General features: G+C 29.5%; 56 protein-coding genes and 2 other annotated features (1 of these 58 running past the window's edge). Of the genes, 10 read left to right on the top strand and 46 right to left on the bottom strand.

Going from position 1 to position 57,671, the window contains the following annotated elements; translation table 11 throughout:
• From L1S46_RS19840 to ytxC, 11 genes are all read right to left on the bottom strand, one after another.
• A protein-coding gene (locus L1S46_RS19840; RefSeq protein ID WP_238900808.1) for a stage V sporulation protein D crosses the window boundary here: on the bottom strand, positions 1–1,369 show its 5' portion. Its footprint begins 893 nt before the window's first position; only the first 1,369 of its 2,262 coding nucleotides appear in the window; the start codon lies at positions 1,367–1,369; the stop codon falls past the left edge of the window.
• Positions 1,370–1,480: 111 nt separating this feature from the next.
• The gene (locus L1S46_RS19835) at positions 1,481–1,999 is read right to left on the bottom strand and encodes a cell division protein FtsL (RefSeq protein ID WP_238900815.1); all 519 of its coding nucleotides are present in this window, start codon (positions 1,997–1,999) and stop codon (positions 1,481–1,483) included.
• A gap of 29 nt (positions 2,000–2,028) precedes the next feature.
• The gene (gene rsmH, locus L1S46_RS19830) at positions 2,029–2,961 is read right to left on the bottom strand and encodes a 16S rRNA (cytosine(1402)-N(4))-methyltransferase RsmH (protein WP_238861148.1); all 933 of its coding nucleotides are present in this window, start codon (positions 2,959–2,961) and stop codon (positions 2,029–2,031) included.
• A 12-nt stretch (positions 2,962–2,973) separates the two neighbouring features.
• Positions 2,974–3,402 (bottom strand): division/cell wall cluster transcriptional repressor MraZ, encoded by a 429-nt coding sequence (mraZ, locus tag L1S46_RS19825; protein WP_017208861.1) that lies wholly within the window; start codon positions 3,400–3,402, stop codon positions 2,974–2,976.
• 217 nt (positions 3,403–3,619) lie between these two features.
• Positions 3,620–5,998, bottom strand: coding sequence for a phenylalanine--tRNA ligase subunit beta (pheT, locus tag L1S46_RS19820; protein ID WP_238900807.1), 2,379 nt, complete (start codon positions 5,996–5,998; stop codon positions 3,620–3,622).
• A 377-nt stretch (positions 5,999–6,375) separates the two neighbouring features.
• Positions 6,376–7,395, bottom strand: coding sequence for a phenylalanine--tRNA ligase subunit alpha (gene pheS / locus L1S46_RS19815; protein WP_238900806.1), 1,020 nt, complete (start codon positions 7,393–7,395; stop codon positions 6,376–6,378).
• Between the two features lie 119 nt (positions 7,396–7,514).
• Positions 7,515–7,735, bottom strand: a binding site (T-box leader).
• Between the two features lie 360 nt (positions 7,736–8,095).
• Positions 8,096–8,878 (bottom strand): RNA methyltransferase, encoded by a 783-nt coding sequence (locus L1S46_RS19810; protein WP_171780331.1) that lies wholly within the window; start codon positions 8,876–8,878, stop codon positions 8,096–8,098.
• Between the two features lie 100 nt (positions 8,879–8,978).
• Complete coding sequence (gene rplT / locus L1S46_RS19805) at positions 8,979–9,338, bottom strand: 50S ribosomal protein L20 (protein WP_011968897.1); 360 nt, start codon at positions 9,336–9,338, stop codon at positions 8,979–8,981.
• Positions 9,339–9,366: 28 nt separating this feature from the next.
• Positions 9,367–9,564: a 50S ribosomal protein L35 gene (gene rpmI / locus L1S46_RS19800; protein WP_011968896.1), complete on the bottom strand. Its 198-nt coding sequence runs from the start codon at positions 9,562–9,564 to the stop codon at positions 9,367–9,369.
• A 20-nt stretch (positions 9,565–9,584) separates the two neighbouring features.
• Complete coding sequence (gene infC, locus L1S46_RS19795; RefSeq protein WP_023974742.1) at positions 9,585–10,106, bottom strand: translation initiation factor IF-3; 522 nt, start codon at positions 10,104–10,106, stop codon at positions 9,585–9,587.
• A 15-nt stretch (positions 10,107–10,121) separates the two neighbouring features.
• Positions 10,122–10,248: a sequence feature (ribosomal protein L20 leader region), on the bottom strand.
• A 29-nt stretch (positions 10,249–10,277) separates the two neighbouring features.
• Entirely contained in the window at positions 10,278–11,177 is a 900-nt protein-coding gene (gene ytxC / locus L1S46_RS19790; RefSeq protein ID WP_011968894.1) for a putative sporulation protein YtxC, read from the bottom strand.
• Between the two features lie 225 nt (positions 11,178–11,402).
• Between ytxC and L1S46_RS19785 the strand changes: the two genes are divergently transcribed.
• Entirely contained in the window at positions 11,403–12,107 is a 705-nt protein-coding gene (locus tag L1S46_RS19785) for a DUF6873 family GME fold protein (RefSeq protein WP_238861156.1), read from the top strand.
• Between the two features lie 105 nt (positions 12,108–12,212).
• Here the strand turns inward: L1S46_RS19785 and L1S46_RS19780 are convergent, their stop codons facing one another.
• Together L1S46_RS19780 and L1S46_RS19775 are read right to left on the bottom strand one after the other, a co-directional pair.
• Positions 12,213–12,395, bottom strand: a complete 183-nt coding sequence (locus L1S46_RS19780; RefSeq protein ID WP_078115189.1) for a hypothetical protein — start codon at positions 12,393–12,395, stop codon at positions 12,213–12,215.
• A 294-nt stretch (positions 12,396–12,689) separates the two neighbouring features.
• Positions 12,690–13,241 (bottom strand): GNAT family N-acetyltransferase, encoded by a 552-nt coding sequence (locus L1S46_RS19775; RefSeq protein WP_077868752.1) that lies wholly within the window; start codon positions 13,239–13,241, stop codon positions 12,690–12,692.
• 467 nt (positions 13,242–13,708) lie between these two features.
• On the opposite strand from L1S46_RS19775, the gene L1S46_RS19770 reads away from it, so the two are divergent.
• The 3 genes from L1S46_RS19770 to ilvA all read left to right on the top strand — a co-directional run bounded on the left by L1S46_RS19770 (position 13,709) and on the right by ilvA (position 17,560).
• Complete coding sequence (locus L1S46_RS19770) at positions 13,709–15,265, top strand: ABC-F family ATP-binding cassette domain-containing protein (protein WP_041895714.1); 1,557 nt, start codon at positions 13,709–13,711, stop codon at positions 15,263–15,265.
• Positions 15,266–15,589: 324 nt separating this feature from the next.
• Positions 15,590–16,009, top strand: coding sequence for a YjdF family protein (locus L1S46_RS19765; protein ID WP_077828808.1), 420 nt, complete (start codon positions 15,590–15,592; stop codon positions 16,007–16,009).
• A gap of 330 nt (positions 16,010–16,339) precedes the next feature.
• Positions 16,340–17,560, top strand: a complete 1,221-nt coding sequence (ilvA, locus tag L1S46_RS19760; protein ID WP_077828807.1) for a threonine ammonia-lyase — start codon at positions 16,340–16,342, stop codon at positions 17,558–17,560.
• Between the two features lie 126 nt (positions 17,561–17,686).
• Here ilvA and L1S46_RS19755 read toward each other — a convergent pair whose 3' ends face one another.
• The 4 genes from L1S46_RS19755 to L1S46_RS19740 form a co-directional block, all read right to left on the bottom strand.
• Entirely contained in the window at positions 17,687–18,301 is a 615-nt protein-coding gene (locus L1S46_RS19755) for an alpha/beta hydrolase (protein WP_023976267.1), read from the bottom strand.
• Positions 18,302–18,335: 34 nt separating this feature from the next.
• A complete protein-coding gene (locus tag L1S46_RS19750; protein WP_023976268.1) occupies positions 18,336–19,001 on the bottom strand; it encodes an HAD family phosphatase in 666 nt (221 codons plus the stop codon).
• A gap of 124 nt (positions 19,002–19,125) precedes the next feature.
• Complete coding sequence (udk, locus tag L1S46_RS19745; protein WP_017208845.1) at positions 19,126–19,746, bottom strand: uridine kinase; 621 nt, start codon at positions 19,744–19,746, stop codon at positions 19,126–19,128.
• Between the two features lie 187 nt (positions 19,747–19,933).
• The gene (locus L1S46_RS19740) at positions 19,934–20,746 is read right to left on the bottom strand and encodes a hypothetical protein (protein WP_054249140.1); all 813 of its coding nucleotides are present in this window, start codon (positions 20,744–20,746) and stop codon (positions 19,934–19,936) included.
• Between the two features lie 353 nt (positions 20,747–21,099).
• Between L1S46_RS19740 and L1S46_RS19735 the strand changes: the two genes are divergently transcribed.
• On the top strand, positions 21,100–21,579 hold the full coding sequence (locus L1S46_RS19735; protein WP_011968883.1) for a CarD family transcriptional regulator: 480 nt from the start codon (positions 21,100–21,102) through the stop codon (positions 21,577–21,579).
• 232 nt (positions 21,580–21,811) lie between these two features.
• Complete coding sequence (locus L1S46_RS19730; RefSeq protein ID WP_011968882.1) at positions 21,812–21,964, top strand: hypothetical protein; 153 nt, start codon at positions 21,812–21,814, stop codon at positions 21,962–21,964.
• 96 nt (positions 21,965–22,060) lie between these two features.
• Here the strand turns inward: L1S46_RS19730 and L1S46_RS19725 are convergent, their stop codons facing one another.
• From L1S46_RS19725 to L1S46_RS19695, 7 genes are all read right to left on the bottom strand, one after another.
• Positions 22,061–22,216, bottom strand: a complete 156-nt coding sequence (locus tag L1S46_RS19725; RefSeq protein WP_011968881.1) for a zinc-ribbon domain-containing protein — start codon at positions 22,214–22,216, stop codon at positions 22,061–22,063.
• A 165-nt stretch (positions 22,217–22,381) separates the two neighbouring features.
• A complete protein-coding gene (locus tag L1S46_RS19720) occupies positions 22,382–23,998 on the bottom strand; it encodes a cell shape-determining protein (protein WP_077868747.1) in 1,617 nt (538 codons plus the stop codon).
• 597 nt (positions 23,999–24,595) lie between these two features.
• A complete protein-coding gene (locus tag L1S46_RS19715) occupies positions 24,596–26,437 on the bottom strand; it encodes an ATP-binding protein (RefSeq protein WP_238900805.1) in 1,842 nt (613 codons plus the stop codon).
• Positions 26,438–26,515: 78 nt separating this feature from the next.
• Positions 26,516–27,862: an FIST N-terminal domain-containing protein gene (locus L1S46_RS19710; RefSeq protein ID WP_238900804.1), complete on the bottom strand. Its 1,347-nt coding sequence runs from the start codon at positions 27,860–27,862 to the stop codon at positions 26,516–26,518.
• Positions 27,863–28,129: 267 nt separating this feature from the next.
• A complete protein-coding gene (locus L1S46_RS19705; protein ID WP_011968877.1) occupies positions 28,130–29,425 on the bottom strand; it encodes a homoserine dehydrogenase in 1,296 nt (431 codons plus the stop codon).
• Positions 29,426–29,630: 205 nt separating this feature from the next.
• Positions 29,631–30,236 (bottom strand): DUF975 family protein, encoded by a 606-nt coding sequence (locus L1S46_RS19700; RefSeq protein ID WP_238900803.1) that lies wholly within the window; start codon positions 30,234–30,236, stop codon positions 29,631–29,633.
• A gap of 58 nt (positions 30,237–30,294) precedes the next feature.
• On the bottom strand, positions 30,295–30,993 hold the full coding sequence (locus L1S46_RS19695) for a DUF554 domain-containing protein (RefSeq protein WP_238900802.1): 699 nt from the start codon (positions 30,991–30,993) through the stop codon (positions 30,295–30,297).
• A gap of 319 nt (positions 30,994–31,312) precedes the next feature.
• Between L1S46_RS19695 and rpsD the strand changes: the two genes are divergently transcribed.
• On the top strand, positions 31,313–31,909 hold the full coding sequence (gene rpsD / locus L1S46_RS19690; protein WP_238900801.1) for a 30S ribosomal protein S4: 597 nt from the start codon (positions 31,313–31,315) through the stop codon (positions 31,907–31,909).
• Between the two features lie 70 nt (positions 31,910–31,979).
• Positions 31,980–32,687 carry a hypothetical protein gene (locus L1S46_RS19685; RefSeq protein ID WP_077828803.1) on the top strand — a complete coding sequence of 236 codons (708 nt, stop codon included), beginning with the start codon at positions 31,980–31,982 and terminating at the stop codon, positions 32,685–32,687.
• A gap of 134 nt (positions 32,688–32,821) precedes the next feature.
• Here L1S46_RS19685 and aspS read toward each other — a convergent pair whose 3' ends face one another.
• From aspS to L1S46_RS19580, 21 genes are all read right to left on the bottom strand, one after another.
• Entirely contained in the window at positions 32,822–34,621 is a 1,800-nt protein-coding gene (gene aspS, locus L1S46_RS19680; protein WP_238900800.1) for an aspartate--tRNA ligase, read from the bottom strand.
• A gap of 31 nt (positions 34,622–34,652) precedes the next feature.
• Entirely contained in the window at positions 34,653–35,906 is a 1,254-nt protein-coding gene (gene hisS / locus L1S46_RS19675; protein WP_023976277.1) for a histidine--tRNA ligase, read from the bottom strand.
• Positions 35,907–35,965: 59 nt separating this feature from the next.
• The gene (locus L1S46_RS19670) at positions 35,966–37,393 is read right to left on the bottom strand and encodes a coproporphyrinogen III oxidase (protein ID WP_011968871.1); all 1,428 of its coding nucleotides are present in this window, start codon (positions 37,391–37,393) and stop codon (positions 35,966–35,968) included.
• Between the two features lie 45 nt (positions 37,394–37,438).
• Positions 37,439–38,035, bottom strand: coding sequence for an MBL fold metallo-hydrolase (locus L1S46_RS19665; protein ID WP_238900799.1), 597 nt, complete (start codon positions 38,033–38,035; stop codon positions 37,439–37,441).
• Positions 38,036–38,047: 12 nt separating this feature from the next.
• On the bottom strand, positions 38,048–38,497 hold the full coding sequence (dtd, locus tag L1S46_RS19660; protein WP_011968869.1) for a D-aminoacyl-tRNA deacylase: 450 nt from the start codon (positions 38,495–38,497) through the stop codon (positions 38,048–38,050).
• A gap of 31 nt (positions 38,498–38,528) precedes the next feature.
• On the bottom strand, positions 38,529–40,745 hold the full coding sequence (locus L1S46_RS19655; protein WP_023976280.1) for a bifunctional (p)ppGpp synthetase/guanosine-3',5'-bis(diphosphate) 3'-pyrophosphohydrolase: 2,217 nt from the start codon (positions 40,743–40,745) through the stop codon (positions 38,529–38,531).
• Positions 40,746–41,089: 344 nt separating this feature from the next.
• Positions 41,090–41,608: an adenine phosphoribosyltransferase gene (locus L1S46_RS19650; protein WP_011968867.1), complete on the bottom strand. Its 519-nt coding sequence runs from the start codon at positions 41,606–41,608 to the stop codon at positions 41,090–41,092.
• 90 nt (positions 41,609–41,698) lie between these two features.
• Positions 41,699–42,574: a DHH family phosphoesterase gene (locus L1S46_RS19645; protein WP_023976281.1), complete on the bottom strand. Its 876-nt coding sequence runs from the start codon at positions 42,572–42,574 to the stop codon at positions 41,699–41,701.
• A gap of 123 nt (positions 42,575–42,697) precedes the next feature.
• Entirely contained in the window at positions 42,698–43,573 is an 876-nt protein-coding gene (secF, locus tag L1S46_RS19640; RefSeq protein WP_023976282.1) for a protein translocase subunit SecF, read from the bottom strand.
• A complete protein-coding gene (secD, locus tag L1S46_RS19635) occupies positions 43,566–44,831 on the bottom strand; it encodes a protein translocase subunit SecD (RefSeq protein ID WP_011968864.1) in 1,266 nt (421 codons plus the stop codon). Before secD ends, secF begins: the two co-directional genes overlap by 8 nt.
• A 371-nt stretch (positions 44,832–45,202) precedes the next feature.
• Positions 45,203–45,571, bottom strand: coding sequence for a TIGR04086 family membrane protein (locus L1S46_RS19630; protein WP_011968863.1), 369 nt, complete (start codon positions 45,569–45,571; stop codon positions 45,203–45,205).
• A gap of 51 nt (positions 45,572–45,622) precedes the next feature.
• A complete protein-coding gene (yajC, locus tag L1S46_RS19625) occupies positions 45,623–45,901 on the bottom strand; it encodes a preprotein translocase subunit YajC (RefSeq protein ID WP_011968862.1) in 279 nt (92 codons plus the stop codon).
• Positions 45,902–46,061: 160 nt separating this feature from the next.
• Positions 46,062–47,198, bottom strand: a complete 1,137-nt coding sequence (tgt, locus tag L1S46_RS19620) for a tRNA guanosine(34) transglycosylase Tgt (RefSeq protein WP_011968861.1) — start codon at positions 47,196–47,198, stop codon at positions 46,062–46,064.
• A 193-nt stretch (positions 47,199–47,391) separates the two neighbouring features.
• Entirely contained in the window at positions 47,392–48,417 is a 1,026-nt protein-coding gene (gene queA / locus L1S46_RS19615) for a tRNA preQ1(34) S-adenosylmethionine ribosyltransferase-isomerase QueA (RefSeq protein ID WP_023976283.1), read from the bottom strand.
• A 128-nt stretch (positions 48,418–48,545) separates the two neighbouring features.
• Complete coding sequence (gene ruvB, locus L1S46_RS19610; RefSeq protein ID WP_238900798.1) at positions 48,546–49,589, bottom strand: Holliday junction branch migration DNA helicase RuvB; 1,044 nt, start codon at positions 49,587–49,589, stop codon at positions 48,546–48,548.
• Between the two features lie 65 nt (positions 49,590–49,654).
• Complete coding sequence (gene ruvA / locus L1S46_RS19605; protein ID WP_238900797.1) at positions 49,655–50,251, bottom strand: Holliday junction branch migration protein RuvA; 597 nt, start codon at positions 50,249–50,251, stop codon at positions 49,655–49,657.
• 205 nt (positions 50,252–50,456) lie between these two features.
• On the bottom strand, positions 50,457–51,026 hold the full coding sequence (locus L1S46_RS19600) for a hypothetical protein (RefSeq protein ID WP_238900796.1): 570 nt from the start codon (positions 51,024–51,026) through the stop codon (positions 50,457–50,459).
• Positions 51,027–51,144: 118 nt separating this feature from the next.
• Positions 51,145–51,879: a hypothetical protein gene (locus L1S46_RS19595; protein ID WP_238900795.1), complete on the bottom strand. Its 735-nt coding sequence runs from the start codon at positions 51,877–51,879 to the stop codon at positions 51,145–51,147.
• Positions 51,880–51,895: 16 nt separating this feature from the next.
• A complete protein-coding gene (locus L1S46_RS19590) occupies positions 51,896–52,765 on the bottom strand; it encodes an SPASM domain-containing protein (protein WP_238900794.1) in 870 nt (289 codons plus the stop codon).
• 610 nt (positions 52,766–53,375) lie between these two features.
• Entirely contained in the window at positions 53,376–53,873 is a 498-nt protein-coding gene (locus L1S46_RS19585) for a L,D-transpeptidase (protein ID WP_011968854.1), read from the bottom strand.
• Positions 53,874–53,936: 63 nt separating this feature from the next.
• Positions 53,937–54,551, bottom strand: coding sequence for a DUF488 domain-containing protein (locus L1S46_RS19580; RefSeq protein ID WP_238900793.1), 615 nt, complete (start codon positions 54,549–54,551; stop codon positions 53,937–53,939).
• Between the two features lie 308 nt (positions 54,552–54,859).
• Between L1S46_RS19580 and L1S46_RS19575 the strand changes: the two genes are divergently transcribed.
• Positions 54,860–55,219, top strand: a complete 360-nt coding sequence (locus L1S46_RS19575) for a DUF5658 family protein (RefSeq protein WP_238900792.1) — start codon at positions 54,860–54,862, stop codon at positions 55,217–55,219.
• Between the two features lie 383 nt (positions 55,220–55,602).
• The gene (locus tag L1S46_RS19570; RefSeq protein ID WP_238900791.1) at positions 55,603–56,874 is read left to right on the top strand and encodes a cation:dicarboxylase symporter family transporter; all 1,272 of its coding nucleotides are present in this window, start codon (positions 55,603–55,605) and stop codon (positions 56,872–56,874) included.
• A 215-nt stretch (positions 56,875–57,089) separates the two neighbouring features.
• Here the strand turns inward: L1S46_RS19570 and L1S46_RS19565 are convergent.
• The coding region (locus L1S46_RS19565) for an IS256 family transposase (RefSeq protein WP_238900790.1) at positions 57,090–57,671 on the bottom strand (582 nt) is incomplete at its 5' end.

The raw sequence follows: 57,671 nt of genomic DNA, 5'->3' as shown, positions 1-57,671 counted from the left end.
AAGATATTGTAGCAAGATCTGCCTCAGAAACCTTATCAACTGGTTTAACAATTCCTTTTGCTTCTCCAGGCAAATCAATTCCACTCGCTTTTCCAAAACCGAATTTATTAATATATTCACATAATTTTTCTTTTCCAATCATTGCTCCAAGCTCCATAAAGCCTACATTACATGAATTCTGAATTATGTCTGGGAATACTTCTGCTCCATGCCCCTGAGTTCTCCAGCACTTAGGAGTAATTCCTCCAACTTTTAATGAACCTCCACAATAAAACTTACTATCCTTATTTACAATGTTTTCTTCAAGACCTGTAATAGCTGTTACTACCTTAAATATTGAACCAGGTTCAAAAGTATCATTTACAAGCCTATTTCTCCACATTTTTTGTACTTTGTCATCTGAATTTGCTCCATCAAATTTATCTGCACCATCACGCGGATTATTAGGATCAAAATCAGGTTTATTTACCATTGCTAAAACTTCACCTGTTTTAGGATCCATAACAAGAATTGAGACTGCCTTAGCTTTTGTATCATTATAAGCTTGTGTGGCAGCTTTTTCCGCAAAATTTTGTATATTCTCATCAATTGTAAGTGTAACATCTTTACCGTTTACCGGTGCTGTAAACTGAGATATTGTATAAGGTAAATCTCTATTATTTTTATCAAGTTCTGCTATCTTCATTCCAGGAATTCCTGATAAATACGAATTATATTGAAGCTCTACTCCTGTAAGCCCTTTACCATCAACATTAGTACTTCCAAGTACATGTGATAAGAAATTATTATTCGGATAATATCTTTTAGTATCTGGTGATACTAAAACTCCACTTATATTAAGATCTTTTACCTTATCTGCCTGTTCTTTTTCTATTCTTCTAATTAAAGTAGAAGATCCAGCCTTTGCTCCACTTGGAAGCCTTGTTTCAAGCTTATCTTTTACTTTATCTACATCTAAATCTAATGCCTTTGCAATAACAGGCGCAATATCATCAGTTTTTAATCCATCATCTCCAGAAGGTATTGGAATTCCTACACTTTTCATATGCTCTATTTCTGTTTTTGATAAATCCTTTAATCCTCTTGATAAATATGCTCTTATAGAGTTCAAATCGAAGTCTACTCTATAAACATTCGCAGATACCGCTAATTCTTTACCATTCCTATCTAATATCCTTCCTCTTATGGCATCTATTTTTACCTCACTTGTCCACTGTTCTTCTGCTCTTGCTGCATAATCAGCTCTTTTAACTATCATTATATAAGAAAGTCTAAGAGTTAATATTACAAAAACAATTGTCAACGCAAAAGCTGCTATACTCATCCTTTGGCGCATCTTTGCCCTATCTTTATAATTCTTTTTTTTCAACTTTTATTTCCCCCATGCACACTTTCTTTTACATAAAACCCAAAAGAACCAAGATAAAGCCAATTAATTTTCTAATATAATTACTTATTTTTTATTATTTTAAGTAACTTATTATTTTATTAAACTTATTAATTTAGAGAATATGTTCTTACTTTTAGCAGTATTTTCGGAACTTTTAGGTTTTAAATCTTCAAAATAATTCTGTGAAAAATCAACTTTTATAGTTTGTTCTTTTTTAGGAATAGCCATTGCCAATTTACTTTCAGCATTTTTTTGAATATTATTTAATGAAGAAAATTTCAATATTTTTACTTTTAATGCCTCATTATCTTCTTGTGTTTGTTTTATTTGAGTATCCAAGTTTCTCGCATTGCTTTCCATAGTATAAACCTTGTTATCTCCATGAATAGTAATAAACCCTAAACTAAATATGACAACTGCCACAGTTAGTAAGTATTTCCTATCATTTTTTCTCCTGTTTTTTAATAGGATATTTTTATTTATAATTTGTTTTCTTCTTTGTATTTGTTTATATTTTTTATCCGGTTTACGTACTCTTGTTTTTCTTTCTGGAGCTAATACTGTATTCCCTTTTATATAATCATATTCTCTTCTTCCCAATTTATTCACATCCCAACTCATTTATAACATAATAATAATTATAATTTCTCAATTACTCTAAGCTTAGCGCTTCTACTCCTTGGATTTTCTTCAATCTCTTCTTTAGTTGGTGCAATACCTTTTTTAGCTATATTTTTAACTAATGGTGATTTTCCACATATACACATTGGAAATTCTTTTGGACAATTACATGGATTCTCTAATTCTCTAAACTTTAATTTCACTATTCTATCTTCCAAAGAATGGAAAGTTATAATAGCCATTCTTCCACCTTTATTTAATCTATTCACTCCATCCTCTATAGTTTTATTAAGTATCTTTAATTCTGAATTAACTTCTATTCTAATTGCCTGAAAAGTTCTTTTAGCCGGATGAGGCCCTTCTCTTCTCATCTTTGCTGGAATTGCAGCCTTGATAATGTCTACAAGTTCAAAAGTTGTTTCTATCGGCTTCTCAATTCTTCTATTTATAATAAAATTCGCAATCCTTTTAGCAAATCTTTCTTCACCATAGTCCTTTATTATTTTATATAAGCTGTCCTCATCGTAATTATTTACAATATTGTACGCGGAAAAATCACTTTCTCTATTCATTCTCATATCTAACGGAGCATCTTTCATATAACTAAAACCTCTTGATGCTTCATCAAGTTGATATGATGAAACTCCAAGATCCATCAAAATTCCATCAACCTTTTCAATATCTAGATCGTTTAAAATACTATCAATATTATAAAAATTGCTATGAACATACTTTACATTTTCAAAATCCTTAAGTTTTTCTTTTGCTGCCTTTAGAGCGTCTTGGTCTTGATCTATCCCAATAAGCATTCCATCTTTGGAAAGATTGCTTAAGATATGAGATGAGTGTCCTGCTCCTCCTAAAGTACCATCAACATAAATCCCATTTTCCTTTATGTTTAATGCCTCTATACATTCATTTAATAAGACCGATACATGTTTAAATTCCATAATAAAAACTCCTTATATTCCTAAATCATTCATTTTTTCTGCAATTGAATCAAAGTCTATATTTGATTCGTTATATTCGCTCCACTTTTCCTTGCTCCATATTTCTACTCTAGATAATACTCCAATACTTACTATGTCCTTTTCTATACCTGCATATTCCTTTAAATTTTGTGGAATCAATCCTCTTCCTTGCTTGTCTAACTCGACTTCACAAGCTCCAGAAAAAAAGAACCTCACAAAGGATCTAGCATCCTTATTTGTTAAAGGTAAAGTTTTTAATTTATTCTCCAATATTTTCCATTCATCAAGCGGATAAGCGTACAAACACCCATCAAGTCCTTTGGTAATAACAAATTTATTACCAAGTCCATCTCTTAGTTTTGCTGGAACAATTATTCTATTTTTAGGATCTAACGCATGTTGATATTCCCCAATGAACAATATTCTCAGCTCCTACTTTTATTGATTAGGTAATTTCCCTCTATTTTAAACCACTTAACACCACTTTTAACCACTTTATCTATACTTATTCTATAGAAACATGATATTTCCTTCTTTAAACTTATATTTTTTTGTATAAATAAAAATAGCTGCTTCAAAAATAATAAAACTTATTTCTGAAGCAGCTTTCATGGAGCAACGCTTGAGTTATTATATTTTAATCTCTTAATGTAGCTCCAAGCTTATATTCTAAAGATTTTAGGATTTTTTCATGAACTTTATTAACATCTTTATCTGTTAATGTTTTATTTTCATCTCTGTACCAGATTGCATAAGCTATGCTCTTTTTACCATCTGGAATTTGTTTTCCTTTATATATATCAAATAATTCTACTTTTTCAACTAAATTTCCACCAGCTCTTTTTATTGTATCATCAATTTCTTGGACCAAAAGACTATCATCAACAAGTAATGCAATATCTCGTGTTACTGCTGGGAATTTTGGAAGTGCTTTATATTTTTTATCCATATCAGCATTTTCATATAAAACGTCCAAATCTAATTCTGCCACATAACAAGGCACATCCAAACCGTAATTTTCGCATACATCTAAATGAACTTCTCCTAAAGTTCCAGCATTAGTTCTACCAACAACTATCTTAGCTGTTTTTCCAGGATGGTAACTTACATTTTCGCTCTCTCTTTCATATTTAACACTCTTTATACCTAATCCATCAGTTATATTTTCAACAACACCTTTAAGATCTAAGTAGTCACAATCTCCATAAATACCTATAGTTAAAATATTCTTTTCTATTGGAAGTTTTGTTTCATCCACATTTGGAATGTAAACTTTCCCCATTTCAAACAATCTTACATATGAGTTATTTCTAGAATAATTTCTTCCAAGTGATTCCATCATTGATGGAAGTGTTGAAGTTCTCATTACACTATAATCTTCCCCTAATGGATTTCTTATCTTAACTACATTTCTAAGATCACTATCTTCTGGTAAATTAATTTTATCAAAAACCTTTGGAGATACAAATGAATAACTAATAGATTGATTTAATCCACTTCCTGTAGCAAGCATCACTACTCTATTATCTAATAATCCTTTTCTATATCTTGGCTCTCTTTCTGTAGAAACTTTAAAAATTGTTGTAGGAATTTTTTCATATCCATAAATTCTTGCAATTTCCTCAGCTATATCTTCTCTAATTGCAATATCAACTCTAAAAGTTGGAGCTGTCACAACTAAGTTATCACCATTTATTTCTGTAAATAAATCAACACTATCTAAACATCTCTTCATCTCTTCTTTAGAAAGATCTGTTCCAAGGAAGCTGTTTACCCAATTTGAGTCAACAGTTACAGTTGATACTTCTTTCTTGTTGTTGTAAACATCTATAGTACCTTCCATAACTTCTCCGGCATCTAATTCACAGATTAAGCTACATGCTCTATTTAATGCAATTTCAGCTAAGTTAGGATCTATATCTTTTTCAAATCTTCCAGAAGCTTCTGTTCTTAGATTTAATTTCTTTGAATTCACTCTTATGTTAGTTCCATCAAAATTTGCACATTCAAAAACAACTTCTGTAGTATCTTCTTTTATTTCCGAGTTTAAACCACCCATTATTCCAGCAAGACCGATAATATTTTCTCCATCTTTAATACAAAGCATCGAATCATCTAATTCTCTTTCTACTTCATCTAAAGTTGTAAACTTTTCTCCTTGCTTTGCTCTTTCAATTACTATTTTATTCGTAGCAATTTCTCTTTTATCAAAAGCATGCATTGGTTCACCAGTTTCAAGCATAACAAAATTTGTTATATCAACTATATTATTTATTGGTCTTATACCAGCTTCAAGAAGTCTTTCTTGCATCCAGCCTGGTGATGGCTGAACTTTAACATTTTTTACTCCTCTTGCCATATATCTATTGCAAAGAGTATCTTTAACTTCAACAGTTAACTCTTCATTTATATTTTTAGAATTTTTAATTTGATATTCTAAATTTGGCATTTTATAAGTTGTTCTAAGAGCTGCTGCTGTTTCTCTTGCCATCCCTACCATACTTAGGCAGTCAGGTCTGTTTGAAGTAATTTCAAAATCTAAGATAGCTTTATTTAATCCTAAAAGTTCCTTAATATCAACTCCAAGCTTAGTATCAGTAGGTAAGATCATCAATCCATGAACCGGCTCATCTCCAGCTGTACCTAATTCTTCTTCTGAGCAGAACATACCATTAGATACTACTCCTCTAAGTTTTCCTTTTTTTATTTTAGTTCCGTCGGCAAGTGTTGAACCATGAAGAGCAACCGGCACAACATCTTGCTCTTTCATGTTCGTTGCAGCTGTAACTATTTGTATTTGTTCACTTCCTATATCAACTTGACATATGCTTAACTTATCTGCATCAGGATGTTTTTCAATATTAGTAATTTTTCCTGTAACTACATTTTGAATTACATCTCCTTGGATAACAAGTTCTTCTAGTTGTGAACCAGTTAGAGTTAATTTATCTCCTAATTCCTTAGGACTAACATTTATATCAACATAATCTTTAAGCCAATTATATGGTACTTTCATTTTGTTTCCTCCTTTTATTGCTGGGTATAGAATCATATTTTAATCCAATTTCTTCACTAGCCCTCATTTTTAAATGCGCAAAAGTTCTTAATTGGTAGCATAGCTACACCATTTTTAATATTCAAAAAATCTTAATTGCAGCATAACTACTTTTTTAAGGTGATAAGTTCTTAATTGAAACATAACTGCTTTTTTTAGTTTCAAAAGTTCTTGATTGCAGTATAGCTGCTTTTTTAAGGTTAATAAGTTCTTAATTGCAGCATAGCTGCTTTTTTTAAGGTGCATATCTTTAGAATATTTATGGTAATATTCTAAAGAATAAATATTCCTAAGAATGTATATTCTTAAATTCTTGAATTTCAAATAAAATTAAGCTTTTAGAATTGATTTAAGAATCTCATATCACTTTCATATAATAATCTTATATCATCTATTCCATACTTTAGCATTACCATTCTATCAACACCAAAACCAAAAGCAAATCCACTATATACTTCTGGATCAAGTCCGCAGTTTCTAAGAACATTTGGATGAACCATTCCGCAACCTAAAAGTTCTATCCAACCGCTGCCTTTACATACTCTACAGCCTTCACCGCCACATACAAAGCATGTTGCATCCATTTCAGCAGATGGCTCTGTAAATGGGAAGTGATGTGGTCTGAATTTAGTTTGAACCTTGTCTCCAAACATTTTTTTTGCAAATAATTCTAATGTTCCTTTTAAATCAGCAAATGTAACTCCTTTATCTATAACTAATCCTTCCATTTGATAGAATATAGGTGAATGTGTAGCATCTACTGAATCTGATCTATATACTTTACCAGGGGAAATCATTTTTATTGGTGGCTTTTGATTCTCCATAGTTCTAACTTGAATTGGTGAAGTCTGAGTTCTAAGTACTATTTTATCATTTATATATAAAGTATCCTGTTCACTTCTAGCCGGATGATCCTTAGGGATATTTAAAGCTTCAAAATTATAGTGATCATATTCAACTTCAGGTCCATCTTCAATTGTGAACCCCATTGAAACGAAAATTTCTTCCATACTTTGAAGAGTCAAATCTAACGGATGCCTCTTTCCTATAACCTTCTTTCTTCCTGGAAGAGAAATATCTATAGTTTCACCTGCAAGCTTTTCAGCCTTTTCTTTATCTTTAATAGATTTTAATACGCTTTCTAATTTTTCTTCAACAGCAGCTTTAGCTTCATTAACTAATTTTCCTACAATCGGTCTTTCTTCTGGAGAAAGATTCCCCATACCTCTTAATATTGTAGTAAGTTCCCCTTTTTTTCCTAAGAACTTAACTCTAATTTCTTCCAATTCACTGCTAGTTTTAACAGCTTCAATTTTGCTTAATGCAAGTTCTTGTAATTCTTTAAGTTTTTCTTTCATTGATTGTTTCTCCTTTCAATAAGACATATAAAAATAATAATAGACCTATAAATATTTCTTTAAAAATCATTTGTTGGCAATTAAAAAGATTTTTTGCATAAAAAAAACGCCACCTCATAAAAAGGGACGAATTATCCGCGTTACCACCCTAATTGGAACTAAAAAAGTACCCAACTCAATTTAATTAACGACTCTTCTTGCCGCTAGCTACTACTATAAATTTCACAGCTAGAACTCCTGAGCGAACTTCAATATTATATTATTTAAGAAGGCTTACAGTCCATGACCCTCTCTCCCTTAAAACTTTTCTAATATCTACTCTCTCATTCACAGTTTTTCAATGTTCAATTAATACAACTCATTATACAAATAAATATATAAAATATCAATACTATTTTCAAAATTTATATATAAATCTACTGCTTTTCTAATATACCACATTTATAAGTATATTCCCAAATTAAATCAAATATTTTATCTTAACATAATTATTCTATTTTAAATATAAAACCTCTGAACACCAGATGTTTCCTATAAATATTTATATATTTTACTATTTACATAGATAAATATATAAATTTTTAAATTTTTTCATATTAATATAGATTCCTAGAAATATTCAAATCTACTTTCATTCTTAAATAGTTTCAAATTTTCCTAGAAACCTATTAATATACTTTCATATTTTAATAAGATTTAATCACAATTGATTTTGTCTTACTTTCTCATACATTATAACAGATGAAGCTACTGCTACATTTAAAGATTCAGCATTGCCTGGCATTGGTATCTTAACCTTAGTATCCGCCATCTCTAACACTTCTCTACTTACTCCATTTCCTTCATTCCCAACAGTTAAGAGAACTCTCCCTCTTAAATCTGCTTGAAAGAAATTTTTATCTGTATCTAAGGATGTCACTACTAAATTAAAACCTTTCCCCTTTAATTCTTTTACCAAAGAGAGATTCTCATCATCATAATAAATAGGAATATAAAATATAGATCCCATTGTAGATCTAATTGTCTTTTCATTATATATATCCACAGTACCCTTTGTTAATATAATTTCTTGTACTCCAGCTGCATGTGCAGTTCTTATTATAGTCCCTAGATTCCCTGGATCTTGCACCTTGTCACAAAGCAAGTAAAAATCTCCATCGAATTTCAATTCCATTGTATTCATTTTTATAACAGCAAGTATTCCTTGGGGATTTTCTGTAGAAATAAGTTCTTTAAATAAATTGCTAGAAATTTCATAAATCTTAATTTCATCATTTATATATTTGCCCAAAAATTCGTCTACTTTATCCTGTGCATCTTCAGTCACAATTAGGTAATCTACATCGACTTTGGCCTTAAATGCCTCTTGAACTAATCTAAATCCTTCAATTATATATCTACTTGTTTTAGTCCTATTTTTTCTTTCTTTAAGCTTTTTTGTATTCTTAAACAAATTATTTTCTTTACTTTCTATATATATCAAAGTTTTACACCTCAAAACTATAGGATTATGGAAAAATAATAGTATTATTATTTATATTTGAATATAAAAATAAAATGCGACATAAGCCGCATTTTATGTACTAAGCATTTAATTGTTTCTTAGCAACTTCTACTAATTCAGTAAATGCCTTTGGATCATTTATAGCTATTTCAGATAACATCTTTCTGTTGATGTCTATTCCAGCTAATTTGATTCCATTCATGAATTTAGAATATGATAAGTTGTTTATTCTTGTAGCTGCGTTAATTCTAGCTATCCATAAACTTCTATAATCTCTCTTCTTATTCTTTCTTCCAACATAAGAATTTCTTAATGCTCTTATTACTGATTCATTAGCAGTTTTATATAACTTACTTTTTCCACCGTAGTATCCTTTTGCAAGTTTTAAAACTTTTTTATGATTTTTACGAGAATTCTTCGCTCTCTTTACTCTTGCCATTACTTAAACCTCCTGCATTACCCCTATATTATAGGTATGGTAATAATTTCTTCATTACTTTTAATTGTGAATCTGAAACATATCCAGCTTTTCTAAGATGTCTCTTAGTTTTTGAACTCTTCTTTGTTAAGATATGGCTTCTAAATGCCTTACCTCTCTTAAGTTTTCCTGTACCTGTTTTTCTGAATCTTTTTGCTGCACCTCTATGAGTTTTCATTTTTGGCATGATTAAATCCTCCTCTCAAGTTACGCCTTTTTAGGCCCTAAAACCATTGTCATATTTCTGCCTTCTCTTTTAGGTCTTTTTTCTACTAGGCAGACATCTTCTAATTTAGCTGCAAAGTTATCAAGAATCTTTTGTCCCATGTGGGCAAGTTCCATTTCCCTACCTCTAAATCTTACAGTGATTTTAACTTTATCTCCTTCTAATAGGAACTTTCTAGCATTTTTTGCTTTTATATCAATGTCATGTTCCTCAATAGTTAGACTACATCTTACTTCTTTAATAGATATGATTTTTTGCTTTTTCTTAGCATCTTTTTCTTTTTTAGATTGCTCATATACATACTTACCATAGTCCATAATTCTACAAACTGGTGGTTTCGCAGTAGGAGACATCATAACTAAATCCATATCTTTTTCTTCAGCAAGTTTTTTTGCTTCAATAGTTGGGACAATCCCTAATGGTTCCCCGTTACTTCCTATTAGTCTAATCTCTTTTTCTCTAATTTCTTCATTCATAGAAAAATCTTTATTAATATTTTTCACCTCCGAAAAACTATATACATAATAAAAAGACGGCATAACTGCCGCCTCAAATTATCAATACTCAATGTATAGACATCACATAAAACCCATACTAGTAAATTCAACACTGCAGGGTGAGAAACGGCTGTTTCTTCTTAACATGTATGAGTATATCATTGTTGTTAATCCATGTCAATATTTTTTTGCTATTATTTGACCAATTTTATTATAGTCGCTATTTGCTTCATAAAAATGAACCTTATCTCCAAATACATTTTGAATAGTATCTAAAAATTCTTTATTGCTACATTTTTCTTTTCCATAGATATTTATATTTTCAGGTGCACTTGTTATCAGTCCGCTAATTAATATATCTTCCATATTTAATTCAGCTTTATTTTGATCTGTTGCGATTTCACTAAAAAAATCGTAATATAAATCTTTGCCTTCCTTATCTCTTACTATATAATTATTATCTTCTACTATTATATTTATTTCTTCTATTTTACATTCCTGTATTTCTACAAAGTACTTTAGTAGTTTTATAAATTCCTTATATTCTTTTTCCACCATATATCTTTCTACTACTTTATCTATAACTTTTTCTATATCCTCTCTTAATTTTCTCATCCTAAAAGTTATAAATCCATCTATATTAATCTCTTGTTTTTCACTTATGCAGTCTCTAATCTTTTCTACCATAGAATTAATTTTATTTAAACAAAATATAGTATCCTCATTTGCATCTACTTCTTCATACTTTAACACCTTTAGTATTTGATCTTCAACCTCTAATATTTCAGATTGCTTTAAGAAAAAATAATTATCCGTTATAAATTCAAACATTTCCTTTTTTCTATAATTATCAATAACTATTCTATATAAAATATTACTAACATATAAGTTAATAATCTCTTTTACTTTTTCATTATAACAATTTTCTTCACAAATTATCTTTATTATATGAGTTTTTCCTTCTATACTTTCAACAAATCCTATTAAAATCTCCTTCTTCTTTAGTAGCTCTTTTAGCTCTTGCAGGTCACGGGAAAAAGTCAAGTCTTCACTATAAGCTAATTTTAAAATAAGCATGGATTTCACTCCCTTCTTAATATTAGTATGTATTAAAAATTTGAGGATATGCAAAATTCATATGATATATTTCTAGTTGATAAAATATTAATTTTTATACATTCTAGCAGTTACTTAATTGACATATCTGTCTTTAAAGCGCAAAATATAATTTAAAATAATAATTTCAGTATTGATTATTTTGCCTTTAAATATCAGTTATACATTCTTATAAGGAGAATTTATATGCATTGTTTTGTCGATTATAGAATTACTAAAGAAGAATTACTTAGCCTTTCCAAACTAGACCTAAAACCAATATTAGTCCCTAAATGTAATGATGTTTATGATGCCATAAATGGTCATCCTGATATTCAATTAAACGTACTAAAAAATGATTCATTTAATAAGATAATTATCCAACGAAATATCTCAGAAAATTTCAAAGAGATCCTTAAATTAAACGACATAAATTATATTGTTTCAAAAAACACATTGTCCAATACATATCCAAACGATATTATTTTAAATTCTTTAATTTTAGAAAACTATTTTATACATACTTTAAAATATAGCGATGAAAATCTCTTAAACTCTCAAAATTCAAAAATACACATTGATGTTCCTCAAGGTTACACAAAATGTTCTATTCTCCATGTTAGAGAAAAAGCCTTAATCACAAGTGATAAAGGGATTTTTAATTCTCTTAAAAATTACGATTTTGACATCCTTCTGCTTCCTCCTGGAGATATACTACTACCTTCACTAAATTATGGTTTTATAGGCGGGGTCGGTGGTATGGTCTCTAATAATAAGATGGCTTTCTTTGGTGATTTAGATAGTTACACATGGGGAGATCAAATAAAGAAATTTCTTTTTAAATATGACGTCTTACCCATTGCACTAAGAAAAGGGAAATTAATAGATCGAGGTAGTCTATTTACCCTATAACCATGTCCACTATATAATATGATTTCTACTTTTTTATGTTACTTTTAAATAAATATAAAGAAGATAGCATTCACACTAATAATGTAATTACTATCTTCTTTATATTCACCTTGTCATTCTATTCTTTATTTCATCAGTTAATTTTTCTGCTTTTGACTTTACTAATTCTCCTACATTTCTCATTTCATTCCCCATATCTTCTGCCAAGCCTTTCATTTCGCAACCCATTTTTTCTGCCATTTCTTTTATTTCCTTAGTTAAATCTAACATCATAGTATCTCCTTTCATATAATAATTTACGCAATTTATAATACCATCAACAAAAAATTTTTTTATACTAAAAGTTTGCCCCAAAATAGGAATATTATTATAGAAATTCGGCTAAATTAATTTTTACTTACAAACAAAAATAACTTTTATCTAAATATAAAAATTAAGCTAATAGATATTTTCTTATCCATTAGCTTAGTTTCACGCCTTTTCTCTTACTATTCAGCAAAATGTTAATTTACTAACTAATTATTCTAAAAGTTCTTTAGACATTCTATTGTAGTCAGAATCATGTAAATTCATAACATTTGGTTATATTCTTAAGTTATTTTTATACTCAGTTCTAAAAATACAATAATACAATGTGGTTACCTCTTTATTATTTAGAAATTTTAATCTCTCGAACTTTTTAAATTTATATTTGAATCCGCACTTTTCAATTACTCTTTTTGAGTTGTTGTTAAAATCAAAATGTGCGCACCAAATTAATTCTAAATTTAGTTTATTAAACCCATAGTCCACTAAAGATTTTACAGCTTCAGGAACGATTTCTTTTCCCCAGTATCTAGGATTGAGAGCATACCCCACTTCTTTCTGATTTAGTTTCAACAAATTATTATCAGGCTTTCTATCATGAAGCCCTATGCTACCAATAACTTTATTTTCTGATTTTAAAACTACAGCATATGTTTCATTATTTCTAATAAACATTCTTATTATTTTTCTACTTTCATCCTCATCTTTATGCGGCATCCAACCAGCGTTAGGACCCACCAACTCACTTTTGGCATATTCATATAAATCTTTGTAATCATCCTCTTTCCATGTTCTTAATAGCAATCTATCAGTAACCAAATCCTCCATCTTGCTTCCCCCTTATATATAATCTGGTCAAATATCTAATTACGCCTCCAGCATATCCTCTTTTCGTTTCTAACACATTGAACTAAAAGTTTTATCGAGTAAATTCTCTAAACAATTATTAACATTCTTTAATTTATAGACACACGGATTTTATTACTAAAATTATAACATATTATGTAAATATACAACTACAATTTATACCCAGGGTGCTTTGGGCAATTGATAAATATTAGCTTTAATGAATTTTACTATTTTATGAATATATTGTTATAGTTTCAATACTCTTCTCATCTATATTTTTAATATACACAAATTTTCTTAAATTTACTTTGACATACTAGCTTTTTATACTTTAAACTATTATGGATACGCAACTACAAAAAGTGATTATAAGCTTATTATTTTTCTCTTATTTTAGGAGTCTTTTCACTTAGTTGCAAATTTTATAAGTTTTTTGGAGGTAATTGATGAGCATACTTACTGTTAAAAATATGAATCACGGATTTGGAGATAGAGCTATTTTTGAAGATGTTTCATTTAGATTATTAAAGGGTGAACATGTTGGTCTTATTGGTGCTAATGGAGAAGGTAAATCTACATTTATGAATATAGTAACTGGTAAGCTAATGCCTGATGAAGGGAATGTTATTTGGTCTAATAATGTTAGAGTTGGTTACATGGATCAGCATGCAGCATTAATGAAAGGTCAAAGTATAAGAGATGCCTTAAGAGATGCTTTTAAATATCTTTTTGATCTAGAAGCAGAAATGAATTCTTTATACGAAAAGATGGGGGATTGTACTGAGGATGAGTTAAATAAAATGCTGGAAAGAACTGCTGTAATTCAAGACATGCTTGATCATAACGGATTTTATGTTATTGATCCAAAAGTTGAAGAAGTTGCAAAGGGTCTTGGGCTTTTAGACCTAGGGTTAGATAAAGACGTTGATGATTTATCTGGTGGACAAAGAACCAAAATCCTTCTAGGAAAACTATTATTACAATCTCCTGATATTTTACTTTTAGATGAGCCTACAAACTACTTGGATGAAGAACATATCGAATGGCTAAAAAGATATCTTCAATCATATGAAAATGCGTTTATATTAATATCCCATGATGTTCCATTTATAAATTCAGTAGTTAATTTAATATATCATGTAGATGAAAGAAAACTTACACGATATGTTGGAGATTATGATGAATTCCAAAGGATATATGCAATAAATAAAGAAAAATTAGAAGCTGCTTATGAAAAGCAACAAAAAGAAATCTCAAGACTTGAAGATTTCGTAGCAAGAAATAAAGCTAATGTTGCTACTGCAAATATGGCTAAATCTAGACAAAAGAAGCTAGATAAGATGGATATAATTGAACTTTCAAAAGAAAAGCCAAAGCCAGAATTCAACTTCAAATCTGCTAGAGCTTCAGGCAAAGTTATTTTTGAAACTAAAGATTTAGTTATAGGTTATGACTCTCCTCTTACAAAACCATTAAATTTATATATGGAAAGAGGACAAAAAATAGCATTAGTCGGGGCTAACGGGCTTGGTAAATCAACTCTTCTAAAAAGTTTACTTGGTATAATAAAACCAATAAGTGGAGAAGTTCATTTAGGAGATTATCAATACATAGGTTATTTCGAACAAGAAGATAGAGGCAATAATAGCAATACATGTATAGATGAATTATGGCAGGAATTCCCTGGATATACTCAATATCAAATAAGAGCTGCTCTTGCTAAATGTGGACTTACAACTAAGCAATTAGAATCACAAATAAGAGTTCTATCTGGTGGTGAGGCTGCAAAAGTTAGACTTTGTAAAATTATAAATAATGAAACTAATATATTAATACTTGACGAACCTACTAATCACTTAGATGTTGACGCAAAAGATGAGTTAAAAAGAGCGCTTAAAGAATATAAAGGAACAATTCTGTTAGTTTCGCATGAACCTGAATTTTATAGAGATATAATAACAGAAACTTGGAATTGCGAAGATTGGACAACTAAAATAATATAGTCAGTTAATAAAAAAATGTAGTCAGTTTATTAAAACTGGCTATTTTTTTTATGTTTCAACCTAAATTTCTCTATAAAACTTATCAATAATTCTATTTTTATAGGCTTTATCTAGATTATCTACTAAGTCATAGAAGACATAATATAAATATAATTAATAACAACCTCTCTTTTCATTAGTATACTCTTCTACTATAATAATATTTAAAGAGATAAAAACACTGTTTCTGTTGGTAGTCAGAACCTATATTATAATATAGCAGTAACCTGCCCTCCTGGGGTTGTCCATTCTCTGTGAATTTATATACTACAGGAGGATTTAATTATGATAACAATAATTAAATTAACAGTTCTTTTTGATGATCCATTTTGGATTGGTGTCTTTGAAAGTATTGAAAATGGTGAATATAAGGTATGCAAAGTTACCTTCGGCTCAGAACCAAAAGACGAGGAAGTTTACGAGCTCATACTGAAAAAATTCTATCGTCTAAATTTTAGTTCGCCAGTATTGTCTGATGACTTTAAATCACCAGCAAAACCTAATCCTAAAAGGCTTCAACGAAGCATTAGAAAAGAGGTTAATGTTAAAGGCATAGGAACTAAAGCCCAAATAGCAATGCAATTACAGCATGAACAAAGCAAAATTGTACGCAAACAAAAATCAAAAGAACAAAAGGAGCAAGAAGAGCAAAGAAAATTCGAGTTAAGAAAAAATAAAAAGCTTGAAAAGCATAAAGGACATTAACAATAAAAGTTCTTTATGAAAATCATATATCTTAACTATATATTATGAATTTTTTCCTATCTAAAATGCTCAGAAATAACAAGTTAAAAATGCTATTAACACTTTAATACTAATAAATATATCTTTTTGATAAATATATTTATTTAATTATAGTATTACAGCATCATCTTAACTTGTTATTTTTTATTATTCCTTATTCCTAGAGTTACCTTTCGATTTAAATTTACGAAACTTATTGTCTTAAAAACTCTTACTTGACATAAAATGCTAACATGTTATCATAAAACTATTAGCTAAAAGCAATATACATATAAAGGGGATATTACAAAAATGATGACACTTGATAAATTTGAAGAAGCATATGAAATCGTACAAAAAGTAATCTTAAAAACCAAGTTAGTGTTTAGCGACTATTACTCAGATATTACAGGAAATAAAGTTTACTTTAAGCCTGAAAATATGCAAAAAACGGGGGCGTATAAAATCAGAGGGGCATACTATAAGATCAGCACACTTTCAGAGGAAGATAGAAGCAAAGGTCTTGTGACAGCTTCTGCTGGCAATCATGCTCAAGGGGTAGCTTATGCTGCCAAAGCCTATAACACAAAAGCAATAATTGTAATGCCAACCACCACTCCTCTAATGAAAGTTAATCGTACAAAAGCCTATGGCGCAGAAGTTATTTTACATGGAGATGTTTATGATGAGGCTTGCAATTACGCTTTAAAACTTGCTGAAGAAGAAGGTTATACTTTTATTCATCCTTTTGATGACTTAGACGTAGCAACTGGTCAGGGCTCAATAGCAATGGAGATCATAAAAGAATTGCCAACTGTTGATATAATCTTAGTTCCAATAGGTGGCGGCGGACTTGCTACAGGTGTTTCTACACTTGCAAAACTTCTAAACCCTAATATAAGAGTTATAGGGGTAGAGCCTGCTGGCGCAAACTGCATGCAAGTTTCTTTAAAGAATGGAGATGTAACTACTCTTCCTTCAGTAGATACAATAGCTGATGGTACTGCCGTTAAAACCCCTGGTTCTAAGATTTTTCCATATATACAACGAAATCTCGACGATATCATAACTATCGAGGATCACGAACTTATAGGAGCGTTCCTAGATATGCTCGAAAATCACAAAATGCTTGCTGAAAACTCAGGCTTATTAACTGTGGCAGCTTTAAAACACTTAGATGTAAAAGATAAAAAGATTGTATCAATTATAAGCGGTGGTAATATGGATGTAATTACCTTTGCATCCCTAGTGCAACATGGTTTAATAGAAAGAGAACGTATTTGTACAGTTTCTGTTTTACTTCCAGATAAACCTGGAGAATTAACCAATGTATCTAAGGTAATTGCAGAAGCTCATGGTAATATAATCAAACTTGATCACAATCAATTTGTAAGTATTAATCGTAACAGTGCAGTTGAACTTGATATCACAATGGAAACCTTCGGACATGATCACAAAGAAGCAATCATTAGAGCTCTCAAGGATAGCGGATATGATCCTAAAGTTATTCAACCTAAAATGATTTATCAATAAAATCCATAAAAATCTTAGTTGACTGTGAAGTCATAGATTTCACAAACATGATATTTAATGCTAACATTATAATTTTTTTAATATAACAAAAAACATTTAAAGAATACATTCTTTAAATGTTTTTTGTTATATTAAGTATTTCTTTTCAGCCTCAATTACTTTACGAATAACATCTATACTTCTTAATATATCATTACTTATATTTAGCGAATGGTCAGCTCCTTCTATTTCAATCATCTCTACACCATTAATTCTTTTTATTTTTTCAATAGATTCTATATTTATTAGCGGATCATTTGTTCCACTTATTACTAACGAATTTTCCTTTATTCCAACTCCTAAAGTATGATCTATAGGCGTTAAGTAAATATGCTTAACTTCATAACCACTAATCTCATCACAAAGTAGAGTATGTACAATAGTTCCTATGCTTTTAGATATGAATACTATCTTGGTGTAATTCCCTTTTAATGCTGATTTAAAGATACATATAGATTCTTTTATTAAGTGCTGAAGCTCCTTTTCTATAAGCAAGTTTTTTCTTGCAATCTGAAAACCATATTCTAAAGAAAGAACATCATAACCTAACTCTAGAGCTAATTTCTTCGAATAATCTAAAAGAGGTCTGTCTAATGTATAGCCAATTCCTGGCATCAACACAGTTAGCGTCGTACTAGATTGACTTATTACTTTACTTTCTAAATTAACTCCCCAATAAGAATTTATTAACTCTTCACTCATAAATTTAGTGTTCCTTTCTCAAACTTAATTAAATTCAATACTCTTTAATTTCTTCCAAAACGCTCTTAACATCAACCAATTCCTTACATATTTTAAACGCTAGCTTCTTTGTCTTATCATCTAATATCTTCATATCTGGAACATGAACTCCTGTCATACTCGCTGCATGTGCTGCTGTTATTCCAGCATCTGAATCTTCAACAACTAAGCAGTTATTTGGTTTAACATTTAACCCTTCTGCTGCTCTTAAAAATATTTCTGGATCAGGTTTAGAATTTTCAACTTGATCTCCACAAACTATATAATTAACTTTTTCCTTTATTTTTGCTCTTTCCAATAATTCAAGGGCTCTTTGTCTTCTTGTCGAAGTAGCTACCGCTATTTTATAATTTTCATTATTTAGGTAGTCTAATAGTTCATGTACTCCAGGCTTGATTTTAACACCATTTTTATCAGTAAATTCCAATGCTAATTTAGATTTTTTCTTATATATCTCATCGAAAGGAAAGTCCTTCCCAAACTCTTCCTGCAATGCCTCTTTTATACCCTCAACATTTCTTCCTATGAATTTTACATAAATCTTTTCATCCATTTCATATTGATAATCTTTTAAAACTTCCTGATAACATTTGAGCGATATTCTTTCCGAATCTATTAATACCCCATCCATATCAAATATTACTGCATCTACCTTTTTCATACGTATCTTCTCCTTTTTATGAATTACTACCAACTTGTCTACAATAATTAATAAATGCCTTTTTAAATTTATTCAAACTTAAAAAGACACACTTTATTTAATACTACTTAAAAATTATGTACTGCTATTCTTTATATATAAAATTCCTTACTCTTTCCAGTAGCATGCTTAAAGCAACTGCATTACAACCACCCTCTGGAATTATTATGTCTGCCCTTCTCTTACTTGGATCAACAAACTCCTCATGCATAGGTTTCACTGTACCTAAATATTGATTGATTACAGAATCTAAATCTCTTCCTCTTTCTTTTACATCTCTTAGCAATCTTCTTATTATTCTAACATCACCAGCTGTATCTACAAAAACTTTAATATCCATCAAATCGCAAAGTTCCTCATTTTCAAATATTAATATACCTTCAACTATTACAACTTTAGCTGGTTTTACTTCTACAGTTTCGTTTAATCTTGTATGTTCAACAAAAGAATATACCGGATGATATATTGTATTTCCCGCTTTTAATTCTCTAAGCTGCTCTATTAGTAGATCTGTGTCAAAGGAATTAGGATGATCATAATTAAGTTTTTTTCTTTCTTCCAAAGAAATTCCCTCATTAGATTTATAATAGTAATCATGACAAAGAATTACTATATCATCACTAAAAGCTTCTCTTATATTTTGAGCCAAAGTAGTTTTACCTGACCCGCTTCCTCCAGCTATGCCTATTATCATTATATCTTGCATTTTTTCCTCCATAAGTAATCTAATATAATTATACTTATAATTAATTTTAATAAATACATATTACTACACTCATTAGATTTTATTACAAAATAAAAAAAAAGACAACTCCTATAACTGCGATATCAAATCATATACTACAGTCAATAGAAGTTTACTTTTTACTAACTTTATTATAAATGTTAGCTCATCACAATACGTTTTTTTGTAGTGGCGATGACTTTTTATATAAATATACTGTAAGATTTTTATTTTCTTTATTAACATTTTTTAGGACAACGGCATTTTCGTTAATGTTTTCATTATCTCCATCATCAAAGAACTCAATTGCTTTGTTAACTCTCTTAATCTCTCCATCACCATTTTTATAAAGCACAGAAAATTTTTCATTAAAACTTCTATAATAATTATTTACTCTCGTATTTTTATGCTCATCCCTATTATATATTTCACAATTTATATTATTATCATTTTCAAAGAAAGTAATTTCACTATTATCTATTATAAGTTCTTCTTTGTTATCTATATTTGTTTTATCCTTGAAAGTTATATTTTTTAAAGCAAATTCAATATTTGTTACTAAAGCTTCATATTTATCCAACATGCTTACCAATTGTTCATACTCAACGATATCTTCTCCATATTTAACTTTAAAATCATTTAACATATCCTCTACTTTACCTTTATTATATATCCCTTTAAAAGATAAATCCTTTGCTATTTCATTTACTATATTATTTATGCTTTTATATTTAATAAACTGCAACATTCTAATAATAAAAAACATAGACAATATACAACAAGGCACTGATATTATCGGAAAGTCGATTAACAAAGCTCCAAGAAATATTAAAAATATAAAGTTTCTACTTGCATCTTTATATACTGCAATTCCTTCCAAAAACACAGGATTATAAGCCAAAATCTTATCAGCAAGTAAATTCTTATTTTTCCGTTTTATTTTTCTTTCACTTTTTATAACTTTTTTATTATGAACCCCCACGCCAGCAACCCCCTCTTTTCTGTAATCATTTCCTTAATTTTACATCACATATTATTTATTATCAAGCTGTTGTTTTACTTATATTTCTATATTTTTTTACATTTTTTACATTTAATTTATTTTTTGTATTATTATTACTTATCATAATTTCTTTAAATATGTATTTTTCAATTTACTTTTTACCTTTAATTGTCATATAAATTTTTACGTATATAGTTATCAAAGAATTAATATTACATTCTAAAAAAACACAAATATTATTGACATGAAATAATAGATATGATATATTTAAGTTTTATTTTTTTTAATAATGTGTTATAATAATAGAACAACCATTTAAGGAGGTGTGTTTTTTGTTTTTGATAGGAGATAAAGTTGTTTATCCAATGCAAGGCATAGGCACTGTTGAAAGAATAGAAAATAAGATTTTTTCAGGAAATACCAAGGAATACATAATAGTAAAGATTACGTCAAATAATTTAGAAATTATGATTCCAAGTGATAAGGCATCTAACTCAAATTTACGAAAAGTTTGCGATAACTCTACCTTAGATCATATATTGCTCACTCTTGAAAATAAAAGTAGTGAATTTGAACTTGCATCATCTAAGGAAAGATATCAAGCTAATGCAAAAAAAATAAGATCTGGATTACTTAAAGATAGTGCAGAAGTAGTTTACGATCTGATTCTTATGAATAAGAAAAAATCACTTAGTTCAAGTGAAAAACAATTATTTAATACTGCTTACAAATTTTTAGTTGAAGAAGTTTCAGTTATAAAAAATATTAGTGAAATTGAAGCTACAAGCTTTTTAAATTTGAACCTTAATTAATTTTTGTTTAGATTAACTATTACCAAATAACCTATATACTGAAAATAGATTTGAATAAACCTGCTAAATAATATAGGTATAATTAATATATTATTTAGCAGGTTTATTTATTTTCTATTTAATTAATAATATAACTAATATTGTTATTATTTTTTCTACAGCTTACGAATAATATTGTATCACTTAGCAAAAAATTAATATGTAAATTTATTGTTTAAGGGAGGTTTTTATTATGCCAAAAGATAGTCAACCTGATAACAAACATGCTAGAATGGAAAAATGCAATCATCAAACTCCTATAACTCAAGAAAATATGAACCACAATCCAAACAGAAAAAGACATTCAGTTAAAAGAGAAGGGGTTCAAAATGACCATATAAATTAGTGTATGGTTTGTCAATTAATAGTATCCTATATATACCAATATATAATAAAAAAGCTATAAGAATAATATCTTATAGCTTATCTTTGCAAACAGAAACTATCTTCTGTTGTTTTGTTGCTTTCTAGCTCTTCTACAATCTGCACATCTTACAGGATCATTTTCGAATCCTTTTTCTTTGTAGAATTCTTGTTCTCCAACTGTGAATATAAATTCTTTTCCACAATCTTTACATACTAATGTTTTATCTTCCATTTTCAATTCCTCCAAATTTAAAGACTTAGTTAAATAATACTTTCTCATAAGGAGAAATTTTAATATAATTAAATCTTTGATATATTTTTTTATTCCCTTTAGGAACTATTTTAGTATATCATAGCTCCCTTTTAATTGCAATACTTAATTTTAATTATTTTCTTCCTATTCCTTTTTCTGTTTCTCACTGTTAACAAAAGAAAGATTACTAAATGAATTGGTTATAATATATCTATTATCTCCAACTTTAATAAACTTCATTTCCACTGAGTCGTTAGCCTGAGTTAATGCAACCTCTCTAGATGTCTCCGTTGAAACCGAAAAAATATTTTCATTATTTTTTAACTTAATGTCATAAATACTCGTACCTTCTTTTATAACTAGACCTATCCTTTCTACTTCTCCTCTTATAACTTCTTCCTGGTTTCCACTTTCGAGAGAAATATTAGTATTGGTTAATCCCTCTAAATATTTATTTAAAGTAGCTTGAAGTGTATCTCCAACTCCTACAGTGTTATAATTTTTTACATTCACCATAGCATATTGCTTAACTAATCCATTAGAATCTTTCAGCGTCATAAAATATGTCGGCTCATTTTGTATGTTTATCAGATATGGAAAAGTAGCTTTATAACCATACTGTTGTACTTTTCCTTCTGCTGATCTCATGCCTGCTTCTTCTGTAGCACCAGCCGTTTTATACATTTTAGTTTCTCCGGTTCTTGTATTTGTAAGCATAAATCCTACAAGTGATTCATCACTTCCTACTGACGTTATACCTGTATAATAGTAGCAGACACCCTTATCGTATATAATATTCATACCATCTGTTGTTGTCTTAAGTTTATCTTTATCCGTAAAATTCAAAACACCATGAACCAATTCTCCCCATTTGTTAATATACCTATTAATATATTTCATCGGCTGTATTCTGTCTACCCATTCTGGTAGATTATCAATATTATAAATAGTTGAGTCACCTGTCTGAGCATCCATTATTAATGCACCTATGGCCTTTTCTTCTGTAATGCCCACGCCAGTATCATATCTTGTAATGACCCAATATGGTCTGCCGCTATCATCTAATTCAAAAGTATAATCTGTGTGCCCTGCTTTCATATCTCTAAAGTAAGCCGCTCTATTTAAATCACTAAGAAAATATGCAGAATTTAAATATTTAAGCCTAATATCTTTTCCATCAAGCTGGGTAACCAACTCTACATCATTTTGATTTGTAGCACTTACCTTAATATACCCTATCGTTCCTTCTCTATTGCTAATCCATTTAAGAAAAGAAGAATGCTCAAGTGGTCCAACATAACATAGTTGACCATTTACACTTTGTAATGTCAATTGACCAACACTCACTTGACTCCCAAGACTAGTAATTTCACCTAATTTTTTATCAGCTAGCTTGTATGCAAGTTCTTTATCAATAATAGGCAACTGGTTTATATCAATATATTCTATTTGGCTAGAAAAATCCATTTCTTCTATATTTCCTATTAAATTCCTATGAGCATTATAACTAATTAAAGGACTATATATGATAATTGCACCAACATATAACAAGGCAACAATAATTGCCGTAGATATATATTTTTTATTTCTAATTAATACTCCATATACCAGTGTACACGCCACAAATATGCCTGTTATTGTTAAAATATTAAGACTTAAATCTAAAACCATAGAACTACTAAAAATTAAAATTAATCCTATAATTAAATATGCGCTTAATAATATCTTTAAATATCTAATTAAATCTCTATTATTACCCATCCTTTTCCTCCACACTGTATTTTATTTCTTTTGCTTAAATTATAACATAAAGAATGGAATTAAAAAGCCTCTGTATTTATGAAGCTATATAAATACAGAGGTTCATATATTATTAAAAGGTAATATTTCTAATAACATAGCATATAAAGTGTGGAAACTATATTACTTGAATACTTAGATATATGCAATAGCAAATTATTCCTCGCACTCTAGAAACATTCCTTTTGGGGGCAAATAGTTTAAATTCTCATTTTTCACTGCCTATAACAATCAAAAAGAGATAAATAAAGTCCCATTAATTGTTTGAAACCTCATTATCTCTAACCTATTAAACACACTAATATAGTAACAAATATCAAATTTATATTCAACATTTGTTTAAAACTCTTAAAAAAAGTAAGTAAAAATATCTTTTTACTATATTATCTTAACTTTTTTTCACATATACTTACATTATAAAAGAAATATTTTGCAAGCATGTACATGTTACAATTCACACTTCACAATGTATAATTCATAATTACTGTTAAAATTCTTGTAATATTTTTAGAATTACGATGAAGGATTATTTTTGCAATATAATTAGAATATATAATTTTAATTGTATATATCCGAAAATTCTATATTAATTTTTTCAATACAATCTCCGCCTATAGAGCTGCAAAGCGAATATTGCTCTTCTGCATTTTTTACTAGTTTGCATGGGATATATATAACAAATTCAGTGCCACAGCTTATTTTACTTTTTACAGATATTACTCCACCATGCAGCTCAACTAAGGACTTTACAATAGAAAGTCCTATTCCACTTCCTTCATGATCTCTAGCTAGAGATTTATCTACCTGTATAAATCTTTCAAATATCGAATTTAATTTATCTTGCGGAATACCTCTTCCTGTATCTTTAATCTTTATACAAATTCTATCATAGCAATCTTCAATACTAACAGTTATTTTTCCACCACTTGAAGTAAATTTTACTGCATTTGATAGTATATTCAAAATAATTCTTTCAATTTTTTCCGGATCACATGACATAATTTTTTCTTCCACGTTCGTATCAAATATAAGAGACAGTCCCTTATTCTCAATATAGTCAGCCACTGATAAAGTTATATTCTCTATAAGAGCGATAATATCGATATTATGTTCATTGATATTGAAATATCCAGAATCAATTTTTGTTATATCTATAATATTATTAATAAGTCGTAAAATACGATAGCAATTCTGTTTCATTATTTTAGTATATTTATATTTATCAATACTTCTATTTTCAAATATACAATCTTTTAACCTAAGTTCATGCATTTGCAGTGCTGAGTAAATAACATTAATCGGTGTTCTTAATTCATGAGATATATTTGAAAAAAATTCTGTCCTTATTCTATCGTATTCCTTAATTTCATATAACTTTTTCCTCTCTTCTTCAACACTTTTTTGCAATTCTTCCATATGCTTTTTCTCTGTCACATCTATGGCTACTTTCATGAATAATTTATGTCCATCCTCTAAATCACCAATATATGCTGAATAAAAATTGCAGATTCTTATACTTCCATCATGTGCTCTTATAGAAAACTCCCCATTGTTTTGCCTTTTCTCTGAATTAAATAATTTTTTTATATTTGTACTGCTCAATTCCTCTTTAAAAGCCTCTGAAATATCCGCCCATTCTGAAATCGTTGGAATATCTTCAAGTTTATATCCGGTAATGTCACTCCATGATCTATTGATCTTCTTTACAAATCCATCTTCTGTATATAACATTATTGGGACTGGTGCCTCTTCTATGGAATGTCGTAACTGTCTCTCACTTTCCTTTAACGCTTCTTCTGTTCTAGTTCTTTCATTCATTTCTTCTTCCAATATAATATTGAATTCTTTTAACTCAAATGTTATCTCATCTAATTGATTATCTTTTTCAATAACTTCATTAACTAAATCACTATTTCTTTTTAATAAAACCCTATTCCAACTCTTTAATTCAGTATATGTTGTATCATAATTACCTTTATGAAATTTTATCTTATGCTCCATAAACTTAATTCTTAAATGCATTTCAATTCTATTTATGACTTCCTCATATTCAAGGGGAGTGCTTAAATAATCATTTCCTCCAACAATATATATTTTATTTCTATCAATAGCTTCTCCACCTGTGTTTATAAAAATAATTGGGACATCTATCAAATCCTCATCTTTTCTTATAACTTCACATAACTCATATCCATTAATGGCATCCAAATTTATATTTATTAAAATCATATCTGGTATATTTTCTTTTATTGATTTTATGATTGATTCACTTTTTTTAACACTTTTTATATTTATATATCCTCTATAATTAAGAAATTTTATTAGCACACGTGAATCTTCAAAGTACTCATGAACAATAAGAATATTAGCTTTATAAAAAAAGTTTTCTAAATTCTTCATTACTTATAGCCTCGCTTCAAAACATTGTAATATTCCATAAAAGTATATATTTAAATTTCTTATTCTTTTGTTCTTTGTTTATTTTCCTGTCTTTAAATTAAAAATAAGCATTGTAGACGTATCATTTATATGACCTATATATTGTTCTCCATAAGCTGAAAATCCTATAGTAGGAATATCTTTAAATATTTTAGCATATTCATCTGACAAATTTTTCTTTTTTAATTCCAAAGTTCTATGTATGCATTGAAAATTTATAATCCCATCAATTTTTCCTAATTCGCTAGCTTTATTTTCAATTGTCCTTCTTGTATCGTCAATAATATTTGTAGCTTTTAAAAGTTTAACCTCCATTCCTTCAAGTATATTACAATAAAACATCATACTTGTCCCAATAACTCTTTGAGGTGATCTTATGAAGAAATTATTTTCTTCAATCATCAATCCTAGTGGGTTACTCATAAAATATTTTGAAATTTCTTTAATATTATCAGCTTTCACAGCATCTGCATATTCCAACGCAGCTGGTCTATTATTAAATTCAATTACTTGTCTTCTCTCTTCGTCCACTTTATTTGCAACGAAGCTATAATCCAAAGATTCAAAACTTTGTGTTTTTATAACACTAAACTCAGCATCATCGCTTATCTTTATTAAAATTAAAGCTACTGAATCTGTAGAAGTATATCCATTTACAGAAACATAGGTCTCTACGAACTCATTGTTATCCGCAGCTGAACCACCAACAAAGAACACATTAGTCCTATCACCTATCAGATCCATTATTTTTTCCTCTTTCATGCTTAATCCATCTATTAATGTTATACCAACAAATTTTTCTGAGCTCATATTATATAAACTTTCTTTATAGTATTCTTCAAAAGAAGTAAAAGCAGGCTCTAAATTTAAATTTTTCTTTATATTTCCAACCAATTCAACTTTTATATCAGAAATAATATTAGAGTTAATAGCCATTGCAACAATGGAATTATCCAATATTTCTCCGCTTGCAAGTTCTCCTGCCGTAGAGCACCCTACAACAATACATCCCTTAAATTCTTCTTCCATAAGTAAACTTATCTTTTGTTGATTATAATTAGAAGATGCAAAAAATATTACTAATTTTATGTCGTTAATATTTAATTGATTTTTTATATCCTTTACTGCATCCTCCTCCGTTATTTTACTTGAGGATGATGATCTTATACTTTTTTCAATATTATCCAAATTATTTACATTTAATTGCCTAGCAATATCAAGAAGTTTATTAATTATTGTCATATCATCTGGAGAATTTATATCAAATTTATTGGGATTAATTCCTTTTAGAATTAATTTAGCTATAGTCATTTCCATAATAGCAGGATTCCCCTTTGATCTTTGTTGAATGATTTCGTCAATCATCTTTTTTATTTTTCCGGGCAAAAATGACCACCCCTTTCTTTCCACTAAATAAATAATCTATTATTCAAATCGACTCATATATTGTCCAATTTTTCAAATATAAAGTAATTATAACATATTTTTTCTATATTTTACTTAATTTTCGTATCATATTTTTTAAGATTTTTCAAAAAACTTTTAATTAAAAAAAATGCCACTTATTACATTTAATAAGTGGCATTAACATTAATCTTTACTAGAATATTACCTATTTTTCCAACAAACGAAGCTGTACGTTCAGGCTAGAATTTATTTAAAATCCTCTATTCTTATTATGTTATCTATTTTGTAAACAGATTTTAAGCTAGTAATTTCTTCAACCGCACCATCAATTTGAGCCTCACTAGTTCTGTGAGTAACTAATACAATAGTTACCTGACCATCTTCTTCGTCACCTTTTTGTATCACAGACCTTATACTTACATTATGTTTTCCAAGTATTGCAGTAATTTCTCCAAGAACCCCTGATTCATCCAAAACAGTTGCTCTTATATAAAATTTACTTTCAACTGAACCCATGTCTAAAATTTCTCTTTCCCATAGGTTATTCTTTACTACTGGATTCGGATTTTCTGTTTCAACATTATTTCTTACAATAGAAACAATATCACTCACCACCGCACTGCCAGTTGGAAGATCTCCTGCTCCTCTTCCGTAAAACATTAAATCTCCTACTGCATTTCCTCTTATAAATACAGCATTGTATGAATCATAAACATTCGAAAGCGGGTGTTTCTTCGGAATCATTGTAGGATGAACTCTAAGTTCAACTTTGCCATTAGTTTCTTTTGCTATAGCAAGTAATTTAATTCCCATTTTAAATTCCTTAGCATATTTCATATCAACAGCTTCAATTTTTGTAATTCCTTCTCTATATACATTTTTCACATCTATCTTTGACCCAAAAGCTAATGAAGCAAGTATTGCTAATTTATATTGTGCATCATAACCTTCAATATCTGATGTAGGATCAGCTTCAGCATATCCTTTTTCTTGCGCTTCCTTTAATACATCATCGAAATCAGCACCTTCAAGTTCCATCTTACTTAAGATGTAATTAGTTGTTCCATTTACTATTCCATAAAGAGTTTCTATTTTATTTGCAGTTAAGCTTTCATCTATTCCCTTTATAATTGGAATCCCCCCAGCTACACTAGCCTCATAACTAAACATAATTCCGTTTTCATCAGCTTTTTCAAAAAGTTCATCTCCACCAGTTGCTAATAACATTTTATTTGCAGTTACTATATGCTTTTTGTTTTCCATGCATCTTAGCATATACTCTCTAGCGGGTTCCATTCCTCCCATGACTTCAACGACAATTTTAATGCTACTATCTTTTAATATTTCATTAAAATCAGTTGTTACAAGTTCGTCCGATATTTCAATACCTCTTGGTTTATTTTTATCTCTAACAAGAACTTTTGCTATTTCTACTTCATATCCACATCTTTTCATAATTTCTTCTTTGTTAGAGTTTAAAATCATCCAAACACCACGACCAACATTCCCCAATCCTAGTAGTGCTATTTTTACTTTTTTCATTCTGCGCCCCCCTTAAGTTACGACTATTATAAATAATAGTATACGTATTTATTATAATTCTTATATTAATTTTTGGCTATATTTTTTTGTCTAATATTTCGTACGTCAAATAAAAAATTATTACTTATAATTCCACTATTCGAAAATGTTTTCTCAATAAAAAAATATTTTATCATGTTATGTAGCTGCAATTTAAATAAGAAAGTTACTTTTTTATCTCTAAATAAAAATTGGCACGAGTTACTTGTTGATATGCATATATCCATAAGACTCCTATTCCAAAAGTCAGAATTGACATAATCCACCACCCAACAAAACTTAACTCAAGGAGTAACAAGCGAATCTTATATCCCCTCATAATTGATAGACTCTGCTTTAAACATTCTATTATAGACTTATTGTTATCTTCACATAATATGAAGAACGCTTGTGAAAACATAAGCGAGACTATAATACCAGGGATTATCAAAAACATTGTTGCAATAGATACAGTTAAATTAATCAATATCCATAATCCTAAGGTCTTAAAGTAAATATTAATGCCTACAAATAAATCATTAAACTTTTCCTCATTATTACTGAATGCCAAATTTAATACAAATTTGCATGTTCCTAACGTAGCCATTCCACCTAAGAAAACACTAACACATTCACCAATAGCAGTAAGAAGACCTCCATCTGGTTGAAGCAACTTCATCGCAACGTAAAATCCACTTATTATTATTAAACTTACAAATAAAGTTGTTATTGCTATTCCCCATTTTCCTTTTAATTGTTTTTTCGACTTTCTCTTTAGTTCAGATATCTTCATTCTAAATCCTCCAATCAGAAATTGTAACAATATTATATTCTATTAAAATCCAGTCAACTTATTTTAAAAAAAATCCAAATATAATTGGTAAAAATATTCCTGGCAACAAATTTGCAACTTTAATTTTACTTATCCCAAGCATATTAAAACCAAGTCCTACGATTAACAGACTTCCTACTGCTGACATATTAGAAATTACATTATCAGTGAGTATTGTTGAAAGTCCTCCTGCAAGCAAAGTTATACTTCCTTGATATATAAAAATTGCGACTGATGATAGCATTACACCTACCCCAAGAGATGATGCAAATATTACTGATGACACTCCATCTAATATTGATTTAGCAAAAAGGGTTGAGTTATTTCCTTGTAATCCACTTTCAAGAGACCCCACCACTGCCATTGCTCCAACGCAAAATAATAAGCTAGATGTAACAAATCCTTCTGATATGGATATTTTATCGTTAGAATTATTTTTCCTTTTTCCATTTATTTTTCTCTCAATCATATTTCCCAAATCATTTAATCTTCTATCAATATCTATAATTTCTCCTATAAGAGCACCTAGTGCAATACAGATTATTATTTGCAATGTATCTTTTCCCTTGAGAGCACCAGATATACCTATGTATAATACACATAAGGCTAAACCATTCATTATTGTGCTACTAATCTTCTCAGTTAATCTACCTTTTACTATTAACCCTATTAAGCACCCACCTATTATTGCTAACGAATTAACTATTGTTCCTAACATTTTTCTTCCCCCAACTTTTTTATTATTTTATTTTCCGATTAATTATAACATATATGACTTATTATCCCTACTTTGCGATTTATAAATAAGGAATTTAATTTCATGAATTTAGCTAATTAAACTCAATTACCAAAAAATACAACGTGTCAAATAAATTATCTTGTACAAACTAATTTATGAAATCATTAATATAGATTTCTAAATAATATTATTCCATTGGAATAGAAAACATTAAGATAATTTTCATTCGTATATTATATTTATTGTATTATTTTAGGTTAACTTTTATCAAAGCAAGACCTTATAGGAGATGATAATTATGGCAAGAATGAGAGAACCTAGATTCAAGTTGTGTAGACGCTTGGGATTAAATGTTAGTGGACATCCCAAAGCTATGAAAAGAGCCAACAATGGCAGTGCTAGAAACTCAAAAAAGCTCTCGGCTTATGGCCTTCAACTACTTGAAAAGCAAAGACTCAGAGCATACTATGGTGTAATGGAAAAACAGTTTGCCTCCTATGTACGAAAAGCGTTAAAAGATAAAGAACCTACTGGTTATGCTCTAATAAAAAGGTTAGAATGTAGATTAGATAACTTAGTTTACAGACTGGGCCTTTCGTCTTCTATTGCACAAGCTCGCCAAATGGTAGTTCATGGGCATATTTTAGTTAATGATAAAAAGGTAGATATTCCTTCTTATGAAGTAAATATAGGTGATATAATTTCTTTAAAAGAAAAATCCAGAAATAATGACTTGTTTAGGGATACTTTTTTATCAAATACTCTTAATACCTATCCGTATCTAACCAAGGATCAAGATAATTTTTCAGGAACTCTTATAAGATACCCTTTAAGAGAAGAAGTTCCTATTGAAATCAATGATTCATTAATTGTAGAATTCTATTCTAAACTCTAACATAATTAATCATAAATTTAAAATGTATTTTTTTAAATATTATGATAACATCGAGAGGAGGAATTTATCATTGGAATTTAATATAAAACAAAATACTCTTGAAAAAAGACCTTATAGAAGCTTTTCTTTTTGGAAAGAAAAAATTCTAAATGAAGAAAATTTATGGGAGGGTTATTTTGATAATAAAGAGATAACTAACACCTCAAAAGTAATTTACACTGGAATTTTTGATCTTGAAAAAAACATTCTCCAATGCGGTTGGGCTGCTTATCCTTGCGGCTATAGTCTATTAGGATTTTTACAACATGTATTCTTGCCAACATCTTTTTTTACTTGGTTTGACCGTAAATCTGATGGTTTCTTTATTCCAATATCAGATTTTGATACTGTTATTAATGAAACTTTAAAATACAATGATTCAAATGTAGATTTAAATTCTTTAAATTCAATAAAAAATTCATATGATATTTTAAATAATCTTTGGGACTGTGATTCTGAATCATTAAAACAGGAATTAAAATCTTTTTCTAAAAAGTTTAATGATACTTGGAATAACATTCCTAACCAAAGGCTATTCATAGAAATTTTTGATAACCCATGTGATATATTTGATTTTGTAAAGGAGTCTATATCGTGGGAATCAAAAGAATTCATAGAAGAGGATATTTCTATGAGCTTAGAGGCTCTTAAATTTGCCTGCGATAATGCAGTTGAAGAACCACTATTAAGCAGGAGGCTCATTGATATCCTAAATACTAATGCACCAATACTCTTCTAATAATAACCAATTGTAAATTGAAACAAGACAATTAAAAGTCTTATCTATATAAATTAATCCTATATAATAATATAAACTTAAATAAAAACTCTTATACTTTCATTCGTATAAGAGTCTTTTATAATTAATTAATTCTATTCTTTATCATTTTTTTCTTCTTTTGGTAGTATTGCTATGCCAAGTTCAGTTAATTGCTTTTCATCAACTATATTTGGTGCTTCACTTAAGTAACAATATGCATTTTGATTCTTAGGGAATGCAATAACATCTTTGATATTTTCTGTTCCTGCTAAGAACATAATCATTCTATCAAGACCAAATGCTAAACCGCCATGTGGTGGTGGCCCAAATTTAAATGCTTGTAATAAGTATCCAAATCTTTCATTTACTACTTCATCTGTTAGTCCAAGTGCTCTAAACATTCTTTCTTGAAGAGCTGTATCATGAATTCTTATAGAACCTCCACCTAACTCTTCACCATTTAATACTAAGTCATAAGCCTTAGAACGTACGTTTCCTGGATCTGATTCGATAAAATCTAAATCTTCATCCATTGGTGCAGTAAACGGATGGTGACAAGCTTTATATCTTTCTTCTTCTTCACTATATTCAAATAGTGGGAATTCAGTAATCCATGTGAAATTAAATTCATTCTTATCCTTAATCAAATCAAATTGCTTAGCAAGTTCTAATCTTAACGCACCTAAACTTTGGAATACCACTGAATTTTTATCTGCTACTATAAGTATAGCATCTCCAGTTTCAGCATTCATAGTTTTTACTATAGAATTCGTTACATCATCAGTTAAGAACTTAGCTATTGATGATTTAACACTATCTTCTTTAATTTGAATCCAAGCAAGACCTTTAGCCTTGTAAGTCTTAACAAACTCCCCTAATTTATCTAAAGGCTTTCTTCCAAGGTCTGCTCCACCTTTTAAACATAAAGCTCTAACAGATCCACCAGCTTCTATTGCTGATTTAAATACAACAAAATCTAAATCCTTAACATCTTCTGTTATATTAGTTATTTCCATCCCAAATCTTAAATCTGGTTTATCAGATCCGTATTTTTCCATAGCATCTTTAAATGTCATTCTTTTTATTGGAAGCTGAACATCTACACCTGCTACTTTTTTAAATACATGAGCAATTAGCCCTTCGTTTACTGCAATTATATCTTCTTGTTCTACAAAACTTAATTCCATATCAACTTGAGTAAATTCTGGTTGTCTATTCGCTCTTAGGTCTTCATCTCTAAAGCATTTAGCTATTTGATAATATCTATCAAATCCAGATACCATTAATAACTGCTTAAATATTTGTGGTGACTGTGGAAGCGCATAAAACATTCCAGGATAATTTCTTGAAGGTACTAAGTAATCTCTAGCTCCCTCTGGAGAACTCTTTGATAAAATAGGAGTTTCTACATCTAAGAAGTTATTTTCTTCTAAATAATCACGTATAGCCTTTGTAGTTTTACTTCTAATCTCAAATATTTTGTGCATATCAGGTCTTCTTAAGTCTAAATATCTATATTTTAATCTGATATTTTCTGCAGCGTCCAAATCTTCCTTTATATATATTGGTGGAGTTTCTGATTCTGAAAGTATCTTTATAGATTCACATTTTAATTCAACAAAACCAGTTGGCATGTTTTCATTAACGCTTTCTCTTTTAACAACTTCCCCTGTTACTGCTAAGCAGTATTCAGATCTTACTCCTTTTGCCTTTTCAAAAGCTTCTGCATTAATTTCCTCACCAAATACAACTTGCATTATACCTGTTTTATCTCTTAAATCAATAAATTCAAGTGCTCCAAGCTTTCTGTTTCTTTGAACCCATCCCATTAATGTTATTTTTTTGCCTACATGTTCTTCTCTAGGTTCACCGCACATCATTGTACGTTTTAATCCATTTAAAGATTCACCCATTACTAAAATCCTCCCTTAGTTTAACTTATTCTTATTTAACTATTTTAGCTATTTCCATCAAGTCTTCTAATGAAACTTCAAAAATCTCACCATCACTCATTCTTTTTAAATTAACTTTTCTATTTGTTAATTCATCTTCACCTAAAATAGTAGTAAATGCTGCTCCTAATTTGTTTGCATACTTCATTTCAGCTTTCACGCTTCTACCCATGTGATTTATCTCACACTTCACACCTAAAGCCCTTAAATCACTAGCCAGCTTAAAAGCATACTTACTTTCTGCTTCTCCTCTAGCACCAATATATAAATCAAATAAATTTTCTTTAGGTATTTCTATATTTTCTTTTTCTAAAGTCATAATTAATCTTTCAACACCCATACCAAATCCAACTGCTGGCATATCTGGTCCACCAAGTTCTTCTATAAGCTTATCATACCTTCCTCCTCCACATACAGTAAAATCAGAAGTTAAAATTTCAAATATAGTTTTTGTGTAATAGTCTAATCCCCTTACGATGCCTGGATCTATTGTATATGGAAGTCCTAAGATATCTAAATATTCTTTAACTTTATTAAAATGCGTACTACACTCTTCACAAACATAGTCCAATATTATCGGCGCATTTTTAGTAATTTCATGACATTTCTTCTCTTTGCAATCCAATATTCTCATAGGATTTTTTTCAAATCTATCTTTACAAGTATCGCAAAGTCCATCATAATTATCAGCTAAAAATTTCTTAAGCGCTTCATTATATTTAGGTCTACAACTTGGGCAGCCTAAATTATTTATATTTAAACTTAAACTTTTTAATCCTAATTCTTTTAATGTATCCATAGCGACTGCTATAACTTCTGCATCCATTGAAGCTGCATTTGAGCCAAACACTTCTAATCCACATTGATGAAATTGTCTAAGCCTTCCTTTTTGGACATTTTCATATCTAAACGCTGGTGTAATATAGTATAATTTTGTTGGCTGAGCTTCGTTAAATAATCTGTTTTCAACAAATGCTCTTACTGCTGATGCAGTTCCTTCTGGTTTCAATGTTATACTTCTATCTCCCTTGTCATTAAAAGTATACATTTCTTTCTGAACTATATCTGTTGTATCTCCAACACTTCTTAAAAATAATTCTGTGTGTTCGAACATCGGAGTTCTAATTTCTCTAATTCCATATGTTTTAGCAACCTTTCTAAAGGCACTTTCTATATAATGCCACTTATAGGCATCTTCAGGCAACATATCCTTGGTGCCTTTTGGTGCTTGCATTTCAATCGCCATTGATCTTTTCCTCCTATTTGACTAAACAAATTTACAATATTCTAATTTATTACAGTTAATTATGTATACAATGTATCAAGCAACGCTTTCTTTTTCTCAATCATTTCATCAATTCTAGATACATATTCATGAAGATCTTTTAAGTTTGGAAATCTTTCAAGTCTATCTTCCTCTAAAAATATCACTTTACTTACAGCTGCTGCTCCCAGTGCAATTACTGTTTGTTTTTCCTCAATCATTTGAATATTGTATATACATTCTTTGCCTTCTTTAGCATAACCTAAATTCTCCATATTTCCAACCATATTTTTTTGCCTATACATATAATATGGTGAAATACCTAAATTTTCTGCCAGATTCCTACTTTCTTCATACATTTTTATAATTTCATCTTGAGACGTAATTTGTATTCCTTTTTTCAAGATAAATTCTTCATACATTCTAGACCCTCTTTTAAGCGCTAGGCCATGAACTGTAATGCTATCAGGTTTTAGTTTTATTAACTCATTCTTAGTATGAATAACATCTTCATGCGTCTCACCTGGAAGTCCTATTATTATATCCATATTAATATCATCAAATCCAAGTTCTCTAGCCATTTTAAATTTTTCTTTTATATCTGCTGAAGAATGAGTTCTACCAATTAAATTCAAAGTTTTATCATTCATTGTTTGGGGATTAATACTTATTCTATCTACTCCATACTCTTTCATTGTCTGAAGTTTATTTCTAGTAAGCGTATCTGGTCTTCCGCATTCAACCGTAAATTCTTTTATATTATCATCCTTAATAAAACAATTATAAATTTCTTTCATGATTATGTTGAACTCTTCATCACTTACTGATGTTGGAGTACCGCCACCAAAATATACTGATTCGATATTAAGTTTTCTTTCCTTCACATATGAACTCATACCTTTTATCTCTTTAATAAGTGCCTCTATATATGGCGTCACCATCTTTTTGTAAACACCTATAGGGTTCGAAGTGAATGAGCAATATAAACATTTTGTTGGACAAAATGCCATGCCTATATATATAGCTATAGTATTTTTATCCTTATTAACTATTTTTTTCTCAGCTTTTGCCACATCTATACAAAGTCTAGCTTTATCCTCATGAGCCAAGTATTTTTCTTTAAATATTTCTATCACTTCATCTTCAGTATTGCCTTCTTCAAGCAATTTTAACGCTATTTTAGATGGTCTGATTCCAATTAATATTCCCCAAGGATAAATGTCATGAGTTACATTTCTAAGGCACAGAAAAAGAAATCTTCTAAGAGAATTTTTAATATCTTCTCCTAAAGATTCTTCTACATAATAATTATTATATTCAAACCTTAAGGTTTTCTCATCAATATAAACCATATAATCTGCATCTTCTGCACCCACAAATTTAATTTCCCTCATTGAGTAATATACATTAAATAATTGGTATACTTCGTATCTAAATTTAAAATCATTTAAACTAACTTTAACTTCCATCGTTTCTCCCCTTAAAAATGTGCAAATTAATGCACATTTTTATTTTTATAAGAATGGATTATTCCTTTTTTCATATCCTATTGTAGATGCTGGTCCGTGTCCCGGATAAACTTTAACACTATCTCCCAAAGGCAATAACTTTTCCTTTATATTTTTTATAAGCTGTGCTCCATTCCCTCCTGGAAAATCACTTCTTCCAATAGATCCTTGGAAAAGAGTATCTCCTGTAAACAGTTCATCATTTACTAGGAAGCATATACCACCTGCTGTATGCCCAGCTGTCTCTATAACTTTAATTATATTATTGCCTAAAGATACTGTATCTCCTTCTTTTAAATATTTTGAAGCTTTTGGCAGTGATCCAAATACAAACTCGTCATTTTTCATATATTGTTCTTCATTTTCACTTATATAAAAAGGAATATTGAGTTTATTCATTAACTCAATAACTGCTCCCACATGATCCATATGTCCATGTGTCAAAAGAATAAATTTAGGCTTTCCATCCAACCTACTAATCTCTTTTTCTATCGAATTCGGCTGCCCGCCTGGATCTATAATTGCAAGTTCCTTGGTGCCTTCATCCATTATTAAATAACAATTTTCTTCATACATTCCCGCTATTAATGTTTTTATAATCAATTTGAATTCCTCCTAAAAATTTCTCTTACTATCTAATAATATGGTAACAGGCCCATCATTATTAATTTTGACCTTCATGTCTGCTCCAAATTCTCCACATTCAACTTTTAAGTTTGATGTCTTAAGAAGATCTAAGAATTCTTCATACAGCTTTTTAGCCTCTTCTCCACCTTGTGCTTCCATAAAATTGGGCCTTCTTCCTTTTCTACAATCACCATACAATGTAAACTGAGATATCACAAGTATTTCACCTTTAATATCCAATAGTGACAAATTCATTTTATCATTTTCATCATGAAACACTCTCAAATTGATAATCTTATCTTTTATATATTTTAGGTCTTCAAAAGTATCATCCTTAGATATTCCTATTAATACATTAAAGCCTACACCTATTTCACCAATTATATCTCCATCAACACAAACGCTAGATGAGCTCACTCTTTGTACAACTGCTCTCATGTTATCTCACCTTTCTGATATATATAAGATTCTAACTATTTACTCTATATACATCTGTCACACCTTTTAATCTTTTAAGTCGCTTCATTAAATCCTTCAGACTATCGACAGATGTAATTTTTATTTTTACATTAATTAGTGCCGATCCTTGCTTTGCTAAATTCGCATTTACAGCACTTAACTGTAGTTTAAGCTCTGTTATAACACTCATTATATCTGCTAGCAATCCATCTCTATCATCAGCTACAACTTGAATTTCTGCAAAATAAGATGTACCTTGTGCTGATCCCCAATTAACTTCTACTACTCTATCTTTATCTGTATCTATAAGGTTTTGCAAATTACTGCAATCACTCCTATGAACTGATACTCCTCTACCTTTAGTTATATATCCTAAAATTTCATCTCCAGGAACTGGACTACAACACTTAGCAAACCTGACCATAAGATTACTTTCACCTTTTACTGTTATTCCATATCCATTAGGTTCTGGTTTTCTTGCTGTTTTTGCAATTTGTTCCTCTATATTCTTATTTAAAATTTCCTTATTTTCTTTTTCCTTGTTTACCTTATCTACACCTATCCCATTGTCTTCCTTCAATCTTGCAATAAGAGTAGATACAGAGAATCCTCCTATACCAATTAAAGCATATAAATCATCCATAGAATGAATATTATATCTTTTCACTAATTTTTCATAAAAATCCCCTTTAGCAACGTCAGCATAGTTAACACACTGTTTCTTTAATTCCTTTTCAAGAAGTTCCTTGCCCTTTAGCATATTTTCTTCTCTTTTAGCTTTTTTAAACCAAAGCTTTATTTTGCTCTTAGATTGATTACTTTTTGCAATGTTTAACCAATCCATATTAGGTCCCTTAGCATTAGGCGAAGTTAAAATCTCTACAATTTCTCCTGTCTTGAGAGTATAATCTAAAGGAACTATCTTACCATTAACCTTAGCACCTACGCACTTATTTCCTACATCAGTATGTATTCTATATGCAAAATCTATAGGCGTAGCATTACTACATAAATTTATTACAACACCTTTTGGAGTGAATACAAATACTTCATCTGAAAACAGATCTATCTTAAAACCTTCAATAAACTCTTCAGCATCTGATGTTTCTTTCTGCCATTCCAACATATCTCTAAGCCATACTAGCTTCTTTTCAAAATCTTTTTGCTTATCTTGCTCTCCTTTGGCGCTATCTCCCTCTTTATACTTCCAGTGAGCTGCAATTCCATATTCTGCTGTTTTATGCATTTCAAAAGTTCTAATTTGAATTTCAAAAGTTTTGCCTTGTGGTCCAATTACAGTGGTATGTAATGATTGATACATGTTTGGTTTAGGCATTGCTATATAATCTTTAAACCTTCCTGGAATTGGCCTATAGATAGTGTGTACTATTCCAAGGACACCATAACAATCCTTAACAGAATGCACCAAAACTCTAATAGCCGTTAAATCAAAAATTTGCTCTATGCTTTTATTCTTACTAACCATCTTTTTGTAGATACTATAAAAATGCTTTGGTCTTCCATCAATATCCGATTCAATTCCAGAATTTCCAAGCTTTTGTTTTAAATCATTTACTATATCGTTTATGTAAGTTTCTCTTTCTACTCTCTTTTCGGCAATACTATCTACTAATTCATAATATTCTTTTTCATGTAAATATCTAAAACATAAATCCTCTAATTCCCATTTAATTTTAGACATACCCAGCCTATGCGCTAAAGGCGCGTAAATATCCAATGTCTCTTTTGCTTTGTTTTTTTGCTTTTTTGCTGGCATAAATTTGAGAGTTCTCATATTATGTAATCTATCTGCCAATTTAATAATTATTACTCTTATATCCTTTGCCATAGCAAGCAACATTTTTCTCACATTATCAGCTTGTTGCTCTTCTTTAGTTTTATATTCCATTTCTCCAAGCTTAGTAAGCTTCGTAACACCTTCTACAAGATTAGCGATTTCTGCATTAAAGAGGCTGACTGTTTCATCATAAGAAAACTCCGTGTCTTCAATTACATCATGCAATAATCCAGCTACAATAGTATTAGTATCCATACCTAACTCAGCTAGAATTTCAGCTACTGCTATCGGATGAATAATATACGGTTCACCCGATTCCCTTTTTTGGTCCTTATGAGCTTTTTCAGCAAAATCATATGCTTTTTTTACCATTTCAACATCAACATTATTACAATTCTTATCAATCTTTTCCAGTAATTTATCAATCATAAGGATTACGCTCCTTCTATATTAATTCATTTGAAGTAAGTATCTAAAACAAAACAACAGATTAGAAATTACAGTATAATTTTTAGGCAGATAATTTAGTAAATACTGATTCTTAGCGTCAGTCAATTTATCAGCATAAAATACAATCAAATTAATAAAGTATCCTGAATTCCGCTCCGCTTTTTTGAATATACCTAAATTCAAAGGCTGGTTTAATAACCAGCCTAACTTTTTAATAATTATATATTATTTTAGAATTATTTTCAACAATACATTTAAAAGAAATGGAATCCTTACCAATTATAATGCCCAGAAACAACTCTTAAAATACCTAAAACCACGACTTAGATGTCATATTTAACTAATGATAGTACATCATATCCTTCTAATTTATCTTTTCCTTTTAATTCTGTTAGTTCTATTACAAAATCAAGTGAAGCAACTATTCCACCTGCTTGTTCTATTAATTTAGCAACACCTTCTACAGTCCCCCCTGTTGCTAATAAGTCATCTACAACAGCAACTCTTTGACCTGGTTTGATTGCATCTTTATGAAGTTGAAGCTGATCTTCTCCATATTCCAATCCATAATTAACTGATATGGTTTCTCCTGGTAATTTTCCTGGCTTTCTTACTGGAATAAATCCTACTCCTAAAGCATATGCCACAGGAACTCCAAAAATAAATCCTCTTGCTTCAGGCCCAACAATCAAATCAATTTTTTTATCCTCTAGATGTTTAACTATTCTATTAATAGTTTCCCTTAACGCTTCTCCATCAGCAATTAATGTTGTTATGTCCTTAAAACTAATTCCTTCTTTAGGAAAATTTTCGATTACCCTTATTTTTTCTTGTAAATCCATTTTAACTCCTCCATAGAATTTAATTTAATATATCATTTATGATTCAATATCAAACAACTAATAATTAATAAATATTGCTTTACTATTTCATTAACTTTCCATATAGCTTATGGAATTATTTGTTTTAAGTCTATATAAATATTTAACAATTTGATCAGCTCTATCTTTATCATTTGTAGTTAAGAGCTCTAAGACAATTCTAGCATTATCCATAACACCTACCGCACCTATAGGCGGAATTATGAATTCAATTATATTATTTATACCATCATTATTAAACTCTTCCAAACTGTTAAATTCTATTATTGATCTCAATCCATTATTATTAGTATTCATCAGGAACTTATTTCCTTCTTTAATTAGTACTCCATTTTCTCCTTTTGATGGTACCTTTGCCCACTGAATACCTATAAGTATTAAATCTAAATATTTATTTATACTTTTCATATTATAATATATAGCAATAGCTTGCATAAGCTTAAAAGTAAGTCCACTTGTCGATAAGTTCTTATATCTGTATTGGCACCCCTTTTGGTTAGGATTTATATAAATATAGTCATTAACAAGATCACTTTCTTCATTTTCAAGAATAATTAAATCAATACCTAATTTTTTGCATAGCTCAACTTCTTCTTTAGATTTTAATCCAACACCTAAAGTTATTAATAGTTCAGCACCTAAAAAATCTACGTTATTTTTTATATCTACCGAATTTATTCTAGCATCAGCTTCTTGCCTATCATATATTAAATATTCTACATCAGCATTTAAATATCTTAAAACAAGAATTAACGATGAAACTGCACAAATCCCATCGACATTATATGTACCATAAACAACTATTTTTTGTCTATTATTTACCGCCAAAGCTAATCTCTCTATTGCTTTGTTCATACCCTTAAGTATAAATGGGTTATATCCACTAATATAATTTGGACAATATATACTTTCCCAGAATTTACGCATGGTTTATTCCTCCATAAAATTAGAAAACACCTTTATTATAAATGATTATAATAAATTTTACAATTATTTTGTTAACAAATGAAAAAACCCCCATTGTGCTGGAGGTTTCTTCATTTCCAGTAATTAAGCTTTTTGTAATTTTTTCTTTTGGCTTCTAACTCTATCTTTTAAGTATACCCAAATTGGTGATGCTATACATATTGATGAATACGCTCCACTTATGATACCTACAATTAAAGGAATCGTAAATGCTTGAACAGATGGCACTAAAAAATTCATTGCTATTATAGTAACTACTGTTGCTGAAGAAGTATATAATGATCTTGCTATAGTTTCAGTCAAACTTACATCTGCCACTTCAACTGATTTCGCTCTTCTCATTATCTTTGTGTTTTCTCTAATTCTATCAAAAATAACTATCGTATCACACATAGAATATCCAACTATAGTCAGTATCGCTGCTATAAAAGGTGTATTTACTGGAATATAAAATATTGAGTAAACAGAAATAGTTACTAATATATCATGAATTGTGGCCGCTATAGCCGCTACTCCAAATTTGAATTCAAATCTAATAGCTATATACACTAACATTACTGCAAAAGCCGCAAGTAATGCATATATAGAATTTTGAGTCAACTCTCTACCTACTGATGATCCTATTTCATTTTGTGAAACTAGCACTTTATCATCCAGTTTATATTTAGATTCTAAATCAGATACAATTAATCCTAACTTATCACTATCCAGATCTGCTGATTTTATTTCATATTGATTATTATTAATTGTATTCGTCGAAGCATCTGGTGCATAACTTCGAATTATTGTGTCAACATCATCTTTATTTATACTTTCGTCTAGTTGAAGTACTATTTCAGAACCACCTTTAAAATCTATACCAAAGTTTAGTCCTCTAACACATAAGAATCCCATTCCGATTACAATAATGATTAGGGATATTGAAAACCATATTTTTGTCTTTTCCATTATTTTAAGCATGTTTTTCATCCCCCTTTTTCAAAGTAACACCAAAGTGTGATGGTTTATTTATAATTCCACTTTCAACAGCTAAATTAACAAGTACTTTTGTTACTACCAAACCTGTAAATAAACTTATAACTATACCTATCATAAGTGTAATTGCAAAACCTTTTACTGCTCCAGATCCTATAAAATATAGAATTAGTGATGCAAGTAAAGTTGTCATGTTAGAATCTACTATTGAAGATAATGCATGCTCTGATCCTTTTTTCACTGCCGCCTTAACAGTATACCCTTTCTTTAACTCCTCTTTAGTTCTTTCAAACGTTAATATATTAGCATCAACAGCCACACCAATAGTAAGCAAGAATGCTGCTATACCTGGAAGAGTCAATGTAACACCTACTTCTATAAAAGCAAAAAGTGTAAGTGTTATATACAAAGTTAAAGCAATATTAGCCATTAATCCTTGAATTCTATAATGGAATAGCATGAATAAAAATACTAATCCAACTCCTATAATTCCCGCCTTAACAGAGTTTGGAAATGCTGTAGCTCCTAGTTCAGCTCCAACATTACTAACTGAAACTTCTTTAACTGGAAGTGGAAGTGCACCTGCATTAATCATTCCAGCTAATTCTTTATTCTTTTCTAATGTATCATGTGTTTCAATACTTGCTTTTCCACCTGAAATTTGCGAATTTACTCGCGCAGTTGATATTTCTTCGTCATCAAGGTAGATTGAAATATTTTGCCCAATATATTTTCCTGTTGCATCTGCAAACTTTTGTGCACCTTCATCATTTAATTCTAAACCAACTTCATATCCACCATTTTGTTGATTCATTTGTGCAGTTGCTTTTTTTACATCTGAACCTGTTAAAATTTCAGTTCCATCTGGCCCTTTAAAACTCAAATTACCAGACTTAACCAAACTATCTACTATTTCCTTAGAATTAGTTAATCCCGGTACATCTACTCTTATTCTCTTTGGACCTTCTGTTGCTACAATTGTTTCTGCAACACCAAGTTTATTTACTCTTAAAGATAAATGTTCCTTAGCACTTTGTAATTCTTCTGCAGTTACATCATCTTTTTGAATTTCCATAAGAACAGAAACTCCGCCTTGTAAATCTAGTCCTCTAGTTATTACTTTATCAAATGATTTAAATTCCCATCCTCCTAGAACAAATCCTTTAAATCCTGCAAAAGCTAACAGTCCAATTACAGCAATAATTAATATCAACAATGCTGAACTTTTGCTTTTTCTTTTCATCTTAATCCCCCTCTGCATATTATGTCTTTCATTAGGTTAGTATTTACTATATATTCCTTACTGAAAATTTTGGATTACAATTTCATTAACAGTTTCCTTTATTATGTAAAATACTTTAATATTTAAAATTAAGAAATTAAAGTCTTTAAGCTGAATTTTAAAGAACTTATTACTTCTTAATTTTAAATATTATTACATTCTTATGTTGCACATTGTTCATTATAGCACACTATAATTTCTTAATAAAGTTTTTTATTAATGTATAATATAACATTAAAATACTGTTTAACCTTCATTTAAATAAAAATGATTTCACATATGTATAACTTCTTTTAATCTTTGTAAAGTTAGTCATTAAAAACTGAAGTATCTTATAAATTTATCCCTAGCATCCCAGCAAGAGTACCTACAACCAGTGCTATAATCAATTTAATGAAATCAAAAAGCTTAAATGCTAATTCTCCATTAAAACTACTAGATAGTATAAACAATACTAAATAATATGATAGTGCTACTCCAAAGCCTACAAGCCATCCCTTTGATTCATTTTTCTTTGCTCCTATCATTGCTCCTAAACTTAAACTGCATAAAGATATTATTACATATATCATGTTAAAAATACCTTTACTAAATACTAGTTTAGTCATCAATAAAGATAGAATTGTAACTCCTATGAAGCTTAGAATCAAAGTTCCAATAGTACCTTTTACTACTGATCTAAAATATTTACTATTTTCCATCAAAAACACCCCCCAACACTTCATTTTATGAAATATTAAAGGGCATTATGATTAATCCATCTTTATTTTATGAGATATTCCGCTCTTCTCTAATTTAATTCTAGTTTTTGCAGGACCACTTTCAATTGTAACTGATTTTTCATCCATATGTGTAATCTTACCTATGATTCCACCTCTTGTCACAATTTCATCATTTACTTTTAATTCATCAATCATACCTTGATATTTCTTTTTTCTCTTCTTCTCAGGTAATATAAGAAGGAAAAAAAATATCACAAATACAAGTAAATAAGGTACTACGCTCGTAAGTAACGCTAACATATTATCCATACTTTTCCTCCAATGTGTTTATTATTTTTTTCTATTCATGATATGTAGTTTACATTTTATTTACTTTAATGTCAATATAAACCTACATTTGTTACTCATGTTCATTTAGAAATTGTGTAAAGATCTATATCCCACCAAATTCATAAATAATTATTTTCAATTATCTTCCTTCCCATTGTGATAATTTTTCTTCCTTAAATTGCTTAAAATAACCACCTTCAATTGCGTCTCTTATATCTTTCATTAACTTATTATAAAAATACAAATTATGTAAAACACATAATCTCATTGCAAGCATTTCCTTTGCTTTAAATAAATGTCTTATATATGCTCTTGTATAATTCTTGCATGTTGGACATTCGCAACCATCATCAATAGGTCTATCATCAAGTTCATATTTTGCATTCATAAGATTAAGCTTGCCTTCACTACAAAATACATTTCCGTGTCTCCCATTTCTGGCTGGAAGTACACAATCAAAGAAATCCACGCCTCTGTCGACCGCTTCCAATATATTGCTAGGTGTACCTACTCCCATTAAATATATAGGTTTATCTTCTGGCAAATGTGGTACAACTGCATCTATCACTCTATACATTTCTTCATGAGTTTCTCCAACAGCAAGCCCACCTATGGCATATCCATCTAGATCCATTTTAGTTATTTCTTTAGCGTGCTTTATCCTTATATCTTCATAAACTCCACCCTGATTTATTCCAAATAGCATTTGTTCCTTATTTATTGTATCTGGCATAGAATTTAACCTATCCATTTCATTCTTACATCTTTCAAGCCATCTTGTAGTTCTTTCCACTGATCTTTCTACGTATTCTCTAGGCGCTGGATTTTCAATACATTCATCAAAAGCCATTGCTATTGTAGATGCCAAATTACTTTGAATTTGCATTGATTCTTCTGGTCCCATAAATATTTTCTTTCCATCTATATGTGAATTAAAATACACGCCTTCTTCTTTTATTTTTCTCATCTTAGCTAACGAAAATACTTGAAATCCACCTGAATCTGTGAGAATTGGTCTATCCCAATTCATAAACTTATGTAATCCTCCAAGTTTTTTAACCACTTTATCACTTGGTCTTAAGTGAAGATGATATGTATTAGAAAGTTCAACCTGGCATCCTATCTCCTTTAAATCCATGCTAGAAACTGCACCTTTTATAGCTGCTAATGTTCCAACATTCATGAATACTGGAGTTTGTATAGTTCCATGAGGAGTTTCAAACTGCCCTCTCCTTGCTTTTCCATCCTTTTTTAATAAAGTATACCTTTTACTCACAAGCGTTCACCTCTTAATTATATTTTTACGAAACTCAGCTACCTTTGTTTACTGAGCAACTCTGAGATTCTTTAAAGAAACTAACTTCCATTTAGTTGTTAGCTGAATTATAAAATCAATATCTATTTTCTAATTCATCCCATTTTATATTGAAACACTTGACTATGTCACCTCATCAATGTAATCAAAACTTTTATTTAATAAACATAGCATCTCCAAATGAGAAAAATCTATATTTTTCATTTACTGCTTCTTCATATGCATTCATAACATTTTCTCTTCCTGCTAAAGTTGAAACAAGCATTATCAATGTAGATTCTGGTAAATGGAAGTTTGTAATTAACTTATCCACTACTTTAAATTTATATCCAGGATAAATAAATATATTAGTCCATCCACTTTGTTCCTTAACAAATCCATTTTCATCACCAATAGTTTCTAATGTCCTTGTTGAAGTTGTTCCAACAGATATAACCGCATTTCCTCTTTTTTTAGTTTCGTTTATTATATCTGCACTTTCTTTTGAAAGCATATAAAACTCTGAATGCATTTCATGCTCCTCTAGAGATTCGACTTTTACAGGTCTAAAAGTTCCAAGTCCAACATGTAATGTTAGATATACTATGTTAATTCCTTTATTCTTTATTTCTTGCAATAACTCTTTTGTAAAATGTAATCCCGCAGTAGGTGCTGCAGCAGAACCATTTTCTTTAGAATACACTGTTTGATACCTTTCCCTATCTTCTAATCTCTCATGAATATATGGTGGCAAAGGCATCTCCCCAAGCGAATCTAGAACTTCCTCGAATATTCCATCATAGAAAAATTCAACTATTCTATTTCCGTTTTCCTTTACTTCAACAACTTCAGCTTTTAACTTACCTTCTCCAAATGTAAATTTTCTACCAACCTTTGCGGATTTACCAGGCTTTGCTAGGCACTCCCATCTATCCTTTTCAATTCTTTTAAGTAAAAGGAACTCAATTTTTCCGCCAGTACCTTCCTTTTCTCCAATTAATCTTGCTGGCATTACTCTTGTATTGTTTAATACTAAAGTATCTCCTTCATTTAAGTATTCTATAATATCATGAAATTTCTTATGCTTAATCTCACCAGTTTTCTTATCTAAAACCATAAGTCTTGATGAATCTCTTTGTTCTAACGGATGTTGAGCTATCAACTCTTCTGGTAAGTAAAAATCAAAATCTTTTACGTTCATTTATTTATCTTCTCCTAACTAATAGCTTATTCTTATTATTGACACTTCTAAGGAAGTTAAACTTTCGAAAACTATATCAGTTGTTCAAAACTCAATTTTAAAGCGCTTACTAATAAATCCCTACTTATCTATTTATCAAAAAAGCTACCTTGTACTTTCCCATTATTACTTTTGCTTTTTGAATTGTTTACTCTTCCAAGATGTTCATATGCCTTATCACTTGCTATTCTTCCTCTTGGTGTTCTTATTATAAAGCCTTTTTGAAGCAAGTATGGTTCATATACGTCTTCTATAGTTCCCAATTCCTCACCTATAAAATAAGAAAGTGTTTCAATTCCAACAGGTCCCCCGTTAAAATTATCAATAATAGCTTCAAGTATTTTATTATCAACTTTATCAAATCCCTGATTATCAACTTCCAATAATTCTAAAGCCTCTCTAGCCTCTTTCAATGATACTAGCTTATTAGATTTTACTTCTGAATAATCCCTGACTCTTTTTAATAGCCTATTGGCAATTCTAGGTGTTCCTCTTGATCTCTTAGCAATTTCCAAAGCGCCTTCTTCAGTAATTTTACATCCAAAAACCAAAGCGCTTCTACTTACTATCTCCTTAAGTTCTTCATCTGTATAATATTCCATGGCACAAAGCACACCAAATCTATCTCTAAGTGGAGATGTAAGCATTCCAATCCTTGTTGTTGCTCCAATTAGTGTAAATTTAGGAAGATCAATTCTTATAGATTTTGCTGTAGCACCTTTTCCTATAACTATATCTAGAGCATAATCCTCCATAGCAGGATATAATATTTCCTCAACATTTCTATTTAGCCTATGTATTTCATCTATAAATAAAACATCATAATCTTTTAATGTTGTTAGTATCGCTGCTAAATCTCCTGCTCTTTCTATTGCTGGTCCAGAAGTGATTTTTAAATCCCCACCCATTTCTTTTGCTATAATATTAGCTAAAGTAGTTTTTCCAAGTCCAGGTGGTCCATATAAAAGTGTATGATCTAATGCTTCTTTTCTATTTCTTGCAGCTTTAATAAATATATCTAATCGCTCTTTTACTTTGTCTTGTCCTATATATTCATTTATTTTTTGAGGTCTTAAACTAAGTTCAGAATTAAAATCTTCTTGCATCTCAGATGGATTAACTATTCTTTCCAAAAAACCTCCCCCTTTTCTTATGAGTCATATATGTATAATTTTTTGCTACTTATGTCTTAGAAGCTTTATCCCATCAACGCCTTTAATGCATTTTTAATGATATTTTCTACACTATCATTCTTATCTATCTTTTTAAGTACTGATTCTGCTTCCTTCTCGCTATACCCTAGCGCAATTAACGCGCTTAAAGCTTCTGATAATGCCATAACATTCTCATTATCCTTTGTATCAATTTCCATACTGCTATCCAGTAATTCATCTGGCTTTAGTTTATCTTTGATCTCTAAAATAATTCTAGCTGCTGTTTTTTTGCCTATTCCCACACCTCTACAGATGTGTTTCTCATCGCCAATCATTATTGCGTATTTTAAATTATTAACTCTGCTTATAGATAATAAAGATAATGCTGCTTTTGGTCCAACTCCACTTACTGTTAAAAGAAGCTTAAACATCTCTAGCTCTTCCTTTGAATCAAACCCATATAATCCAATAAAATCTTCCCTTACTATTTGCTCAAGGTAAAGCATAATCTTCTCTCCATTCTTTGGCATAGAGGACATTGTAGCACCTGATGTAAATATCTTGTAGCCTATACCGCTATTCTCTACTATTACATAATCTTTATTTATCCCAATATATTTACCTTTTATATATTCGTACATCTATTTCACACCAACTTTTCTATATCTATAACTATATTTAAAATTTAGCTAAAAAACTAATTTCTACATTATTAAAACCTAACTTATACTTTATCATTTTCAGCCAAATCTTTCAACAATGTATTTTTTAATTAATAAAAGGCATGTAGTATTAAAATTACCAACATGCCTTTTATTAATTAAAATTTACCTATCAGAATTTCCATTATGATAAAAATTCTGATAAGCTTTCTTCCGCATCATCTTTTGAATTATATTCAAGTTCAAAATTCTTAATTTTGTCTTTATCTATCTCACTTAAGTTATCTACTTTTTTACTATTAGTATACACATCTTCGCTATTTTCAATTGATAAAGTTCCATTATCATCAGTTTTATATATAGCTAAAAAGCCATCTTTTTCTCCGATATAATATTTATTAGGTTTTACAGCTTTAGAAGCATCTCTTTTATAGGTCATTTCTCCATTAGATTCTACTTCTAAAACATATCCCTTATCTTTTAATGCCTTTGATAATTCCGTTTCTGTTAAGTTCTTATCTATATTTAATTCTTTCTTTAACTCTGACAATGTTAATTCTTTTTCTTTCTTTTCACCTGCATATAAATAAATTCTTATATTATCATTTAATTTATTATTTATTTCACTTGATGATACAGGATTATTTTTAGCATTTTTGTTACTTATATACTTTTCTGAAAAATAATATGTTATAGAAAATATAAGTGCTAATGCTAATGTCATACCTATGAATAATTTCTTTTTATTTACCATAATAATCACTCCTTATCAAGGAGTATAGCCATTATTTCTATATTTATACAAGAATATTCTTTTAATGTATAAATTAAGTATCTCCATAAAGTATTTACCATTTAAGATCGATTTCCCATTAACTTTTTCTAAAAGCATGTTTTATGGCACTTATTAATATAATCCATGTTATTTTGAAACAATTCCTATAATGCATAATAGCATTTATTATCAACACGAATATTATTAATTCAATATAATATAATAGTACTGCTATTATTGGCTTTGCGTTCATCCACTTCATATCTAAAAACATTGAAGTTAAAAATGATAATCCGAATACAACTGCACTAAGAATTATAAGTCCTTTTATCATTCCTTTAAAATCTTCATGACTTGGTGCTATTCCACTTATTAGTACTAGAAATAAAACTATAGTTATTATACCTTCTTTACTCACTATTATCCTCGGATCTAGTATTCTAGATATATCAGCAACTTTATCTTTTAATACAAATTTACTCTCTATAAATATGAATAATGGTATATTTATTATAACAGGTGCTATAGCTATAAGAAATTCCTTAATACTAATTAAAAATGGCATACTGCTTCCAACCCTTGATCTTATAAATCCTGGTCTGTTTCCTTTTGGCAAAAGTTGTACTTGTTCTATTTTAGCAAGACATAAAATTGCAACTAATAAATGTGCAAGTTCATGAGCCGGTGTACTTAAAGCATATATAAATTTAGCCATTCCTGCATTTATACTACTCAGTGCTCCTTGAAAAACCGATTGTATGAATCTCAATACATAGTAATACGAAAAATATATCAATAAAAAAATACCTACTGACTTAATTGCTGTTTCCATTTTAACAACGCCCCCACTATCTTACTCTATTTATAAAACCACATTTTTTGCATAATTCTTCTACTGCCTTTCTTCCAGAAAAACCATTATATATGTCTATAGCTCTTTTTGAACTTAGAATTTCTTCTAATGTATTGTCAAAGATATTACCAAGTGCTATGCTACCATCACTATCTAAACAACAAGGCACTACTGTTCCATCTACCAATATTCCCACTTGATCTCTAAGCCCATAGCAGAAGACTCTTTCTCCTAACTCCTCAACTTGCAATGATGGCCACTTAAATTTCTCTCCCATACTAAGATATACATTATTTTTTAGTTTAAAACTATTTTTTTCCTTTAAACTTTCTCTCAAACTGGATTTTATTTCGAAACTTTGTTCAAGAAATTCAAAAATATCAATATTCATGCTATTACTAGCAGTATACTTTGTATCTAAATTCCACAACCTTAAAGAAGTTATTATATTAGTTTTTTCACTAGCTTCTTTAACAAATTCAATTATATTATCTATATATTTACTAAACTCAACATGTCCCTCATTCGCTTCAAAGCTATGAAGCGAAATATTAACTTGCCTTAAAGCATTTGAACTAAGTAACACATCCTTAACTTCACTTATTAAAGTTCCATTAGTAGTTATATTAACCTTTAATGAATTTTCATTGCTTATATCCAAAAAACTCTTTATATTTTCATTTAAAAACGGTTCTCCCATTAGATGGAAATATACATAATCAGTATGTGATTTCACGCTATTTACGATATGTTGAAAACTTTTCTTATCCATAAACTTAAGTTCCCTATTTGTTTTAGGGCAAAAATCGCAACTTAAATTACACACATTTGTTATCTCTATATAAATCTTTTTAAATTTCTTCATTAAATTATTACTCCAATCAATACATTTAGATAAAAATAAAATATATTTTATATCTCAAACTAGTATATATTTTAATCCCCGCCTTTGCAAGAAAATCACTGTTTTCTTAAAATTATTTTACAATAAAAATTCCACCTAAATCTAATATAAAATTTAGATGGATATTTATGTTAAACACTTTAATTATAATAGTCAATTATTATCTTTACAAAAGACAAAGAGCAAGTGAATCTTACTAACTTCACTTGCTCTTTCTTAGTTACTGATTTTAACGTTGTCCGCCAACTGGGTACGACCGTCTGTCGTACATTGCTTCCGGGATTTTTTCGTTGCCCGTCACCAACTGTATATCTCTTGAGATATACTCTTCTGCCGGATTGAAGTGTCAGTACACTAAGATAAATTAAACCTTTATCTTGATTTAATTATATCTCATTTCATCATTAATTGCAATAGTTTTTTGAATTTTCTGAATAATTGTAATTTTTATAATAAAATCCATATACTAGATTTAATGTGAATATGTTTTCTTTTATATCTAATTACAAGTGCAATTTTATATAATTATTCTCTTAACTTTTATTTATCTATCCAAATATATAAATATAGGTTAATTTATAACTACTTTAGTCCCCTTAGGTATATTGTCATAAATCCATTTAGCATTTTCTTTGGCTAACCTTATACACCCATCTGATAGCTTCATACCTAACCTTCCATCTCTAACCGATCCATCCAAATTATAAATTATTGAATGAAATAAATAATTACCTTTAAACTGTGTATAATACCAACACTTGTATCCTTTATTTACGCCAAAATAGAGTCCCTTTATTCCAACCTTATAAGTTCCTTTAGGTGTTGGTGTTGAGGCTTTTCCCAAGGTGCACAAATAACTATTAATTAGGTTCCACTTATTTGTGCTTCCTTTAAAAATATTCACTTTAAAGCTTCCAGTATCTACCCAAATCAAGTAGTTGGTTTCACTAGAATAATTCTTAGAATTTACATAATCTGCATAGCTAATACGGTCACTCGACATATCTGCTCTAATGCCATTTTTTTTAATCCCAATACCTCTTAATACTTTAGATAAAATTTTTTTCATAATTAAAATCCTAATTTAGTAATACATATTAATATATGTCTTATATATTAATTTTGATTTATATTATTCTAAATGCTCCACTCTATATCCAATTTCTTTATTTGCCAGTCGATAACCTTCCTTAATCATTTCAACCTCGCTAATTTCGTTACCAAGCAAGCTGTCTATAGTAATCTGATTCCTATTACTAAAGTATTTACTTAAAAGTTTCTCTTCTATTTTCTCTTGAGATGCCAAAGTATAGTCATCCAAAATATGCTTAACATTAAATCCATTCTCCCTTAATGATCTTCCAACTAATATACTCCTATGACACCTTATAGGATCCTGCATAGCTCCAAGAAGTGCAATATTATAACCTTTCTGACATCCTGTTTTTAGCCTCTCAATTCCTCTTAAAAAATCTTCTTCCATAATTACCTTTTCAAAATCAGAATATCCTTCCTTATTATAAGAGTTTTTATCTTGCCTTTGAGCCGCAAGTTCTTTAGCCATATATATGTATATAAATCCTTCTTTTTTTAAAGTTTCAGCTATTGTTTCCTTATTATATTGAACATTATATTTCGAATACGGAGTTCCTCTTATATCTACAACAGTATCAATATTATAATTCTTTAGCATGTCTATTAATTTCTCTACAGGATAGTTAGAATGTCCTATTGTGTATATGTCCATTTACTTGAACTCCTCTCTTTATATTATATTATTTTTTCTTTTCCTGTAATTATACCTTGCTCTTTTCGTAAAATTCTCTTAATATACCCCTTACTTCTATCTTATCCACAGCTCTTTTAATTTTTTTGATATTTTAAATCCTGTCTACGAAAATATAGTAACATAAAAGCTAATTAGAAAATAAGAGCATGTCTATAATAATGTAGTTCAAAATATACGTTCTAATAACAAATATACATCTATCTATAATTAATAAAGCTTATACTATACCTTCATTATGGTAATAATCACTAAATGGAGGTGTTTTAATGGTTACTTTTATAAAAAACTATTCTCTTAAAAATATAAAAATAAAATTTTTAGCTCTATATATTCTGAATGTAACAGACATAATATTTACTATTTTACTCTTAAATACTGGTTTTTACGTAGAAGCAAATATTTTCATGGTAGAAGTAGTAAAAAGTCCACCTGTAAGTTTTTTATTAAAAATATTAGCTCCTGCAGTTCTTTTTGTATTCATATATTTTAGAATGAAAGATGCAACTGATAAACAACTAAAGTACTGTAACTACTTTATTAATGGAATCATCATATTCTACGGTCTAATAAACACATTTCATATTATCTGGTTTGCATTATTACCTATGTTTATTTTCATATATTGATTTGCTAACTCTTTTGAAAATCAATATCTAATTCTTTAAATATAAATTTATTATATTTATTAATATGTTCGAGTTTCTATCTCAACCCCTTTATCTTTGTGCTTTTCTATCAGTATTAAAATCCAACTTTTCGTAAATACACCATAGTAAGTTTATTAAAAATATAATTAATAACTAGTAATATTTTCAATTAATTGAACAACAAGAAAAGAATATATTCTTTATTTTTAAAAATGAATTTTTTCTAGAGACAAAATTCATTTTTTATGTTATAATTCAAAATGTTGCTAAGTTATTATAATAATTTGCAACCCGAAATGATAATAATGTCATATTTAATATTATTTTTATTGAAATTTTAAACTAAGGAAGGAGAATTTACTATGAAGAAAATTAAATTTGGTCTAGCATTACAAATTCTTGCAGGACTTATACTTGGAATTATAGTAGGTGGATTTTTTTATGGAAATCCAGCTGTTGAGGCATATTTAAAGCCTATTGGAGATATTTTTATTCGTCTAATAAAAATGATTGTAGTTCCAATCGTCTTTTCATCACTTATAGTTGGTATTGCTGGAGCGGGAGATATTAAGCAGGTTGGAAGACTTGGAGGAAAAACTCTTCTTTATTTTGAAGTAGTAACAACTATTGCTATTGTATTAGGACTTTTAATAGCTAATGTGTTTCATCCAGGCACAGGAATAAATATGCAAGAGCTTGCTAAATCTAGCATTGATGCTTATGTAAGCACTGCAGAAAATGTAGCACATCATAGCTTTGCAGATACATTTATAAATATTGTACCTACTAATATTTTTGATTCACTTACAAGGGGAGATATGCTTTCAGTCATTTTCTTTTCTGTTATGTTCGGTCTAGGAGTTGCTGCAATTGGTGAAAAAGGGAAACCTGTTATACAGTTTGCTCAAGGAACAGCTGATGCAATGTTTTGGGTAACAAATCAAATAATGAAGACAGCTCCTTTTGGAGTATTTGCTTTAATTGGCGTGACAGTTTCTAAGTTTGGACTTTCATCTTTAATTCCACTTGGAAAACTAATAGTTACAACTTATGGTTCAATGATTTTATTTATACTACTAATATTTGGACTAATTGCAAAATTAGTTGGGACAAGTATTTTTTCAATCATAAGAATTTTAAAAGACGAACTTATACTTGCTTATAGCACAGCAAGTTCCGAAACAGTTCTACCTAAAATCATGGAAAAAATGGAGAAATTCGGATGTCCTAAAGCTATTGCAACCTTTGTAGTACCAACAGGTTATTCTTTTAATCTAGATGGTTCTACTCTTTACCAAGCTATTGCTGCAATATTTATTGCACAATTATATGGTGTTAATTTATCAATACCAGCTCAAATTAATTTAATGCTTGTATTGATGCTTACTTCAAAAGGTATAGCAGGCGTGCCAGGAGTATCTTTTGTAGTTTTACTAGCCACTCTTGGTTCTGTTGGAATTCCGGCCGAAGGCCTAGCTTTTATAGCTGGAATAGATCGTATACTTGACATGGCTAGAACTGTTGTGAATGTATTAGGTAATTCTCTAGCAGTTGTTGTTGTTTCAAAGTGGGAAGGAAAGTATAATTCTATAAAAGGTAAAGAATATATAGAATCCATAAAAAAAGCTGCTTAATTCTACAACAAAAAAGTGACTGTTCATCTAGAAATTATTTTCTAAGTGAACAATCACTTTTTAGAGTCTGTCAAGACTTTCGTGTAAACTTCAAAAAGTAATATGTTTATTTTATAAGGTTGGAGGTAGAATAAAACTCCCAACCTTAATTTTATAGTTATTCAATATTATTACATTATATATGTATAGATTGAGTGAGTTAAGTTCCGGTATTTTTAAAACAAAACTTCGTCCAAACGACCTTCGAAGAAGATTGATAATTGAGCTAAAATTTGCGCCCAGCCCTTAATTCCTTGCGTCCATTTCTTTGTTATATCAATAGTTGCAAGATAAAGTATCTTTAGTAATGACTCATCGTTAGGGAAAATTGATTTACTTTTAGTAACTTTCCTAAGTTGGCGGTTATAGCTCTCCATTGCATTTGTTGTATATATTATTTTTCTTATTTCAGGTGGGTATTTGAAAAATGTTGAGAGTTCATCCCAATTGTTTCTCCAACTTTTTATTGCTATTAGATATTTGTCTCCCCATTTTTCTTCTAGATTATCTAATTCTGCTAACGCGACGTCTTCTGTAGGTGCTTTATATACTAATTTCAAATCAGCATTAAAGGCTTTTAAATCCTTATAAGATAAATATTTACTAGAATTTCTTATTTGATGAATAATACATCTTTGTATTTCAGTATTAGGAAATACTGCTTTAATAGCTTCTTTAAAACCGTTGAGACCATCAACACATGCTATTAGAATATCATTTATACCACGGTTTTTAAGTTCATTTAAAACTAATAACCA

Origin of the sequence: Clostridium sp. YIM B02500, assembly GCF_022324665.1 — a bacterium.
Lineage (GTDB): Bacteria > Bacillota > Clostridia > Clostridiales > Clostridiaceae > Clostridium > Clostridium beijerinckii.
The sequence above is the reverse complement of the archived record's forward strand: the minus strand, read 5'-3'. Positions and strand labels throughout refer to the sequence as shown.

What these genes read in the sequence shown, in the direction of transcription:
- L1S46_RS19630 (WP_011968863.1), bottom strand. Translation starts at nt 45,571, where the DNA reads ATGGAAAATAGTAAATATTTTAGATCAGTAGTAAAAGGTACTATTGGA.
- L1S46_RS19580 (WP_238900793.1), bottom strand. Translation starts at nt 54,551, where the DNA reads ATGGACATATACACAATAGGACATTCTAACTATCCTGTAGAGAAATTA.
- ytxC (WP_011968894.1), bottom strand. Translation starts at nt 11,177, where the DNA reads ATGCTTATTTTAAAATTAGCTTATAGTGAAGACTTGACTTTTTCCCGT.
- L1S46_RS19725 (WP_011968881.1), bottom strand. Translation starts at nt 22,216, where the DNA reads ATGGAAGATAAAACATTAGTATGTAAAGATTGTGGAAAAGAATTTATA.
- udk (WP_017208845.1), bottom strand. Translation starts at nt 19,746, where the DNA reads ATGCAAGATATAATGATAATAGGCATAGCTGGAGGAAGCGGGTCAGGT.
- hisS (WP_023976277.1), bottom strand. Translation starts at nt 35,906, where the DNA reads ATGGCGATTGAAATGCAAGCACCAAAAGGCACCAAGGATATGTTGCCT.
- queA (WP_023976283.1), bottom strand. Translation starts at nt 48,417, where the DNA reads ATGAACGTAAAAGATTTTGATTTTTACTTACCAGAAGAGTTGATAGCT.
- aspS (WP_238900800.1), bottom strand. Translation starts at nt 34,621, where the DNA reads ATGGGTGAATCTTTAAATGGATTAAAACGTACAATGATGTGCGGTGAA.
- dtd (WP_011968869.1), bottom strand. Translation starts at nt 38,497, where the DNA reads ATGAGAGCAGTTGTACAAAGAGTGAGCTCATCTAGCGTTTGTGTTGAT.
- rplT (WP_011968897.1), bottom strand. Translation starts at nt 9,338, where the DNA reads ATGGCAAGAGTAAAGAGAGCGAAGAATTCTCGTAAAAATCATAAAAAA.
- L1S46_RS19765 (WP_077828808.1), top strand. Translation starts at nt 15,590, where the DNA reads ATGATAACAATAATTAAATTAACAGTTCTTTTTGATGATCCATTTTGG.
- rpmI (WP_011968896.1), bottom strand. Translation starts at nt 9,564, where the DNA reads ATGCCAAAAATGAAAACTCATAGAGGTGCAGCAAAAAGATTCAGAAAA.
- L1S46_RS19785 (WP_238861156.1), top strand. Translation starts at nt 11,403, where the DNA reads ATGCATTGTTTTGTCGATTATAGAATTACTAAAGAAGAATTACTTAGC.
- rsmH (WP_238861148.1), bottom strand. Translation starts at nt 2,961, where the DNA reads ATGGAATTTAAACATGTATCGGTCTTATTAAATGAATGTATAGAGGCA.
- ruvA (WP_238900797.1), bottom strand. Translation starts at nt 50,251, where the DNA reads ATGTACGAATATATAAAAGGTAAATATATTGGGATAAATAAAGATTAT.
- rpsD (WP_238900801.1), top strand. Translation starts at nt 31,313, where the DNA reads ATGGCAAGAATGAGAGAACCTAGATTCAAGTTGTGTAGACGCTTGGGA.
- L1S46_RS19600 (WP_238900796.1), bottom strand. Translation starts at nt 51,026, where the DNA reads ATGGTAAATAAAAAGAAATTATTCATAGGTATGACATTAGCATTAGCA.
- L1S46_RS19575 (WP_238900792.1), top strand. Translation starts at nt 54,860, where the DNA reads ATGGTTACTTTTATAAAAAACTATTCTCTTAAAAATATAAAAATAAAA.
- L1S46_RS19585 (WP_011968854.1), bottom strand. Translation starts at nt 53,873, where the DNA reads ATGAAAAAAATTTTATCTAAAGTATTAAGAGGTATTGGGATTAAAAAA.
- L1S46_RS19645 (WP_023976281.1), bottom strand. Translation starts at nt 42,574, where the DNA reads ATGCGTAAATTCTGGGAAAGTATATATTGTCCAAATTATATTAGTGGA.
- L1S46_RS19700 (WP_238900803.1), bottom strand. Translation starts at nt 30,236, where the DNA reads ATGAAGATATCTGAACTAAAGAGAAAGTCGAAAAAACAATTAAAAGGA.
- L1S46_RS19670 (WP_011968871.1), bottom strand. Translation starts at nt 37,393, where the DNA reads ATGGAAGTTAAAGTTAGTTTAAATGATTTTAAATTTAGATACGAAGTA.
- pheT (WP_238900807.1), bottom strand. Translation starts at nt 5,998, where the DNA reads ATGAAAGTACCATATAATTGGCTTAAAGATTATGTTGATATAAATGTT.
- L1S46_RS19705 (WP_011968877.1), bottom strand. Translation starts at nt 29,425, where the DNA reads ATGAAAAAAGTAAAAATAGCACTACTAGGATTGGGGAATGTTGGTCGT.
- L1S46_RS19595 (WP_238900795.1), bottom strand. Translation starts at nt 51,879, where the DNA reads ATGGAAACAGCAATTAAGTCAGTAGGTATTTTTTTATTGATATATTTT.
- secF (WP_023976282.1), bottom strand. Translation starts at nt 43,573, where the DNA reads ATGCTTAAAATAATGGAAAAGACAAAAATATGGTTTTCAATATCCCTA.
- L1S46_RS19755 (WP_023976267.1), bottom strand. Translation starts at nt 18,301, where the DNA reads ATGAGTGAAGAGTTAATAAATTCTTATTGGGGAGTTAATTTAGAAAGT.
- L1S46_RS19570 (WP_238900791.1), top strand. Translation starts at nt 55,603, where the DNA reads ATGAAGAAAATTAAATTTGGTCTAGCATTACAAATTCTTGCAGGACTT.
- L1S46_RS19695 (WP_238900802.1), bottom strand. Translation starts at nt 30,993, where the DNA reads ATGTTAGGAACAATAGTTAATTCGTTAGCAATAATAGGTGGGTGCTTA.
- L1S46_RS19775 (WP_077868752.1), bottom strand. Translation starts at nt 13,241, where the DNA reads ATGGAGGATTTGGTTACTGATAGATTGCTATTAAGAACATGGAAAGAG.
- yajC (WP_011968862.1), bottom strand. Translation starts at nt 45,901, where the DNA reads ATGGATAATATGTTAGCGTTACTTACGAGCGTAGTACCTTATTTACTT.
- L1S46_RS19770 (WP_041895714.1), top strand. Translation starts at nt 13,709, where the DNA reads ATGAGCATACTTACTGTTAAAAATATGAATCACGGATTTGGAGATAGA.
- secD (WP_011968864.1), bottom strand. Translation starts at nt 44,831, where the DNA reads ATGAAAAGAAAAAGCAAAAGTTCAGCATTGTTGATATTAATTATTGCT.
- L1S46_RS19715 (WP_238900805.1), bottom strand. Translation starts at nt 26,437, where the DNA reads ATGAAGAATTTAGAAAACTTTTTTTATAAAGCTAATATTCTTATTGTT.
- L1S46_RS19720 (WP_077868747.1), bottom strand. Translation starts at nt 23,998, where the DNA reads ATGGGTAATAATAGAGATTTAATTAGATATTTAAAGATATTATTAAGC.
- L1S46_RS19655 (WP_023976280.1), bottom strand. Translation starts at nt 40,745, where the DNA reads ATGATTGATAAATTACTGGAAAAGATTGATAAGAATTGTAATAATGTT.
- L1S46_RS19780 (WP_078115189.1), bottom strand. Translation starts at nt 12,395, where the DNA reads ATGAAAGGAGATACTATGATGTTAGATTTAACTAAGGAAATAAAAGAA.
- L1S46_RS19650 (WP_011968867.1), bottom strand. Translation starts at nt 41,608, where the DNA reads ATGGATTTACAAGAAAAAATAAGGGTAATCGAAAATTTTCCTAAAGAA.
- L1S46_RS19750 (WP_023976268.1), bottom strand. Translation starts at nt 19,001, where the DNA reads ATGAAAAAGGTAGATGCAGTAATATTTGATATGGATGGGGTATTAATA.
- pheS (WP_238900806.1), bottom strand. Translation starts at nt 7,395, where the DNA reads ATGAAAGAAAAACTTAAAGAATTACAAGAACTTGCATTAAGCAAAATT.
- L1S46_RS19730 (WP_011968882.1), top strand. Translation starts at nt 21,812, where the DNA reads ATGCCAAAAGATAGTCAACCTGATAACAAACATGCTAGAATGGAAAAA.
- L1S46_RS19590 (WP_238900794.1), bottom strand. Translation starts at nt 52,765, where the DNA reads ATGAAGAAATTTAAAAAGATTTATATAGAGATAACAAATGTGTGTAAT.
- ilvA (WP_077828807.1), top strand. Translation starts at nt 16,340, where the DNA reads ATGATGACACTTGATAAATTTGAAGAAGCATATGAAATCGTACAAAAA.